The following is a 56,582-nucleotide window of genomic DNA, read 5'->3' as shown; positions in this document are numbered from 1 at the left end:
ACCAGTCGATCATCGGCCTGATGGTCGAAAGCCACCTGAACTGGGGCTGTCAGTCCATTCCGAAAAACCTGGACGATTTGCAGTATGGCGTGTCGATCACGGACGCCTGCATCGACTGGTCGGCTACCGAAAAAACCCTGCGCAGCATGCATGGCAAGCTCAAGGATGTGCTGCCACAGCGTAAGCGCGGCTGAACATTGCGGGAATGAAAAACGCCGGGCACTGCCCGGCGTTTTTTGTTGTGTCTGGTGCCTGTCGTCAGCTCAGGCCTTGCTCGAATGCCGCTGCTGGCGCTCCATGTAACGCTCCACGTACGAGCAAGACGGGATCACCGTGTAACCCATCTGCTCGGCGTACTCCAGAGCCCGCTCGGTCAGGGCGGCAGCGATCCCACGGCCGCGCAGGGCGTTGGGCACGAAGGTGCGATAGATGTCCAGCGTCTGCTTGCCCAGATCCATGTACGTCAAGTAGGCACGATGACCGTCCACGTTGGTCTCGAACTGATGACCGGCCTGGTCATGGTGGATGGTCAGCGCTTCGCTCATCACTACTCCTCGCAGGTCTTCTCGGCAGACCCTTACCTTAACCGATGGTGGTTTATCCGGCACAGAATCCTCTACGCCACCTGTTGCCGCTTCGACCATTGGACGATTGTAATCGTTCGGATCGCCTGGCACTCACAAGATAGTAGGCACCCCGAGCGGGAATGCTCAAGGTGGTGGCGGTTAAAAAAGGTCGAAACGCCGCCCGGGTGACTTTCCCAAGCCCGCCCCAACAGCCACCGGATGTTCTAGGGCTTAAGACGCTGATCGACAGTTAAAGTCACCCTTAGTTCAACAAAAAAGTTCCTGTACCACAACCGCTTGCGAACCCTGCAGATTTTTTTCACAGACACGTCGCAAATCTTGTCGGCGCGGAGTCAAGCAACATTTTTTTTGCAGTTCTTGCGCTCTGTCAGTTTACTTACTACAAGTAATGGGTACTATGTACGCCGGCCAGTTTCTCTTTCCTGAGAGATGGCTATTTAATAGAAAGTCCTTGAAGGGGAACACGATGAACAACGTTCTGAAATTCTCTGCTCTGGCTCTGGCCGCAGTTCTGGCTACCGGTTGCAGCAGCGTATCCAAAGAAACCGAAGCTCGTCTGACTGCGACTGAAGACGCAGCAGCTCGCGCTCAAGCTCGTGCTGACGAAGCCTACCGTAAGGCTGACGACGCAATGGCAGCCGCTCAGAAGGCTCAGCAGACCGCTGACGAAGCCAACGAGCGCGCCCTGCGTATGCTGGACAAAGCCAGCCGCAAGTAATAATCCTCACGGATTGTTAAGAAGCCGACCCACTTGTGGGTCGGCTTTTTTATTGCCCTTGAAACCGGTAAACGCGGTCATCAGGTACGAAAAGGCCTGCACTAAGGGCAGGCCTGGGTACGCCGAAATTACCTTACTGCAGTTCGGGCGGAATGCTCGACACCATCGGTGCGGCCCCTTGGTTTTCCACCGGCACGGCAATTTCTACCGGCATGCCATCTTCTGCAGCCACCACGTCACGCACCATGTCCCAGTTCATGCGTAGGTTATTGGCCAGGTCTTCACGCTTGAGCAAGGCATTGATAACTGCGGTGTGTTTGTCGACCACTGACGGGTTACCCTGGTCATCCAGCGGCGTGTGCGCCTCAAGATAGACCTTGCCGGCGCTGATACCGAACTTGTAAGGCTCGTTGATGATGCGCACTGGCGTGCCCACCGGCACCATTTTCGACAGTTCAAGCACGTTGTTGTTGAACATGCGGAAGCAACCGTGACTGGTGCGCATGCCAATACCGAACTTCTTGTTCGAACCATGGATCAGATAGCCCGGTACGCCCAAGGTGAACTTGAACGGCCCCAGCGGGTTGTCCGGGCCAGCCGGCACCACAGTTGGCAGGATATCACCGTCCTCGGCGTGCTCTTTGCGAATCGAAGCGGGCGGCGTCCAGGTCGGGTTGGGCGTCTTGGCGGTGATCCTGGTGTTGGCGATCGGCGACCCCCACCCCTCGCGACCAATGCCCAACGGGAAGGTGTACACCACGCTCTCCCCCTTGGGGAAGTAGTACATGCGGTACTCAGCCAGATTGATGACGATGCCTTCGCGCGGGCCCGGCGGCAGAACGAAACGGGTTGGCAGGATGATCTCGGTGCCGGCGCCCGGCAGCCAAGGGTCCACGCCGGGGTTGGCGGCAATCATTTCCAGGTAGCCGAGGTCATTCGCGGTGCCGATATCGGCGAACGTGTCCTCGTACTTTGCCTTGATCACATGCACTTGGCCGACGATGTCTTCACCGGGCGGTGGCAGTGGCAGCTCCAGCGCAGCAGCGGGGCCCGCTACCAACAGGGCGGCCAGGGACAGGCTACGGGTGACGGCAGGAAAGCGCGGCAACATCCGGTAAATCCTTCGAAAGGTGGGTCAAGAGGATCGATTGTACACCCGCGCCGATGCAAGCGGGAGGCATTGGCACGTTGCAAGCGTTTCAGATGATGAAAGGTGCTTTTCGTTCAGCTGCCGTGCAGCTCTGGCCACACCGGACGCATGCCACGTCGCTGGGCATCGAGGATGGCACGGCACAGCTCACACAGGCGACCATCGCGGTAGATCGATCGCGGCACCCCCGACCAACGCGGCTGGGCTGGCAGCAGGCCGCCACACAAAGTACGGTCGACCGGCACGCCCAGCTCGAGCTGGCGGGCCACGAGGTGGACGCGGCTTTCCTGGCAGGCGAACAGGTCGAGCTGCTCGTCGGGCTCGATCAGTTGATAGGCATACAGGGACCAGGCAGGGCGCGGCATTTGGAGCACTCGAAACGGGGGGCGCAACATTAGCCGAAAGGCGGCCCCGTTTAAAGCTTCACAGCAAGGGTTTTATCGCTGGCCAGGCATTTTCCAGCAGGCGCTGCTGAGCCCCCTGGGCCGGATGGATGCCATCAGCCTGCATCAGTTCAGGCACTCCCCCTACCCCTTCGAGGAAAAACGGCACCAAAGGAACCTGTTTGTCCGCTGCCAGCTGTTCATACACCTTGGCAAAGGCGGTGGTGTAACGCACACCATAATTGGGCGGCAGGCGCATGCCCAATAGCAGCACCTTGGCCCCTGCCTGACGCGAATGCTCGATCATCGAGGCAAGATTTTGTTGCAATTGTGCAGGCGACTGCCCGCGCAGGCCATCGTTGCCGCCCAGCTCCAGCACCACCAGGCTCGGTTTATGTGCTGCAAGCAGCGCCGGCAGCCGCGCCTGGCCACCTGCGCTGGTGTCACCACTGATCGAAGCATTGACCACTTTGTCGTCAAAACCTTCGTCCCTGAGGCGGGCCTGCAAGAGAGACACCCAGCCCTGACGGCTATCCAGGCCAAAACCGGCGCTGATACTATCGCCAACAACCAGCAGTGTTCCTGCCGCTGCGCTCTGGGCCAGGCAATACAGGGCCAGACCGGCACTCAACCACCACACTCGCATCGGATTCTCCATGAGCCCCAGCATTCTCGTTGCGCAGAACCTTAGCAAAGTGGTCCCCAGCGCGGAAGGTGACCTTACCATCCTCCACGCACTGTCTCTCGACCTGGCCCAAGGCGACAGCCTGGCCATCGTCGGCGCCTCGGGCTCTGGCAAGTCGACCCTGCTCGGTTTGCTCGCCGGCCTCGACCGGCCCAGCGCTGGCAGCGTCATGCTCGCCGGCCACGACCTGGGGCCACTGGATGAAGACCAGCGTGCCCGTGTGCGAGCCGAACATGTGGGTTTCGTGTTCCAGTCGTTCCAGTTGCTCGACAGCCTCAATGCACTGGAAAACGTCATGCTGCCACTGGAACTGGACGGCCGCCGCGATGCCCGCGAACAGGCTCGCACTTTGCTGGAGCGGGTCGGCCTGGGCAAGCGCCTGAGCCACACACCTCGGCAGCTCTCGGGCGGCGAGCAGCAGCGCGTGGCAATCGCCCGCGCCTTCGCCGCGCAGCCTGCGGTGCTGTTCGCCGATGAGCCCACCGGTAACCTCGACAGCCACACCGGCGAGCGCATCAGCGATCTGTTGTTCGAGCTGAACAAGGAGCGCGGCACTACCCTGGTGCTGGTCACCCATGACGAACGCCTGGCCCGCCGCTGCCGGCGCCAGATCCGCCTGGACGCGGGCCGCCTTGTGGCGCCGATGGAGGCCCGGTGAGCCGTATGCCGCTGTCCCGCTTGTGTGGCCTGGCACTGCGCCAGTTGCTGCGCGATGTTCGCGCCAGTGAAGTGCGCGTGCTGTTCTTTGCCCTGTTGGTGGCGGTAGCCGCCAGCACCGCCATCGGCTATTTCGGCGCCCGCCTCAACGGCGCCATGCAGCTGCGCGCCAGCGAGTTCCTGGGCGCCGATCTGGTACTGCAGGGCAGCGCCCCGGCCCGCGAGCAACAACTCGATGCCGGCAAGGCACTGGGCTTGCGCCACGCACACGTGGTCGAGTTCACCAGCGTGGTCGGCGGCGACAATGGCATCCAGCTGTCCAGCGTCAAGGCCGCCGACGGCGCCTATCCGTTGCGCGGGCAAGTACGCAGCGCTCCGGCACCCTATGCCGAAGAAACACCCGGCGGCGGCCCTGCCCCTGGCGAAGTGTGGGTCGAACCGCGCCTGTTGGCGGCACTGGGGCTGGCGATCGGCGACAGCATCGACGTGGGCATGAAAACCCTGCGCATGAGCCGCGTGCTTACCTACGAACCGGACCGCGCCAACAACTTCTACAGCCTTACCCCACGCGTGATGATGAACCTGGCCGACCTGGAAGCCACCGGCGTGATCCAGCCGGGCAGCCGGGTCACCTACCGTGACCTGTGGCGCGGCAATGCCGAGGCGCTGGCGCAGTACCGTCAGGCCGTGGAAAAAGACCTGGCCGCCAACCAGCGCCTGCGTGACACCCGCGATGGCAACCAACAGATCGGCGGCGCGCTGGGCAAAGCCGAACGCTACCTGAACATGGCCAGCCTGGTAGCTGTGCTGCTGGCAGGCGTGGCCGTGGCACTGTCGGCCAGTCGCTATGCCGCACGCCGACTGGACGCCAGCGCTCTGCTGCGCTGCCTGGGCCTGTCGCGCCACCAGGCATTGGGCTTGTATTGCTTGCAACTGGCCATGCTCGGCCTGGTCGCTGCCCTGGCCGGCGCCTTGCTCGGCTGGCTGGCTCAGCTGGGCCTGTTCCGCCTGCTGCACGGCTTGCTGCCGAGCGTGGTGCCCGCCGGCGGCATCGTTCCAGCGCTGGCAGGTATCGGTACCGGGTTGGTCGCACTGGCTGGGTTTGCCCTGCCGCCGATTGCAGCACTGGGCCAAGTACCGCCTCTGCGTGTGCTGCGCCGTGACCTGCTGCCGATACCTGCGAGCAGTTGGCTGGTGTACGGCGCCGCCCTGCTCGCCCTGGGCCTGATCATGTGGCGCCTGAGCCTCGATCTGCTGCTCACCTTCGCCCTGCTCGGTGGCGGCCTGGTCGCTGCACTTCTGCTCGGCGGCCTGCTGTTGCTCGGTTTACGCAGCCTGCGCCAGCTGCTGGCCGGTGCGCCACTCACCTGGCGTCTGGGGCTGGGCCAGCTATTGCGCCACCCCATGGCGGCAGCAGGCCAGGCCCTGGCATTCGGCCTGATACTGCTGGCCATGGCCTTGGTCGCCCTGCTGCGCGCAGAGCTGCTCGATACCTGGCAAGCACAGCTACCCAAGGATGCGCCTAACCACTTCGCCCTGAACATCCTGCCAGATGACCGTGAGCCGTTCATTCAACACCTGCACCAGGTCAATGCCGCTTCAGCACCGCTGTACCCGGTAACGCCCGGGCGCCTGGTGCAAATCAATGAAAAACCGGTACAGCAGGTGGTCAGCAAGGACTCGGCAGGCGAGCGCGCCGTGCAGCGCGACCTCAGCCTGACCTGGGCCGCCGCGTTGCCCGAAGGCAACGTGCTGACCGCCGGCAACTGGTGGCAAGCCTTGCCAGCCGACAACGACATCCCCGGGGTTTCAGTGGAGGCGGAGCTGGCCAGCAGCCTGAAACTGCAGATGGGCGACCTGCTGACGTTCGATATTGGCGGCCAGCAGCGCCAGGCCCGCGTGAGCAGCCTGCGCAACGTGCATTGGGACAGCTTCCAGCCGAACTTCTACATGATCTTCCAGCCTGGCACGCTGCAGGGGCTGCCGACCACTTACCTGACCAGCTTCTACCTGGCACCGGGGCATGACCTGGATGTCGTCGCGCTGTCACGGGCGTTTCCGGCGGTGACCATCCTGCAGGTGGATGCCTTGCTCGACCAGCTGCGCAGCATTCTCGCCCAGGTAACCCTGGCGGTAGAGTATGTGCTGCTGTTCGTGCTGGCCGCCGGGCTGGCAGTGCTGTTCGCTGGCTTGCAGGCCACGCTGGACGAGCGCATTCGCCAAGGCGCACTGTTGCGCGCACTGGGCGCGGCGCGGCCGTTGCTGGTCAAGGCCCGGCGTATCGAGTTCGGCCTGCTGGGTGCGGCCAGCGGGCTATTGGCGGCCGTGGGCTGCGAACTGATTACCTGGGTGCTGTACCGCTATGCCTTCGACTTGCAGTGGAGCCCGCACCCGTGGCTGCTGGTGTTGCCGCTGACGGGGGCGCTGCTGGTGGGTGGTGCTGGGGTGCTGGGAACGCGGCGGGCGTTGAATGCCAGCCCGCTGGCGGTGTTGCGCGAGGCTTGAGGCCTGGCTGTCAGAGCCTCTGCAGGGACAGCACATGCCTCAAGCTGACGCAAGGCGGGCCAGTCAGTTCGTCGATACGCCCTGGCCGTAACGGATGCTGCTCACATACCAGGTCGCTTCACCGGTAGGTGTATGCACCACCACCTCATCACCCTCCTCCTTCTTCAGCAAGGCACGGGCCATGGGCGAATCGATCGAGATGTAATCGTTGCGCCCGTAGATCTCGTCGTAGCCGACAATGCGAAACTTCATGGTCTCGCCCTCGTCGTTCTCGATCTCAACCCAGGCACCGAAAAACACTTTGCCTTCCTGCTCGGGCGAGTACGCCACCACTTTCACATCTTCAAGCCGCTTGCGCAGGTATCGCACCCTGCGGTCGATTTCGCGCAGCAGCTTCTTGTTGTACTGGTAGTCCGCGTTCTCGCTGCGGTCACCCAACGAAGCCGCCCAGGCAACCTTTTGGGTGATTTCCGGACGATACACCCGCCACAGGTGGTCCAGCTCTTTCTTCAGCGCCTCATGGCCTTCTGTGGTGATGATATTGGTGCTCAATAGCGCATTCCTCAGCGGCGGGTAATCAGGCCTTGACGCGCGATGCGGGTGAGATGGCCGATGACTTCGGCGGCTTCGTCCGGTGCCGGCGCCTGGATCACAGCCAGGTCGAAACGGTCATTGCCATACTGCGCGAGATGACAGCCGCTATCGGCGAACTGGATCAGAAAGGCACGCGCCTGTCCCTTGCGCCGTGACAGGCCTTCAAGATGACGCAAAAGGGTGGGCTGATGCCGGCCGCCGAGCAGGATGCGCGGTGTGCGGGACGCCTGGTTGGCAGGCAAAGGGCTCAAACAGACACTGGTACGTGGGCAACTCATGGAGCTTCTCTCCGCCTCGCGAATCCCGCTGGGCAGCGGTGGGAGGCGTCACCGAACCAGCGCTTTAGCGGTATTTCGGACGGCCCGGAGGTGGGGCTTTCCTGCGCCCCGCAAGTAGCTGTTTAAATCGGCGCAGGCGGTATGCTAGAGCGATGAGCCCCAAGTTGCAAGCGACAAGCCGCAAGCAAGAACAAGCCGAGTACTGGCCCGCGCTTGCCTGCGGCTCGTAGCTCACAGCGTGCAGCTGATTACCGGGCGATCAGGCGGTCGAGCGAGAAGCGGCCAGCGCCTTCGATCATGACTGCAACGGTGCCGGCCAACAGCGCCAGGGCGAACTCATAGCCGTTGTTGGACATGAACAGGCCGTTGCCGATGTGCACCGAAACGATCGCCACTATCAAGGTCACCGTCAGCGCCAGGGCCGCCGGGCGAGCCAGCAGGCCGACCACCAAGGCCAGGCCACCGAAGAATTCGGCACTACCGGACAATAGGGCCATCAGGTAACCCGGCGCCAGGCCGATGCTTTCCATCCATTGGCCGGTGCCTTCCAGGCCGTAGCCACCGAACAGGCCGAAGAGTTTTTGCGCACCATGAGCCATGAAGATGATGCCGACCAGGATGCGGATAACGCTCAAGCCAGCGCCAGCACGTGTAGAGAACAGAGCGTTGAGGGTAGTGTTGTTCATGTCGAAGCGTCCTTGAAGTGAAGCAGTTGTGTGGGTATGGGCGCCATCATAATCAATTCTATTGATATGAAAATCGCAAAAAACCCAACATAACAATCGATAAAATCGATGCTTAACGCTTCGCTACGCGCTCCAGCGCCGCGCGTTCGCGGTTGAACGCCAGGTAGTACTTGTTGATGCTGTTGACGAAATTGACCGGTCCCATCCCCACTTGCTCCATGGCGATGCGTTCGGTCTGGAAAAACCACTGGTTGCCGTTGAGCCCCCGCCGTCGAGCCTCTGCACGCATGGCCTGAACCCGCTCGGGGCCGAGGTTGTAGGCTGCCAGCACAAAGGCCATGCGCTCACGCTCGTTGATCTTGGTACTGGCAAAAAACTTGCGCCGGATAAGCGCCAGGTAACGGGCACTGGCCAGGACATTGCCATCTACCGTCGCAGTATTGCTCACCCCCACCCGCTGGGCCGCCGAAGGGGTAATCTGCATCAGACCATGGGCACCACCAGTACCGCGTGCAGCCGGGTTGAGCGTCGACTCCTTGAAGGCCAATGCAGCCAGGTTGAGCCAGTCGATCTGTTGCGCCTGGCCATGCTTCTGCAACACCGCCCGCACCGATGCCAGACGCTGGCGGTCCTTGCTGGCCAACGGATTGTGTACACGGTACTGGCGGCGGTAGATGCGCTCGAACGCCGCATCCTGGTTATCTGGCGCGCGGTAACCTTGCAGAAAGTGATCGACTGCGGCCAACAATTGCGGCGCTTCACGCCCTACATACCAGCGCATGGCTTGCGGCGCCCCCAGGCGCACCCGGCTGTCCAGGCGCAGGCGCGGCATAACCCGGGCCCAACGCCGGGCAATGGGCTGCTCGACCACGGTCAGGTGGTAGATGCCTGCCTGTACCATCTCCAGCACATCCTCCACCGCCAGCGTCGAATCGACCCACTCCACTTTGATCGGCGGCCGCTTGCGCAGTGCCAGTTGCTGGTTGACCTGCTGGATCAGCGGCCCGGCGGCACTGGCACTGGTCAAGGCCACGGTACGCCCTGACAGCTGTTCGACCTTGCTGAAACTTCGCTCGCCTTTGCGCCCGACCAGCATCAGCGGCACCTGGTCGAGTATCGGCGCACTGCCGCGGACACCGCTCACCGTAGTGGGGTCAAGCAGCTCGCCGGGCGCAGCCAGGTCACCCTCGCCGCGGGCCAGGGCGCCCAGCAACTGTTCCTTGGCCCGCGGGATGAGCTTTAGCTGGATCTGCTGGTCGTCAGCGGTGCGAGCATTTAGGAAATGCTCCAAGGCACGCAGGCGATAATACTCGATGCCGACTGGCTCGCCCTTGACCTCACCAGAGCTGTTGCGGCTCTGGTTGACCAGCACTCGCAGTACTTTGCTGGTGCGAATCTGCGGCAGGTCACGCACCTTGGCAGGCGGTATGTTTTGCTGCGGCCCCGGCGAGCGCGCCTGGGCGGGACCGGCAAAGGCCAACCCCAGCGTCAGCAGAAAAATGAGCCAGCATCGCTGCATGCGAAAACGTGTCCGTGGTCGGTGAGCGGCATCCATGGGTTGCACCGCCAAGTGATAAACGACGGTAAAAGACCACGGCAACAGCATGAAGTTCTTGGTTTTTTCAGAAAAACGCGGTTTTTGCTATGCTGGCCGCCCCGCGGCACGAGATAGCACCATGCAACTGATCGATATCGGCGTCAACCTGACCAACAGCAGTTTCCACGACCAACAGGCCGCAATCGTCGAGCGCGCACTGGAGGCCGGCGTTACGCAAATGCTGCTGACAGGCACCAGCCTGGCGGTCAGCGAACAAGCCCTGGCGCTGTGCCAACAACTGGATGCAAGCGGCGCGCACCTGTTCGCCACGGCCGGCGTGCACCCTCATGATGCCAAGGCCTGGGATGCCGACAGCGAGCGCCAGCTGCGACTGTTGCTGAGCGAACCGCGCGTACGCGCGGTAGGCGAATGCGGCCTGGATTTCAACCGCGACTTTTCCCCTCGCCCGCTGCAGGAAAAAGCCCTGGAAGCCCAACTGACACTGGCTGCGCAGCTGCGCCTGCCGGTGTTCCTGCACGAGCGCGATGCCAGCGAGCGCTTGCTGGCGATTCTCAAGGACTACCGCGACCACCTGACCGGCGCGGTGGTGCACTGCTTTACCGGTGAGCGCGAAGCGCTGTACGCCTATCTGGACCTGGACCTGCATATCGGCATCACTGGCTGGATCTGCGACGAACGCCGCGGTACGCACCTGCACCCGCTGGTGGGCAACATCCCTCAAGGCCGGTTGATGCTGGAAAGCGACGCGCCCTACCTGCTGCCACGCAGCTTGCGGCCCAAGCCGAAGAGTGGGCGCAACGAGCCGGCGTTCTTGCCGGAGGTACTGCGCGAAGTGGCCTCGCATCGCGGTGAGTCAGCCGAGCACACGGCAGCGCATACCACCGCAACGGCTCGAGATTTTTTCCAGCTTCCCTGAATCTCGCGGGTTTCTGCGGGCGGGTGAACGCTGTTGATATGCATCAACAAATCCCGTGGTGGATGTGGGCACAATGATGGCACCTTGCCAATATTGTTTCCGCTCAACTCAGAGAAGACCTGCCCATGGGTGCCTGGCTTAGCAATGTTTCCCTGAAGTACAAATTCTGGGCCGTCAATGCAGTGGCCTTTGTCACCACCTTGCTGCTGGTGCTGTACGCCGTGCACCTGGAGCAACGCGCACGTGCCGAGGCGGCTCAGGGCCAGGCGGTCGCACAAGCCCAGTTGCTGGCCGCCTGGCCAGCCGGGCAAGCACTGCCACGCCCGGCCAACGTCATCAGTTGGTCAACAGGGCAAACGCCAACCTACGCCGGGGAGGCGCTCGATGCCCTGCGCAACGCCCAAGGCTGGGTAGCATTGCCGAGCGCCTGGATCCTCGGTGAAAACCCACTGCGTGGCGCACAGGTGTTGCGCAATGGCGACCAGCAGTTGGCTGTGCTGGCCCAGTCACCCAGCCTGCGCCAGGTCTTCTTCGATCGCTTCAGCAATTACGCGGTGTGTGTGCTGATCCTGATGCTGGCCATGCTCGGCGCCTCGCAACTGCTGATCCGCTTCCTGCTCAGCCAACTCAACACCCTCAAGGACGTGATGCTGCACGTGGAAAAAACCGGCGACCTGTCGGCCCGCGTACCGCTAGCCAGTGGCGACGAGGTCGGCCAGATGGCCGGGGCCTTCAACGCCATGCAGTCCACCTATCACCGCATAGTCAGCACCGTCGCCCAAAGCGCAGCACAGCTGGACTCGGGCGCCGCACGCCTGGCCGCCAGCATGAGCGACGTACGCCATGGCATGCTCGGCCAGCAGAGTGAAACCGACCAGGCCGCCACTGCCATCAACGAAATGTCGGCGACCGTGCACCACATTGCCCAGCACGCCGGTGCCACCCGCGATTTGTCACAAACCGCCGACACCTTGGCCGGCAGCGGCCAAGCGGTGGTCAGCCGAGTGCAGGATTCGATTTCCGGGCTTTCCAGCGGCGTGCAGCAAACTGCCGAGATGATTCGACAGCTAGCCGAGGACAGCCAGAAGATCAACGGTGTAGTCAGTGTGATCCACAGTATTGCCGAGCAGACCAACTTGCTGGCGCTTAATGCTGCCATCGAAGCCGCGCGGGCCGGCGACCTGGGCCGCGGCTTTGCCGTGGTGGCCGATGAAGTGCGTAACCTGGCCAAACGCGTGCAAACCTCCACGGATGAAATCACCACCATGGTTTCGGCTCTGCAGTCTGGCACCCGCGATGCGGTGGAGTTCATGCAGGAAAGTTCGTACAAGGCCGACGACTGCGTACGTCAGGCACAGGAAGCCGGTGAGGCGCTGGCTGAAATTACCGGTGCCGTGGCGCAGATGCGCGAAAGCAATACCCAGATCGCTGTAGCGGCCGAGCAGCAAAGCCAGGTAGCCGAGGAAATGAACCGCGCGGTGGTCAGCATCCGCGATGTCACCGAGCGGACCGTGCAGCAGACGGTCGGTTCGGCGACCACCAGCAGCGAACTGGCGACCCTGGCCGGCGAACTGAACAAGGCCATTGGCCAGCTCAAACTATAGTCACCATAGCCAGGTTCGATTGGCCCCCGCTTGGGGGCCGCACTAAGCTTTGGGCATGACCGAGAGGAAATCCCCATGAGCAAACGCCTGCCCAATCTTCCCGCCTGGCAATGGCGCGGCTATCACCATAATCACCGCCACCCGGCCAACCTGGTGTTGCACCTGATCGCTGTGCCGTTGTTCATTCTAGGGGCACTGCTGGTGCTGTCCGGCCTGTTTGGTTTCGACCTCGGCCAGATCGCGGTGGGTGTGATTGCCCTGGTCGCCGCGCTGGGCCTGCAGCGCCAAGGCCACCGCCTTGAAGCCCAGCAGCCCGAGCCGTTCGCCAACCGCCAGGATGCCGTGCAGCGCTTACTGACCGAGCAGTTCATCACCTTTCCGCGCTTTGTGGTGAGCGGGGCCTGGTGGAGGGCCTGGCGCGAACGGCACAAGCACCGACACTGAGCCAGCTGCCGGAGCGCTCCTTGTGAGCAGCCTGGTAAGGATCAGGCGAAAACGGTGACGGTCTGCCGGCTCAAGGCCAACAACTCGCCCTGCGCCGTCCACAACGCCGCGGCAGCATGACCATAGCCATCCCGCGCATGCTCGGTTTCCACGCAGTACCGGCACCATTCCTGGGTCGAAAGCTTCGCCGTTGGCTGGATAAACTCGATGGTCCAAGTCAGCGTACTGCCCGCAGCGGGTTGCTTGAGAAACGGCATAAGGCTGGGCGGCCACGCATCCACCAACGCCAGCAAGTGCGCCTCGTTCACCGGCTCGTCAGCCACATCCCGCAAACGCACCCAGCCGCCCATCTTGCGCGACTGATTGCCACTGAACGGCAGCCCGCCTACTGCCCAGCGCAGGGCCACGTGGCGCATGAACTCCGGGGTAACGCCTTTGATATAGGGCAACTCCGGGGCCGCCTCTTCGAGCGCAGGCATTTCAATGGCCGGTAACGCCGGCACTTCGACCACCGAAGGGCGGCCCGCACCGAAATTGCCCTGCACCAAAGTCACCACCTGGCCATCCTGAACAGCGCGGCCCAGCAACGTGCTAACCGCCTTGCCTTCGCGCAAAACCTCCACCTCGAAGCGGATGGGCACATCCGCCGCCGCGGGTGCCACGAAGCTGATGGCCAATGAGCGTACCGGGCGGTTGTCGCAGATCTTGAGGCGCATGGTTTCATAGACCATGGCCGCCATCAGCCCGCCAAAGGCAGCGCGCCCCTGGGCCCAGCTGGGCGGAATGCTGACGGAATCCGGGTTGGCGCGCACGGCGTCGAGCAGTTGGTTGAAATTCATTGGCCGGCTCCTGCCTGCAAAGAAAAGGTCCGCTCATCCTAGCCAGCAAACGCTGGGCAATCAGCCCGCATATCGGTCATTTTCCGTGATAACGCCGCGCCAGCGCCTCTTGCAGGGCATCCAGCGTCACATCCGACTGGCGCTCCGCCTCATGCAGCTCCTGCTCCCAATCGGCCTTGCAGGGGAGCAAGTCGGCATGGTCGCGCGCTTGCAGCTGCCATTGCAGGCGGTCGTGCCAATCACCCAGGTTGCCCTGTGCCTTTTTCAACAGACGTTGCAGTCTCTTCCCAGCGTGATCGAGTTGCGGGTAGGCCTCGTCGCCATAGCGTGCACGCTTGATCAACAAACGCAGGCGGTGGCGATCGTGAGCAGGGTCCTGCAACGCTTTGTGCAACTTGCGCCACTGCTTGACCAAGCGCTTGTCGATACGTTTGCTTAGCGACTTGACCAGCCCCTCCCGGCCCGCCGCTCGCAGGAACAATGGAAATGCGTCGAGAATCGCCAATACCCTGGCCAGCTGTGGGCTGGCAGCGACACTGGCGAAAGTCCTGTCTCGCCCCTCCAGACGCCGCTGGCCGGCTGCCGCGTGACCGCGCCCGATCAGCTCGGCTGCCAGCACCTCGCGATCACGCAGCGGCGTGGTAAGGGTCCCCAGCGAACGTGCAGCATCCTCCAGCTGCTCCACACCAGGCAGCCCACGCAGCGGCCTCAGCAGACTGCGCAGGCGCCGCAAGGTGGTACGCAAGTCGTGCAAGGCCTCGCTGTCGGTATTGGCAGCCAGGCGTTCACGACAGGCCAGCAAGCGCACCTGCAAGGTCAGTATCTGGGCAACGACATGGTCGAGCATGGCAGACATACGATGCTCCCTGTTCAGCGCCCGGCGCGAGATTCACGAATGTAGAATCGCGCCTTTTCAGCTTTGCGGGTACAGCTTTCGTAGCCTTCGAACTGCTGCTGGGTCTTGGCCCCGGTCAGCAATGACAAGGCCTTGGAATAACTTACGGCCCCGGCGAAGCCTTCGGCCTTGGCCAGGTCCAGCTCCTTCCAGGCGGCATCCAGCTGGGTCGCGCAGCTGTCACGGTAGGCCGTCTTGCCCGCGCAGCCAGCAAGGGCCAAGGCAATCAGTGGAAGGCAAATCCAGGCTTTCATCAGTAATACCTCTATGGAAAAACGGTGGCTGTTCGACGCTCCGACAGCTGGAAAGTGCCATGCCCGGCCGGCTTTGCCCAGCCAGTTTTATTACAGTAGCTCAGCACGATCTACATTGAAGCACAGGTGGCGATGGGTGCATTGTAGGACCATGATGGCACTGGCCGGGGAATGTTCATGAGTAAACGTGTGGCACTGGTACTGGGATCGGGCGGCGCCCGCGGGTATGCACACATCGGCGTTATCGAGGAAATCGAGCGCCGCGGCTACGACATAGCCTGCGTCGCGGGGTGTTCCATGGGCGCGGTGATTGGCGGTATCTATGCCGCCGGCAAGCTGGACGACTATCGCAACTGGATCGAAAGCCTCGACTACCTCGATGTGCTGCGCCTGGTCGACGTCAGCTTTCGCCTCGGCGCGATTCGCGGCGACAAGGTGTTCGGGCAGATCCGCAAGATCGTCGGCGAGATCAACATCGAGCAACTGCGCATCCCCTACACCGCAGTTGCCACCGACCTTACCAACCAGCAGGAAATCTGGTTCCAGGAGGGTTGCCTGCATCAGGCCATGCGCGCCTCGGCGGCCATTCCCAGCCTGTTCACGCCGGTGATGCAAGGCAACCGCATGCTTGTCGACGGTGGCATCCTCAACCCGCTGCCAATCGTGCCGGTGGTGTCCAGCCATTGCGACCTGATCATCGCGGTCAACCTCAACGCCACCAACCAGAAGCAGTACCAGTTGCCGGTGATAGAGCGCCCGGCGGCGTTCAAGATGCGCTTTGACGCCTTGTTGAGCTCGCTGGGTTCACGCTTGCCATTCCGGCGCAAACCGGCGGAAGAGCTGATCCGCATCGAAAAGGAAATCGTCGCCGAGGGGTTGGCACCGCCAAGCCCGTGGCTTGACAGCGCCGACCCGGAAAGCCAGCAAGCGGCAGCGGCCCCGGAACGCGAGGGCGCGCCGAAGTCGGCCACCGGTTCTTTCATCATCGACAACGTGGGGCCAGCGTCGCTGTTGGACTTGATCAACCAGAGCTTCGAGGTCATGCAGACTTCGCTGGCACAGTACAAGATTGCCGGCTATCCACCGGATGTGCTGATCAACGTGCCCAAGCGGGTGTGCCGGTTTTTCGAGTTCTACAAGGCGCCGGAGCTCATCGCCCTGGGGCGAGAGATTGCGCGCGATACGCTGGACAGTTATGAAGGGGTGAAACGGTAGAGCCTGGTTGGCGCCGCCCCTGAAGGCGGTGCGGTCTTCGACGATGACCGTGCTCGCGGCTGGCGAAAACGAAACAGGCCGCACGAGGCGGCCTGTTTCTTCATGCAACGAACACCTTAGTAACGGGTGATGTCTGCATTGGCTTCCAGCTGCTTGCGGTAAGCCGCAAAGTCCTGCTGGCCAGCACGTGACGCGAGGTAGCGGCGAATTTGCTGCTTCTCTTCGTCGGTGGCGGCAGCGCCTTCGTTCACGCCCTTGAGCTGCAACACCACCAGGCTACCGTCACGCAGCACCACGCTGCCATACACAGGCTTGTCCTTGGCTTGCGGCTTGCCCAGACGGAACAGTGCCTGCAGTTCGGCCGGGTCAATACCGTCCTCACCACGGGTAACTGCTTCATAGGCTTTCCAGCCTTGGCCTTCGTGCACGCTGCCTGCTGCGATGGAACCGTCACGCAGGCCGGCAATCAGCTTGTCTGCCTTGGCCTTGAGTTCGGCAGTCGCTTTCTCTTTGGCCAGGTGCTCCCTGATGTTCTTGGCCACAGCGTCCAGCGGCAGTTGCTCTGGCTTGCGGTGTTCCTTGACGCGCAGCACCACCGTGGTCTCGGGGTCGAGCTCGATGGCGGTGCTATTGGCACCCTCATCCAGCACTTCTTCAGAGAACGCAGCCTGCACCACCGCACGGTTTGCGGTAATGCCTTCACCGCCCTCGCGGCCGAAGGCGGCGGAGGTGTGTACCTTGAGGTTCAGGTCCTGAGCCGGCTGGGCCAGGTCGGAAGCCTCGTAGGCAGCATCCTGCAGTTGCTTGCTGGCGTCGACATAGCGCTGCTCGACCAGCGGCATCTTCAGATCGCGGGTCAGTTTGTCCTTCAGGCTGGCGAAGCTCGGTACTTCTGGCGCCTGGACGCCCAGCAGCTTGATCAGATGGTAGCCAAATTCGGTGCGCACCGGAGCAGATACCTGGCCATTCTGCAGCTGGTACAGCGCCTCTTCGAAGGCCGGGTCGTATACGCCCGGGCCGGCAAAGCCGAGGTCACCACCGCTGTTGGCGGAGCCTGGGTCCTGAGAGAACTCCTTGGCCAAAGCGGCAAAGTCCTCACCCTTGGCCAGACGCTGCTCGATCTCTTCGGCGCGGGCCTTGGCCTGGGCGTCGGTGACCTTGTCGTTGACCTCGATGAGGATGTGCGCGGCATGGCGCTGCTCGGCCAGGTTGGCGATTTCCTTCTCGTACTGGGCCTTGAGCTCTTCGTCGGTCACTTTGACCTGATCGAAGAAAGCCGACTTCTTCAGCTCGATGTAGTCGATCACGACCTGGTCAGGCGACATGAACTCCTTGGCGTGCTGGTCGTAGTGCGCCTTGATCTCTTCGTCGCTGACCTTGACTGCGGCCGGGTCGGCCTTGAACGTCAGGGAGGCGAAGTCGCGGGTCTGCTTCTCCAGGCGAGCGAAGGCATCGACCTGTTGATCGGTGACGAAGCTGCTGCCGGCCAGGCCGGTGCGCAGTTGGCCGATGAGCATTTCCTCGCCGAGCATCTCGCGGAACTGCATGCGGCCGTAGCCCATCTGGCGGATAACCTGGTCGAAACGGTCAGCGCTGAACTTGCCGTCCACCTGGAACTCAGGGGTCTGCAAGATCACCTGATCCAGCGCGGCCTCGGAGAATGCGAACTTGGCATCCTCAGCACCTTGCAGCAGCAGCTTGCGGCTGATCAGCCCCTTGAGTGCCTCCTCACGCAGCAACTTGTCATCCAGCAGCGCCGGGTCGAAATCCTTGCCCAACTGTTGCATCAGTTGACGGCGCTGCATGTCGGCCGCCTGGCTCAGTTCGTTCTGGCTGATGGTCTGGCCGTTCACCTTGGCGGCGTCCTGGCTATGAGTGGCGGCCTGGAAAATGGCTTCGAAACCGGTCAATGCCATCAACACGACGATAAGGCCGATGATGGTCTTGGCAATCCAACCTTGTGAATTGTCCCTGATATTTTGCAGCATGCGTCCCCCAGAAACGGCTGTACCACTGCGTCGACAACCGCGGAGCGTGGGTAGAATCCTGATAAAAGAAAGGCGCATCCGAGGATGCGCCTTTTCTTAGCAAACGTGTCAGGCGGGAACGTTTGCGGCCCGCCATCACCGTGCTCGGACCAGGCCAGGCCGGGTCCGGCTGAAAGACGACTTAGTTGACGGCGTCTTTCAGGCCTTTGCCTGCCTTGAAACCTGGAACCTTGGCGGCTTCGATCTTGATTGCCTTGCCGGTTTGCGGGTTGCGGCCAGTACGCTCGGCGCGCTCCTTGACCGAGAAGGTACCAAAGCCAACCAGTACTACATCGTCACCTTGCTTCAGGGCGCCGGTGACGGATTCGATGACTGCGTCCAGCGCACGGCCGGCTACAGCTTTCGGGATGTCTGCAGATGCGGCGATAGCGTCAATCAGTTCCGACTTGTTCACTCTAAGTCCCCTTATTTCTCTATTGAGTTTGTTTCTAAGTATGTAATGAAAAGCTTATGAAACGTGTGCTGGGAGGCATGGCGACAATAACGTGCCGCTTTATAGCAAGGCGCCGAAAATACTGTCAAGGAAAGCCCCCCAGCCAAAAACTACTAATGCGTGCTGATTCTTTCCTTAGCATCGCCGTCGCGCTTCTCGTCTTTCGCGACAATCTCCGGAGCCACATCTGGCAAGGGCTCCGGGGCGTATTGCAGCGCAATTTGCAGGACTTCGTCAATCCATTTGACCGGTTTGATCTGAAGATCCTGTTTGATATTTTCAGGAATCTCCTTGAGATCGCGAACATTTTCCTCGGGAATGATCACCGTCTTGATCCCGCCACGGTGTGCCGCCAGCAGTTTTTCCTTCAGCCCGCCAATGGCCAATACCTGGCCACGCAAGGTGATTTCGCCGGTCATGGCCACGTCGGCACGTACCGGAATCTGCGTCAGCGCCGACACCAGTGCGGTGCACATTCCGATACCGGCACTTGGGCCGTCCTTCGGCGTGGCGCCCTCAGGCATGTGAATGTGCACGTCATGCTTCTCGTGGAAGTCGGCGGCAATCCCCAGGCTGCGGGCGCGGCTGCGCACCACGGTCTGCGCGGCGGTAATCGACTCGACCATGACATCGCCCAGCGAGCCTGTCTTGATCAACTGGCCCTTGCCGGGGATGACCACGGCCTCGATGGTCAGCAACTCGCCGCCCACCTGGGTCCAGGCCAGGCCGGTTACCTGGCCGATCTGGTCCTGCTGCTCGGCCAGGCCATAGCGGAACTTGCGCACGCCCAGCAGGTGCTCCAGCTGCTCGCTGGCCACCTTGACCTTGACCTGCTTCTGCCCGGTATGTTCCTTGACCACCTTGCGGCAGACCTTGGCAATTTGCCGTTCCAGACCCCGTACACCGGCTTCACGGGTGTAGTAGCGGATGATGTCGCGAATCGCCGAGACGTCGACTTCCAGCTCTTCTTTCTTCAAGCCGTTGGCCTTGACCTGCTTGGGCACCAGGTACTTGACCGCGATGTTGATCTTTTCATCCTCGGTGTAGCCAGGCAGACGGATGACTTCCATCCGGTCCAGCAGCGCCGGCGGGATGTTCATCGAGTTCGAGGTACACAGGAACATCACGTCCGAGAGGTCGTAGTCGACCTCCAGGTAGTGGTCGTTGAAGTTGTGGTTCTGCTCAGGGTCGAGCACTTCCAGCAGTGCCGAGGCTGGGTCACCGCGCATGTCGCTGCCCATCTTGTCGATCTCGTCGAGCAGGAACAGCGGGTTGCGCACACCCACCTTGGTCATCTTCTGGATCAGGCGACCCGGCATGGAGCCAATGTAGGTACGGCGGTGGCCACGGATCTCGGCCTCGTCACGCACGCCACCCAGGGCCATGCGCACGAACTTGCGGTTGGTGGCGGCAGCGATCGACTCGGCCAGCGAGGTCTTGCCGACGCCGGGTGGCCCGACCAGGCACAGTACCGGACCGCGGATCTTCTTGACGCGCTTCTGCACGGCAAGGTACTCGAGGATGCGTTCCTTGACCTCTTCCAGGCCATAGTGGTCGGCATCGAGGATTTCCTCGGCCTTGGCCAGGTCCAGACGCACCTTGCTCTGAGCCTTCCACGGCACCTGCACCAACCAGTCGAGGTACGAGCGCACCACGGTAGCTTCGGCCGACATCGGAGACATTTGCTTGAGCTTGTTCAGCTCCGCCTGAGCCTTGGCCAAGGCATCTTTAGGGAGACCTGCGGCTTCGATGCGCTTTTTCAGCTCTTCGACTTCATTGTGGCCTTCGTCACCATCGCCAAGTTCTTTCTGAATGGCCTTCATCTGCTCATTCAGGTAGTACTCGCGCTGGCTGCGCTCCATCTGCTTCTTGACCCGGCCGCGAATGCGCTTTTCGACCTGCAGGAGGTCGATTTCGGCATCCAGCAGTGCCAGCACGTGCTCGACACGGGTAGTCAAGTCGACGATTTCAAGAATTTCCTGCTTCTGCTCGATCTTCAGGGCCATGTGCGCGGCCATGGTGTCGACCAGGCGCCCTGGCTCGTCGATGCTGTTCAGCGAAGACAGCACTTCGGCAGGCACCTTCTTGCCCAGCTGAACGTATTGTTCGAACTGCGACAGCAGCGTGCGCACGAACACTTCCGACTCACGCTCGGCAGTGTCGGTTTCGTCGATCAGGGAGACTTCGGCACGGATGTGCCCATCAACTTCGGAGAAGCGCTCGACCGCACCACGCTGCTCGCCTTCGACCAGCACCTTGACGGTGCCATCAGGCAGCTTCAGCAGTTGCAGCACGGTGGCAACGGTACCGACGCGGTACAGGGCGTCCTCGCCCGGATCGTCGTCGGCTGGATTCTTCTGGGCCAGCAGAAGGATCTGCTTTTCGCCCGTCATCGCCGCCTCGAGGGCTTCGATGGACTTTTCGCGCCCCACGAACAGCGGGATAACCATGTGCGGGTAAACAACGACATCGCGCAATGGCAAAAGAGGCAAGTCGAGGGTGGTCTTCATGATTTCGCCTCTACAGCGGCCTTATGGCCGGAAACCGGTGGAAATGATGCTTGGACCTAATGTGGGGGTACGCTTGGGAAATTACAAGCGCTTGCACAGGAAAAGCAGAAAGGGGCCCGTAGGCCCCCTCTTGCTTGCAACCGAGAACCGGCCATTGCCTGAATCAGGCGTCTGGCGCGGCCTTGGCTTGCGGCTCGCTGTTTTCGTAGATCATCAGCGGCTGCGAGGTGCCCTCGATGACGCTCTCGTCGATAACCACCTTGCTGACATCCTTTTTCGAAGGGATCTCATACATGGTATCGAGCAACACGCCTTCGAGGATCGAACGCAGGCCACGAGCGCCAGTCTTGCGCTCCAGGGCCTTGCGTGCAACGGCCTTGAGCGCATCGCTGCGGAACTCGAGGTCGACGCTTTCCATCTCGAACAGCTTGGCATATTGCTTGGTCAGGGCATTCTTCGGCTCGGTGAGGATCTGCATCAACGCAGCCTCATCCAGTTCGTCAAGGGTAGCCAGTACCGGCAGACGGCCGACGAATTCCGGAATCAGGCCAAACTTGACCAGATCGTCCGGTTCGACCTCACGCAGGGACTCGCCAACCTTCTTGCCCTCTTCCTTGCTGCGCACTTCGGCACCAAAACCGATGCCACCTTTGGTGGAGCGGTTCTGGATGACCTTTTCCAGGCCCGAGAACGCACCACCGCAGATGAACAGGATGTTGCGGGTATCAACCTGCAGGAATTCCTGTTGCGGGTGCTTGCGGCCACCCTGCGGCGGAACCGAGGCCACGGTGCCCTCGATTAGTTTCAGCAGCGCCTGCTGCACGCCCTCACCGGACACATCGCGGGTAATGGACGGGTTGTCCGACTTGCGCGAGATCTTGTCGATTTCGTCGATGTAGACAATGCCCATCTGGGCCTTTTCCACGTCGTAGTCGCACTTCTGCAACAGCTTCTGGATGATGTTCTCAACGTCCTCACCCACATAACCGGCTTCGGTCAGGGTGGTGGCGTCAGCAATGGTGAACGGTACGTTCAACAGGCGTGCCAGGGTTTCGGCGAGCAGGGTCTTACCCGAGCCGGTCGGCCCGATGAGCAGGATGTTGCTCTTGCCCAGTTCGACTTCGTCACCCTTCTTGTCACGCTGGTTCAGGCGCTTGTAGTGGTTGTACACCGCTACGGCCAGCACCTTCTTTGCGCGCTCCTGACCAATGACATACTGGTCAAGGATGCCGCTGATTTCTTTCGGCGAAGGCAATTTGTGCGCGCTGCTCTCGGCCTGGGCTTCCTGCACCTCCTCTCGGATGATGTCGTTGCACAGGTCGACGCACTCGTCGCAGATAAATACCGAGGGCCCGGCAATCAGTTTGCGCACTTCGTGCTGGCTTTTGCCGCAGAAGGAGCAATAAAGCAATTTGCCGCTGTCCTCGCCGTTACGGGTGTCAGTCATTCGATCGATCCAATCCGGTAGGCTTGCAACACAAGATGAAGGCAATTGCGGGCTTTTTCAAGTCCGCAGGTAGGCGCTTTCGACGCCCACCTGCTCTGACCCCCCGGTTCAGGAGGCCAGTTGCCGCTTGTCGTAGACCGAGTCGATCAGGCCGTACTCGGCTGCGCGCGAGGCGCTCATGAAGTTGTCACGCTCGGTGTCACGCTTGATGGTTTCGAGGTCCTGGCCGGTGTGATAGGCCAGCAGCTCGTTCAGACGGGCCTTGATATTGAGAATTTCCTGGGCGTGGATCTCGATATCGGTGGCCTGCCCCTGGAAGCCGCCCAGCGGCTGGTGGATCATCACGCGCGAGTTAGGCAGGCAATGACGCTTGCCCTTGGCACCTGCCGCCAGCAGGAAGGCGCCCATGCTGCAGGCCTGGCCGATGCAGATGGTCGAAACGTCCGGCTTGATGAACTGCATGGTGTCGTAGATCGACATGCCGGCGGTGACGGAACCGCCCGGCGAGTTGATGTACAGATGGATATCCTTGTCCGGGTTTTCCGCCTCAAGGAACAGCAGTTGCGCAACGACGAGGTTGGCCATGTAGTCCTCTACCGGGCCAACCAGGAAGATCACACGCTCCTTCAACAGGCGCGAGTAGATGTCGTAAGCGCGTTCGCCACGGGCGGACTGCTCGATAACCATCGGGACCAGGCCGCCTGCGGCCTGGATGTCAGAGCTCTGCTGAATATAAGAATTGCGGGACATGTCCTGCGCTCACTCCCAAATAGTCATGGCTTGAATACGCACAAGCCAGCTCGAAGGCTGGCTTGTGGAGGTTTCCTACGAGAGAAGCCCGTTACTCAGCAGCGGCAGGAGCCTCGACTGGTTTAACGGCTTCTTCGTACGAGACCGACTTGTCGGTCACAGTCGCTTTCTGCAGAACAGTATCTACAACTTGTTCTTCCAGCACAACCGAACGCACTTCGTTCAGTTGCTGGTCGTTCTTGTAGTACCAGGCGATGACCTGCTCAGGCTCTTGGTAAGCCGAAGCCATTTCTTCGATCATCTCGCGAACCTTGGCGTCGTCCGGCTTCAGCTCGAACTGCTTGACCACTTCGGCCACGATCAGGCCCAGCACGACGCGGCGCTTGGCTTGCTCTTCGAACAGCTCGACTGGCAGCTGCTCAGGCTTGATGTTGCCACCAAACTGCTGAACAGCCTGCACGCGCAGACGGTTGACTTCGTTTTCCAGCAGGGCCTTTGGAACTTCGATCGGGTTGGCAGCCAGCAGACCGTCCATAACCTGGTTCTTGACCTTGGTCTTGATCGCCTGACGCAGCTCACGCTCCATGTTCTTGCGAACTTCGGCGCGGAAGCCTTCCAGCGTCGATTCCTTGATGCCGAACTGGGCGAAGAACTCTTCGTTCAGTTCTGGCAGTACAGGTGCCGAAACGCTGTTGACGGTGATGGTGAACTCGGCGGCTTTGCCAGCCAGATCCAGGTTCTGGTAGTCCTCTGGGAAGGTCACGTTGACAACGCGCTCTTCGCCAGCCTTGGCGCCTACCAGGCCCTCTTCGAAGCCTGGGATCATGCGGCCGGAACCCAGCACCAGCAGGGTGCCCTTGGCCGAACCACCGGCAAACGCTTCACCGTCGACCTTGCCGACGAAGTCGATGTTGACTTGGTCGTCATTCTGCGCAGCGCGCTCAACGGCCTCGAAGCGGGTGTTCTGCTTGCGCAGCACTTCCAGCATGTTGTCCAGGTCACTGTCAGCCACTTCGGCGCTCAGGCGCTCGACCTTGATCGACTCGAGGCCCGCAACAGTGAACTCAGGGAACACTTCGAAGATGGCAACGAACTCCAGATCCTTGCCCTTTTCGAAGGACTTGGGCTCTACAGCCGGGGCGCCAGCCGGGTTCAGCTTCTGCTCGACGATGGCTTCGTAGAAAGAGGCCTGGACCAGGTCACCGAAAGCCTCTTGACGGGCGTCCGCCTCGAAACGCTGGCGGATCACGGTCATCGGTACTTTACCAGGACGGAAGCCCGCAATCTTGGCGCGCTTGGCAGTCTGCTGCAGACGCTTGTTGACTTCGTTCTCGACGCGCTCGGCCGGAACGGCGATGGTCATGCGGCGCTCGAGAGCGGAAGTGTTTTCAACAGAAACTTGCATGGATATTCCTCGTTGCACAGACGTTAGCCGGCGTTAGCCCGACTCCAGAATCAAGGGCAAACATTCTAGTGAGTCACGCAGCAGAAGTCACCCCACACGGGACGACTGAAAACAACGCCGGTCGATTAACTTTCAAGGCCCGCACGGCACAGCGCCAGGCCTGCTTCCAACAGGGGCTGCGCGGCGCCGGGGGCGGCCTGCAGCCGAAATACTTTGTCAAACAACTACCCGCAACGCATTCGCTTCCTTTATTCAGGATCAATGTCGTTGAACTGGCAGTACTCCTCCCATTCCAGCCCCAGCGCCTCGGCCACTTCACGGTGCGTTTCCAGACGCATGGCCTGCAGCTGCTCCGGGGACTCGGCAATCAATTGCAGCGCCAGCTCCCAAGGCTCAATACCCTGCTCCTCGGCGGCATCCTCGAACGCCCACTCGATTTGCTGGGCCTGCTCACGCGCATCCAGCTCGCGGATCTCCTCGAGCAACTGCGGATTGGCGTCGGCAAAGCGCTGCAGCGCCAGGGCCTGACGGGCTTCTTTTGCAATCATCGTGATGTCCTTTGCCGGCCAAACAGGCCGGTGTTTCAACCGGCTGAAATCTAACAGCTTTTATTGGGGTGCCACCAGTGGATTACAAGGGGCAGGAGGTGTTTTGACTGGGGCGGGGCTCATCACCGCTACGCAGACCCAAAACAAAAAGGCGCCCGATCTCACGATCAAGGCGCCTTTCAGGAATATGGGGTGGACGATGGGAATCGAACCCACGACAACTGGAATCACAATCCAGCGCTCTACCAACTGAGCTACGCCCACCATATTGCGGTCTTGCAGTACTACCTTACAGAAGCATGGTGCGGACGAAGAGACTCGAACTCTTACAGCTTGCGCCGCTGGAACCTAAATCCAGTGTGTCTACCAATTTCACCACGTCCGCGTAACGCTTAAAACAAAGGCGCCAGATGCTATCGAGGCGCCCTTGAAAAATATGGGGTGGACGATGGGAATCGAACCCACGACAACTGGAATCACAATCCAGCGCTCTACCAACTGAGCTACGCCCACCATATTGCATTACAGCCTACTTGCTTGCCAAAGCTGCCTAATGGCGCACCCGGCAGGACTCGAACCTGCGACCATCCGCTTAGAAGGCGGATGCTCTATCCAGCTGAGCTACGGGCGCTTAAGCTTGAAGCCTAACCGAACGAGACGCTAACAAGGAACTGTTAAACCACTCATTCTGCCCGACTTAGCCAACCAGTGCTAGGCTGTGCCCGACAAGTGCGGCGAATCTTATAGTCGACCCCGAAAGTCGTCAACACCTTTTTCGAAAAAATTTAAATTATTTAAGGGGTTAGGGGATTTGCCCGACCACCCGCCTTTGCCCTTGGCCCATGTCGTGCGAGAATGCACGTTCTTTATTGTTCCTTCTCGATGGTTAATCACGCGTCTATGACTGCACACCTAATCGATGGCAAGGCTATCGCCGCCAGCCTGCGCCAGCAGATCGCTCAACGTGTCGTGGAGCGTCGCCAGCAAGGCCTGCGTACGCCGGGCCTGGCAGTGATCCTGGTCGGCACCGACCCCGCCTCCCAAGTCTATGTCTCGCACAAGCGCAAGGACTGCGAAGAGGTCGGCTTCATTTCGCAGGCTTTCGACCTGCCCAGCGAGACCACGCAACAAGCCCTGACCGAGCTGATCGACCGTCTCAATGACGACCCGGCCGTCGACGGCATCCTGCTGCAACTGCCGCTGCCGGCGCACCTGGACGCCTCGTTGCTGCTTGAGCGCATTCGCCCGGACAAGGATGTGGACGGCTTCCATCCGTACAACATCGGCCGCCTGGCCCAGCGTATTCCACTGCTGCGCCCGTGCACACCGAAAGGCATCATGACCCTGCTGGAAAGCACCGGCCAGGACCTGTACGGCATGAACGCGGTGATCGTCGGCGCGTCCAACATCGTTGGCCGCCCGATGGCCATGGAGCTGCTGCTGGCCGGCTGCACCGTGACGGTCTGCCACCGCTTCACCAAGGACCTGGCCGGCCATGTCGGGCGTGCCGACCTGGTGGTCGTGGCTGCCGGCAAGCCGGGCCTGGTCAAAGGTGAGTGGGTCAAGGAAGGCGCCATCGTCATCGACGTGGGCATCAACCGCCAGGAAGACGGCAAGCTGGTCGGCGACGTGGTCTACGAGACTGCCCTGCCACGCGCCGGCTGGATCACACCAGTGCCCGGCGGCGTCGGGCCGATGACCCGGGCGTGCCTGCTGGAGAACACGCTGTATGCGGCAGAAGAGCTGCACAAGTAATACCGCGTGATGCAAAAACGGCACCCTTACAGGTGCCGTTTTTTTTGCCCGTGACTAATGGCCTCTTCGCGAGCGAGCGGTTGCACGGCCCCCGCGGTCGGTGAAACCACCACGGTGTTCAGCCGATCACTTCCTGGCCGCCTCCCAGGACTTCAGCAGTTCGTTGTAGCTGACTGTCTCGCCCATGGGCTTTTCGTTGGCCAGCTTGGCTTTCGGCGCACCCGGCTGGTCGAACCAGTACTGGGCATCCTTCTCCGGATTCAGCTTGGGTGCACACGTCGCCTGGGCGTTGGAGCGTTGCAGGCGCTCCATCATGCGGTCCTGGTCGCGGGCCAGCCCATCCAGGGCTTCCTGCGGGGTCTTTTCGCCACTGGCGACTTCGGCGATATGGCTCCACCACAATTGCGCCAACCGCGGGTAGTCCGGCACGTTGGTGCCGGTCGGCGTCCACTGCACCCGCGCAGGGCTGCGATAGAACTCCACCAGCCCACCGAGCTTGGGCGCCAACTCGGTCATGGCCTGGGAGTTGATGTCCGACTCACGAATCGGCGTCAGGCCGACGATGGTCTTTTTCAGCGATACGGTCTTTGAGGTGACGAACTGGGCGTACAGCCACGCCGCCAAGCGTTGCTTCTCGGGGGTGGACTTGAAGAAGGTCCACGAGCCGGTGTCCTGGTAGCCGAGTTTCATACCCTCTTCCCAGTATGGCCCCTTCGGTGAAGGCGCCATGCGCCACTTCGGCGTGCCGTCGGCATTCACAACCGGCAAGCCGGGCTTCGTCATGTCGGCGGTGAATGCGGTGTACCAGAATATCTGCTGGGCAATGTTGCCTTGCGCCGGCACAGGGCCGGCTTCGGAGAATGTCATGCCCTGCGCTTCCTTGGGCGCGTAAGCACGCATCCAGTCCACGTACTTCTGCGTGGCATAGACGGCGGCCGGCCCATTGGTATCGCCGCCGCGGGTCACGCTGGAACCCACCGGATGGCAGTCCTCCACGCGAATGCCCCATTCATCGACCGGCAAACCATTGGGCAGGCCCTTGTCGCCGCCGCCGGCCATCGAGAACCAGGCATCGGTGAAGCGCCAGCCCAGGGACGGGTCTTTCTTTCCATAGTCCATGTGCCCGTAGACGCGCTTGCCGTCGATCTCCTTGACGTCTTCGGTGAAGAACTTGGCAATGTCCTCGTACGCCGACCAGTTCACTGGCACCCCCAGTTCATAGCCGTACTTCTCTTTGAACCTGGCCTTCAACTCAGGCCGTTCGAACCAGTCGGCGCGGAACCAGTACAGGTTGGCGAACTGCTGGTCGGGCAGTTGGTAGACCTTGCCGTCGGGCGCGGTGGTGAAGGAAATACCGATGAAGTCCTTCAGGTCGAGGGTCGGCGAGGTGTAGGCTTTGCCCTCGTTGGCCATCAGGTCGGTGATCGATTCCACTTTGCCGTAGCGAAAGTGCGTACCGATCAGGTCGGAGTCGTTGACCCAGCCGTCATAGATGTTCTTGTCCGACTGCATCTGCGTCTGCAGTTTTTCCACCACGTCGCCTTCCTGCAGCAGGTCGTGGGTCAGCTGGATGCCGGTGATCTCACTGAAAGCCTTGGCCAGCACCTTGGATTCGTATTCATGGGTGGTGATGGTTTCCGACACAACGTTGATCTTCATCCCGCGAAACGGCTCGGCTGCCTTGATGAACCACTGCAATTCGGCCAACTGCTGTTCGGGGGTAAGGGTCGAAGGCTTGAACTCGCTGCCGATCCATTTCTTTGCCGCCTCTTCGTACTGGTCGGCCCAGGCTGTGCCTTGCACGCTGGCCAGTACCAGCAACGCGGCCAGGGTCAAATGTCGCCTGTTGTGTTTGTTGTCGAACATTGTGATCTCCCGTTTCAGTTATCCCACAGGGCCGCTCGCTCAGCCCCAGCGCAACACCACCGCCAGCCACGCCAGCGACAGCAGCGAGGCCACCCACAATGGCCAGTCGCTGACACCGACCACCAGCAGGTGCAGGTAGGCGCTGGCCAGCAGGCCGATGAACAAACGGTCACCACGGCTGGTGACCAGCGGCAAAAAGCCCCGTCGCTCTACGCAGGGGCGACGCAGTTCAAGCAGGGTCATGCCCAGCAGCAAGAGGCCCACAGCGGCGAAGAACAGCGCTGTCGGCAGGGTCCAGGCCATCCAATCCATGCGTTGCCCTCCTCACACCCGGCCCAGGGCGAAGCCCTTGGCCACATGATTGCGCACGAACCAGATCACCAGCATGCCCGGCAAGATGGTCAGCACTCCCGCCGCCGCCAGCACACCCCAGTCGATGCCCGATGCCGACACTGTGCGGGTCATCACCGCGGCAATCGGCTTGGCATTCACCGAGGTCAGGGTGCGCGCCAGCAGCAGTTCGACCCAAGAGAACATGAAACAGAAAAACGCCGTGACGCCGATGCCAGAGCCAATCAGCGGTATGAAGATCTTCACGAAGAAGCGCGGAAAACTGTAACCGTCGATGTAGGCGGTTTCGTCGATTTCCCTTGGCACGCCCGACATGAAACCCTCCAGGATCCACACCGCCAGCGGTACGTTGAACAGGCAATGGGCCAGCGCCACGGCAATGTGGGTATCGAACAGCCCGATCGACGAGTACAACTGGAAGAACGGCAGCAGGAACACCGCCGGTGGCGCCATGCGGTTGGTCAGCAGCCAGAAGAACAGGTGGCGGTCGCCGAGAAAGCGGTAGCGCGAGAAAGCATAGGCCGCGGGCAACGCCACGAGCAGTGAAATCAGCGTGTTCAGGCACACGTAGTACAGCGAGTTGATGTAGCCGCTGTACCAGCTGGCGTCGGTGAAGATCACTCGGTAGTTGTCGAGCGTGAACGCCTGCGGCCACAGGGTCAGGCCGCCAAGGATCTCGGCGTTGCTCTTGAACGACATGTTCAGCAACCAGTAGATCGGCACCAGCAGGAAGAAGAAGTACAGCAGCAGGGCCATTGATTTGCGTGTGCTCATGGCCTAGTCCTTGTCGGCGTGGGTCATGGCTGTGTAGAACAGCCATGACACCAGCAGGATGATCAGGAAGTACACCAGTGAAAACGCTGCCGCCGGCCCCAGGTCGAACTGCCCGACAGCCATACGCGTGAGGGTCTGGCTGAGGAACGTGGTCGCGTTGCCTGGCCCGCCGCCGGTCAGCACGAACGGCTCGGTGTAGATCATGAAACTGTCCATGAAGCGCAGCATCAACGCGATCACCAGCACGTTCTTGAGCTTGGGCAACTGGATATGGCGAAACACCGCCCAGCCCGAGGCCCGATCGATGCGCGCGGCCTGGTAGTAAACGTCGGGGATCGCACGCAGCCCCGAATAGCACAGCAAAGCCACCAACGAAGTCCAGTGCCACACATCCATCACCAGCACGGTGAGCCAGGCATCGAACGGGTCACCGGCGTAGTTGTAGCTGACCCCGAGCTTGGCCATGGAAGCGCCGAGCAGGCCGATGTCGGCACGGCCAAAAATCTGCCAGATAGTGCCGACCACGTTCCACGGGATCAGCAACGGGATAGCCATTACGATCAGGCACACCGAGGCCATACGGCCTTTGGTTGGCATGGCCAGGGCGATGCCTATACCCAACGGAATTTCGATCAGCAGGACGCAGGCCGAGTAAATGAACTGGCGCAGCAATGCGTCGTGCAGCGCCGGGTCGCGCAGTACCTGGCGGTACCAGTCGGCACCGACGAAGTAGCGGCTGGACTGGTCGAAGATGTCCTGCACCGAGTAGTTGACCACCGTCATCATCGGCACCACCGCGCTGAACGCGACCAGCAGGAACACCGGCAGCACCAGCCACCAGGCCTTGTTGTTCGCCACCTTGTTGTTCATGGCCCGGTCTCCAGCAGCACATCGTCGACGTACAGCATCAGCCACTGCGCCGGCAGGCTGACCCAGGCCTGGTCCACAGGCAACGGGCGGTCCTCGCCCAGTCTCGCCTTGAGCGCGACACCGCCCAGCTCGAGGGTGACGATGCGATAGGTACCCAGGTCTTCGACGTCCAGCACCCGTGCCGGGTAGGCACCCTCGAACGGGCTGTCCCACAGCTGCACGAACTCCGGGCGAATGCCCAACTGCAGCCGCCCGCCCGCCAATGCAGCCAGGCGCTCGCACAGGCCATCGGGCAGTACCAGCTGGACATCGCCGAACACCACTGCGCCCGCCTCGGCACGCACGTCGATCAAGTTCATGCCCGGGCTACCGATGAAATAACCGACGAACGTATGCCGCGGTCGCTCGAACAGCTCGCGCGGCGTGCCGAACTGGACGATGCGTCCGCCGTGCATCACCGCGATCTTGTCGGCGAAGGTGGAGGCCTCCAACTGGTCGTGGGTGACGTAGATCATGGTGATATTGAACTGCTCATGAATCTGCTTCAGCTTGCGCCGCAGTTTCCACTTCAGATGCGGGTCGATCACCGTCAGCGGCTCGTCGAACAGGATCGCCGACACGTCATCGCGCACCAGGCCACGCCCCATGGAGACTTTCTGCTTTTCATCGGCGGTGAGGTTGCGTGCCTTCTTGCGCAACACGGCAGTCAGTTCGAGCACTTCGGCAATTTCTTCCACCCGGGCATGCACCCGGGCCTCATCGAGCCCCTGGTTGCGCAAGGGGAAGGCCAGGTTGTCGAACACCGTCATGGTGTCGTACACCACCGGGAACTGAAACACCTGGGCGATATTGCGCGCCTGCGGGGACAGCTGGTTGACCGGCTTGCCGTCGAACAGCACCTCGCCATGAGACGGCGTCAGCAGCCCGGAAATGATATTGAGCAAGGTCGACTTGCCGCAGCCTGACGGCCCGAGCAACGCATAGGCACCGCCCTGCTCCCACACATGCTCGAGTGCGTGCAGGGCATAGTCTGCCTCGCTGGCGGGCTGGCGGCTGTAACTGTGCGCCAGCTGGCGCAGGCGGATTTCGGCCATCACCCTCTCCTTGCCTGGCGCAGCCCCGGGGCCTGCACCAACACCCCGGCGCTGTCGAAAACGAACAGCTTGTGCGTGGGGATGAACACGCGTATCGGCGTGTCCACCTGGTATTCGTGCACCCCGGGAAGGTGCAGCACCATGCGCCAGTATTCGTTGCGCACATGCAGAAATGTTTCTGACCCACTGATCTCGGCCAACTCCACCAGCACCGCAAGCTCCAGGTCATCGTCGTGGGCCGGCACCAGCGCGATATGACTGGGGCGCACGCCGAAACGGTAGTCACCCTCGGCCAGCGGCTCCAGGTCGGCATTGCGGGCGAAGTGCACGGTCTGGGCCAGGCTCACCTCGTTACCCGTGATACGGCCAGACACCAGGTTGATCGGCGGCTCGGAAAACAGCTCGGCAGCCAGCACGCTGCTGGGGCGCTGATAGACCTCGGCGGTGGGCCCGCTCTGCACGATACGGCCCTCGTGCACAAGCGTGGTGGTGCCGCCCAGTGCCAGCGCCTCGTTGGGCTCGGTGGTGGCGTACACAGCAATGCAATGGCGCGCCGCGAACAGCTCGCGCAGCTCCTGGCGCAGGCCTTCGCGCAACTTGTAGTCGAGGTTGACCAATGGCTCGTCGAAGAGGATCAACGAGGCATCCTTGACCAGTGCCCTGGCCATCGCCGTGCGTTGCTGCTGGCCACCGGAGAGCTCCAGTGGCAGGCGTTGCAGGTAGGTTTCGATGCGTAGCATCTCGGCAGTTTCCTGCACCCGCCGTCGGATCTGGTCCTCGGCCATGCGCGCCTGGCGCAGCGGCGAGGCGATGTTTTCGTACACGCTCAAGGTCGGGTAATTGATGAATTGCTGATACACCATCGACACATTGCGCTGACGCACCGGCACACCGGTGACGTCCTGGCCATCCATCAGCACCCGCCCCCGGTCCGGACGGTCCAGCCCGGCCATCAGGCGCATCAGGCTGGTCTTGCCGGCCAGGGTGCGACCCAGCAGCACATTGAACGAACCGGGCTCGAAACGCAGTGATGCATCGACGATCCACGGCTGGTTGTCGACGCTACGGCTGACCTGCTCCAGCACCAGGGACATGGCGTGGCCTTTTTGTGATTGTTGTCTGCCGGGTACAGCCAGTTCCGTGCCAGTCCTTGCCCGATGCTCTGGCCCGGGGCCCGGGTGGCAGCGCTGGCAAATCGCGGGCTCGCACGTGAACACAATCACTGCACAACTGGACACTGGCCAGTTTGACAATGAACAGCCGTGAACAACACTGAACGGCGGTCGACCCATGACAACAATCACACAGGACAGGCCCATGGCCGCATCCACTTCGACCCACACCCAACTGATCCAGGCGTCCTGGGACCGCTGCCGCGCCCACGGCCTGCAGCCGCAGCATGCGCCAGACTTTGACTGCCTGTCCCGCGCCGAGCTCAGTGCCCTGCTGGAGCGGCGCCAAAACCTGCTGCGCCTGACCCGCGAGGAAGTGCTACCGCACTATGCGCACCTCTTGGGTAACGCCAGCTACCTGGTGATGCTGGCCGATGTCAGTGGCTGCCTGCTCGACAGCTGGGGCTCGCGGCGTTTCATCGAACCGCGCCAGCACCATGGTTTCAGCGCCGGCGCCCATTGGCACGAACGTGGCGTCGGCACCAACGCCCTGGGCACCACACTGATTTGCGCCGAAGCGGTTCACGTCGGCCAGGACGAACACTTCCTGCGCCAGAACCGCTACATGTCCAGCGCCGCCGCCCCCCTGTTCGACGCCGCACGGCAGCTGGTCGGGGTGCTCGACGTAGCCAGCGACGGCTACCTGCCGGCCAGCCAGACGCTTGGGCTGGTGCGCATGATGGGCCAGAGCCTGGAGAACCGCCTGATCCTCGCCGAACATGCTGACCAGCATGCACAACTGATCTTCAACAGCGCCTCCGACAACCTCGACAGCCCTTGGGCCGGCTTGCTGGTGTTCGATGAACGCGGACAGGTGTTGGCCGCCAATCACCGGGCCGATAGCCTGCTTGGCGTAAACCCGCTGCAGCAAAACATCGAGCAACTGTTCCAGTTACCCCTGCAACAGCTGCTCAGCCATCCCCGACAACAGCCCTTCGCCCTGCAGGCCACCGGGCGCAACCGCTTTCACTGCCAGTGGCACCCCCCACGCGAAACCACTCGCCGCCCCGAAGCCGGCAGTGCCGAGCCGCGCCTGGAAAAAGCCTTGATACAAGCCGGCCTGCTATTGGAAAAGGACATCCCGGTGTTGGTGGAGGGCGAAACAGGCGTAGGCAAAGAAGTGTTCGTCGACACCCTGCACCGGGCCAGCAGCCGCGCCAGGCAGCCGCTGGTCGCCGTAAACTGTGCGGCGATCCCGGCCGAACTGGTGGAGTCGGAACTGTTCGGATATGACAAAGGCGCGTTCACCGGCGCCCACCACAAGGGCAACCCGGGGCTGATCCGCAAGGCCGACCACGGCATCCTGTTTCTGGATGAAATTGGCGACATGCCACTGCCCACCCAGGCCCGCCTGCTGCGCGTACTGCAGTCGCGCAGCATCCAGCCGCTGGGCAGTGGCGAACCGGTGCCGGTGGATATCCGCGTGGTGTCGGCGAGCAATCGCAACCTGGCCGAAGAAGTGCGCGCCGGGCGCTTTCGCCAGGACCTGTACTACCGCATCGCCGGCCTGACGTTGGTGCTGCCTCCCCTGCGCGAACGCGGTGACCGGCGCCAGCTGATTGAGCAGGTGCATGCCCGCTACCGCGAGCCCGGGCAACCTGCGCGGCTGCCCCCGGCCATTATCGACCTGTTCGATCAACACCCCTGGCCGGGCAACCTGCGCGAACTGGTGAGTGTGCTACAGGTCGCGCTGGCCCTGGCGGCCAACGGGCCGGTCGGCGTCGAGCACCTTCCTGCGGGTTTTCTGGCCGAGTCGAAAATACCGGTGCCGATAGCGGCTGAAGAGACGGACCTGCAGAGCCTGGTCGAGCAAGCCAATGGCAACCTGTCGGCGGTGGCCCGCCGACTGGGAATCAGCCGCACCACACTGTACAAGCGGTTGCGTGAGCGATGACTCGATCGGCCCTGAAGCGCGCCGCACAGCAGCTCTTCGAAGCCACCCCTGATCGACAAGCAGGTGGCGCCCCCCGTGCAGGTCAAGACCACGGCCCGCTGATGGCCTTCAAGGGTCACGCCACTGCACTGGCTGCCGGTAGGCCTGTGCCCAGGCTTGCACGTCACTGGCGGGCATCGGCCGGGCGATGCAGTAACCCTGCGCCAGCTCGCAGCCCAGGCCCATCAGCACCCGGCCGTGCTCGACACTCTCCAGCCCCTCGGCAATCACCTCGCGGCCAAACGCCCGCGCCAGCCCGATCACCGCCTCGGTCAGCGCCAGATCGTCCTGGTCATGAAGGATGTCACGCACGAACGACTGGTCGATCTTGATCGTCTGGGTCGGCAAGCGTTTCAGGTAACTCAAGGACGAATAACCGGTGCCGAAATCGTCCAGCGAGAAACGCACACCCAGCGCACGGCAAGCATCCAGGCAACGGCTGACATGCTGCAGGTTGTCGATGGCAACCGACTCGACGATTTCCAGATCCAGCAGCGCCGGGTCCACCGCCGGGTACGCTGCCAGCAGCTGCTGCAGGCGCTCGGCAAAGTCACTGCGCTGCAAATGCCGCGCGGCGATATTCACGCTCAGCGACCAGGGCTGCCCTTGGCGCTGCCAGGCCTGCAACTGGCTCAACGCCTGCCCGATCACCCACTCGCCAATTTCGACGATCAGGTCGGTCTGCTCTACCCAGGGCAGGAAATCACCAGGCGGCACCACGCCACGGCCTGGCCGCTGCCAGCGCAATAAACCCTCGAAGCCCAGCACCTTGCCACTGCGCAGGTTGACCTTGGGCTGGTAGTAAAGACACAGCTCACCGTTGCGCAGCGCCCGGCGCACGCGCGCCACGGTCTGGTGGGTGGCCTTGAGTTCCTGTTCCTGCGACACGTCGAACAGGTGGTAACGGTTGCGCCCGCGCTGCTTGGCCACATACATGGCCTGGTCGGCGTGGCGCACCAGGGTGTCGGCATCTTCGTCATCCTGCGGGTACAGGGTCACGCCGATACTGGCGCTGAGCGACAGCGTATGCTCACGCACCACACAAGGCGCCGCCAATGCACGCAATACCCGCTGCAGGGCTGCATGCAGCTGGTGCTCATCGTCGACGTCGCGCAGGGTCAGCACGAATTCGTCGCCCGACAGCCGGGCCACGGCATCCCCACCACGCAGGATACTCTTCAAGCGCTGCGCCACTTCCACCAGCAGCAGGTCACCTACGGCATGCCCGTAGCCGTCGTTGACCGCCTTGAAACCATCCAGGTCGAGCATGCACACCGCCAGCGAGATGCCTTCGCGGCGCGAGTAGGCCAGGGCCTGGTTCAGAAGGTCGGACAGGTAGGCGCGGTTGGGCAGGCCGGTGAGCACATCGTGGCCCACCCGCCACTGCAAGGTATGCAGCAGCTGGCGCTTCTCCGTGACGTCAAAGCGGATCGACACATACTTGCGCACCTGGCCTGTCAGCGGATCGACCAGTGGCACCATGGTGCTGTCGACCCAGTACAACGAACCGTCCTTGGACCGGTTGCAGATTTCGCCCTTCCACACCCGCCCGGCGACCAAAGCCCGCCACATGCCGACAAAGAACGTCGGTTCATGCAGCCCGGAATTGAGTATGCGGTGGTTGGCCCCCAGCAGTTCCTCACGGCTGTAGCCCGAGATGCTGCAGAACTGCTGATTGACGTAGGTGATGTTCCCACGCAGGTCGGTTTCCGAGAAAATTGCGGCCGCGTCCACGGCCGCGCGATAGTTATCATCCATAAAGCATCCTGCCTTAGCGGTTGAAGCGCTCCACCAGGGCGCGCAATCCGGCGCACACGTGTTCCAGTTCGGTGCCGCGCGAGGCGGCAGCGTTGGCGCTATTGGCGCTGTGCTGGGCAATACCGGCTACGCCGTTGATCTGCCGCGAAACATCTTCTGCCACCGCCGACTGCTGCTGCGAGGCGGTGGCCATCTGCTGGCTCATGTCGCTGATGCGCTGTACCGCGTCACGAATGCCATGCAGCGCCTGCCGGGCTTCCTGCACCTGGGCAACGCCTTGCTCGGCACCGTCGATGCCTCGGCTGGCGATCGCTACGGCTTCCTCGGCGCCACTGCGCAGGGCATCGATGATGGCCTGGATGTGCAGGGTGGACTGGCGGGTCTTGTCGGCCAGTGCCCGCACCTCGTCGGCGACCACGGCAAAGCCCCGGCCCTGCTCGCCCGCACGGGCAGCCTCGATGGCGGCGTTGAGGGCCAGCAGATTGGTTTGCTCGGCAATGCCGCGGATCATCCCGGCTGCCTCGGCGATGGCGCCGGTCTGACCCGCCAGGTGGCTGACCGCCTGGTTGATCTGCGTCACAGTGCTGGCCAAGTTACGAATGGCCGTGCCGCTGGCATCGGCCACCTGGCTACCTTGCTCGGCCAGCAGGTGCGCCGTGTGTGCCTCGGCGGCGGTCAACTGCACGTGGTTGGCGACTTCGCCAATGGAGGCGGCCATCTGGTTCATTGCAGTGGCGCTCAGGTCGGTTTCGGCACGCTGCTCCAGCAATGCCGCCTCGGTGCTGCGCGACAACTGCCCGGCATCGCGAGCGGCCACGGCCATTTGCCCGGCCAGATCGCTTAGCCGCGTCAATGCGGTTTTCAGACGTGCCTCTTCGCTGATCAGCATCAGTTGCAACTGCCCGGCAGCACCCGACAGGTCGCTGTAGGTCAAGGCTGCAACCGGGTCGGCGAAGGCACCTTCGGCACCCTGCACAATCTGCTGCAGCTGCCGCCCGAGGGCATTGCGCGCCCACAGGCCGCAGGCCACGAACAGCCCCAGGGTCAGCCCCTGCCCCACCAGGCCAGGCCACAGCTGGTTGACCCCCACCGCCAGCAGCCCACCGGCCAGTGGCAAGGCCAAGGCCTGCGTCAGCAAGCTCAGCCGGCGCGGCGCCGACAATGCCGCCTGGCCGTTGCGCAGCCGCGCATACAAGGCTTCGGCACGGGCTACTTGCTCGCGCGTAGGGCATACGCGCACCGACTCGTAACCCACGACCCGCCCACCTTCGAGGATGGGCGTGACGTAGGCATTGACCCAGTAGTAGTCGCCGTTACGGCAGCGGTTCTTGACGATACCCATCCAGCTCTTGCCGGCCTTCAGGTAGCGCCACATCAACTCGTACACCGCCGGCGGCATGTCCGGATGGCGCACGAGGTTGTGCGGGCTGCCGACCAGTTCGGCCTCGCTGTAGCCACTGATGGCGGCAAACTCTGGGTTGCAGTAGGTGATCAGGCTGGCGGTATCGGTAGCAGAAATCAGCCGCTGATCGGGGGGGAAACGTTGCTCGACCGGGGTTACCGGCAAGTTGAGGCGCACGATGAGACTCCATTCGATGACAAGCCGGTACCCAGTTCATCGACGGCCATCGGAACCGATTCATGAGGATCCGTTCCAATGGGCAAAAGCGCTTCCTGCCGTTGCGGCACGGGGCCGAACGGTACAAGGAAGGTGACGATGACTGACCGGTCAAGCCATGAATTCTACGAAATTCATCACATAAATAAAACAAAGGTGATCGATCATGGCGTTGCGCCACATTGATAGATATCGTTAAGTTCTTGATTCTAAATGGGAATTAAGCGATGACGAGATCAGCTTTGGGTATCGCCCTGCGCCGCTACCGTAAGCTGGCGGGCCTGACCCAGGCACAACTGGCCGAACGAACCGGCTTCGACCCCAAGACCATCAGCCGTTTCGAAACCAGCACCTACACCCCCAGCATTGATGCAATCATGGCTTTTGCCCAGGTGCTGGGCGTCAAGCCCAAGGACTTCTTCGCTGAACCGGACGACGAAGAGGAGCAGCGCGCCTACTTGTTCGGTGTCATCCACAACGCCCCGCCCAAAGATCTTGGCAAGCTGATTGCAGCGGTGGACCAGGCACTGGCCAAGCCCTGAGCTATTTCACGCGCCCCCTTTCACGGCACGCACCGAACTAGAGCATGGCAGGCCGGATTGCCCCACAACTGGTCAGACCGGTAAGGCCAAAAAACCTTGCAATCAGGTATTTTTCGCGCTTTTATGGCCTCGCGCTGAACAAACCGGTAAGACCACAATAATTAAGTCCTGCGCTCTTTCGCCCCGTGCGGCTACCGAAGCAAGGACACCGATCAGAGACTCCTCCCATGCTCAAATGGTGCTCGCGTTCGATTTTCCTGCAAGTCGTACTCGGCCTTGCCCTCGGCATCGCCTGCGGTCTGAGCTTCCCCGACCTCTCCCTGCAACTCAAACCCCTTGGCGACGGCTTCATCAAGCTGATCAAGATGCTCATCGGCCTGATCGTGTTCTGCGTGGTGGTCAGCGGCATTTCGGGTGCGGGTGACCTGAAAAAGGTCGGGCGCATCGGCCTGAAGTCAGTGATCTACTTCGAAGTGCTGACTACCCTGGCGCTGGTGATCGGCCTGGTGTTCGCCTTCACCAGTGGCATTGGCAGCGGTGCCAATATTCACCTGGATCAACTGTCCGCCGCCGATGCCAACGGCTTGGCCGAGCGCGGCCAGCACATCCATGGCGCCACGGCGTTCTTCATGGACCTGATCCCCACCTCGGTGATCGGTGCCTTCGCCGACAACAACATTCTTCAGGTGCTGCTGTTCTCGGTGCTGTTCGGCAGCGCGCTGAACCTGGTAGGTGACTCGGCCGCCGGCATTTCGCGACTGATCAACGAACTGAGCCATGTGATCTTCCGCATCATGGGCATGATCGTGCGCCTGGCGCCGATCGGCGTGTTCGGTGCCATCGCCTTCACCACCAGCAAGTACGGCCTGGCGTCGCTGCAGCACCTGGGCGGGCTGGTGGCGCTGTTCTACCTGACCTGTGCCGGCTTCGTGCTGATCGTGCTGGGCACCGTCATGCGCCTGTCGGGCCTGAAACTGCTGCCGTTGATCAAGTACCTGCGTGAAGAGCTGACCATCGTCCTGGGCACCGCCTCTTCCGACGCCGTGCTGCCACAGATCATGCGCAAGCTTGAGCACCTGGGCATCGGCAGTTCCACGGTTGGTCTGGTGATCCCTACCGGCTACTCGTTCAACCTCGATGGTTTTTCCATCTACCTCACCCTGGCGATCGTGTTCATCGCCAACGCCACCGGCACGCCACTGGAAATGACCGACCTGCTGACCATCCTGCTGGTGTCGTTGGTGACTTCCAAGGGGGCTCACGGCATCCCAGGCTCGGCACTGGTGATTCTTGCCGCCACCCTGACTGCGGTACCGGCGATCCCTGTGGTTGGCCTGGTACTGGTGCTGGCGGTGGACTGGTTCATGGGTATCGGCCGGGCGTTGACCAACCTGATCGGCAACTGCGTGGCCACCGTGGCCATTGCCCGTTGGGAGAAGGACATTGACCTGGAGCGTGCGCAGAACGTACTCGACGGCAAGCCTGGCTTTGCCCCCACGCCACGCAAGCAACCCAACGCCCATCAACAGGAATTCTGAGCGAACGTGGCCGGCATGACGCCGGCCCTTCCAGGAGCGAACCGTGATCAGCTCATCAACCGTCGTCAACTCAGTGGTGGAAAAACTCCGCCAGGCCCTGGCCCGCGGCCAATGGCGCACCGGCGACATGTTGCCAGGCCAGCGCGAACTGGCCGAACAACTGGGCATCAGCCGCCCCAGCCTGCGCGAAGCGGTAACCGTGCTGGAAACACTGGGCCTGGTGCGCTCGTTACCCGGCAAGGGCGTATTGGTGCTGGATGCCGATGCCCAGGCTTCGGGCATGGAAACCAGCACTGCGGCCAGCTTGGCCGACGTGCTGGAACTGCGCTACACACTGGAACCGTTCATCGTCGGCCTGGTGGCGCAGTCGGCCAACAGCCAGGACATCGGCCAGTTGCGCCTGACCCTGATGGACATGCGCGAAGCGCTGGAGGCCAATGACAGCGAGGCCGGGGTCAAAGCCTACATCGCCTTCCATGAGGCGCTGTTCGCCCTGACCACCAACCCGATTTTCCAGAGCGTGGTGCAGCAGACCGGCAATGCCCTGAAGCAAAGCGCCGACATGCTGCGCAACTCGCCAGAGCACCTGGCCGCGCGGCTGAAGGAGAACGAAGCGGTGGTGCGCGCCATTCGCGAACGCAGCAGCGCCCAGGCCAGTGCCCAGATGCGTCAGCACATCGTGGCCGAAGGGCTGCGCATGGGCATCGCGCTGAATATCCCGGACGAACATCCGCATCCATGACCTCAGGAGAGTGCCCATGAACGCCGCCCCCCACTTGCCTGCCCTGCTCGCGGCTGGCGAAACCCGCCTGTCGGCCGAGCAGATTTATCCGCGGCTGTTCGACGCCATTCTCGAACAGCGCCTGCCGCCGGGCAGTCTGTTGCCCGAACAGGCGCTGGGCCATGCCTTTGGTGTCAGCCGCACGGTGATCCGCCGCGTGCTGGGGCGCCTGTCCGACCAGCAGGTAGTGGTACAGCGCCCCAGCCACACCGCACATCTGGCTGCACCCGACCCAGACCAGGCACGTCAGGTGCTCAGTGCCCGGCGTCTGGCCGAAACCACGCTGATCACTCTGGCCGCGCAACGCGCCCGGCCGGCGCAGGTACGCCAGCTACGGCAACTGGTGGAGCGCGAGCGCCAGCACCATGAGAGTGGCGAACGCTGCGCAGCGATCCGCCTGGGCGGCGAGTTCCACCTGAAACTGGCCCAGGTGGCGGCCAATGCACCACTGGCGCGATTTCTCAATGGGCTGGTGCCGATGACCTCGCTGATCATCGCACGCTACGAATCGCCGTGCTGCGATCACTGTGCGTGGGAAGAGCATGCGGCAATCATCGATGCCGTGGAGCAAGGTGATGCCGAAGCGGCGCTGGGGTTGATGCACAGGCACCTTGACCGTCTGGAAGAAAAGCTGGACCTGGAATAACCCGTCCAGACTGACGCGATCGCTCCCCCGTAGCACGCGCTCAAGCAACCATTTGCATCTGTGCTGACGCGGGCGATGGGCTGCACAGCAGCCCCAATAACCCCACCCTATACTTCGAGAACCACCCCAGCCTCTACCAGGGAGGCGGTCGCGTGAGTTCTCGAGCCCTCCTGTTGCTCTGCCTTCTGCTGGCCCTCGGCGGTTGTGCCAGCAAGCGCCCCCCTGCCCCGCCGCCGCCCACAATACTCACTCCCGCGGCCTGGCAACGCATCGACCAGGAACTGATAGAAGCTTCGACCGGTGCCGCCGGCTCAGCCAACGACTATGCCCGGCGCTCCATGCGGGTGTGGAAGGAGCAGGTGCAGCAACGCACCGAAAGCGACTTCATCCCCTGGTTCACGGGTTACTGGACCCAGCAGTGGCTGACCCTCAAGGTGGCCTGGTACAAGCTCGACAGTGGCGAGGGTCGGGAACCGGCAGAAAAACGCCTGGCCCTGTACCTGCAGGAGCAGTATCACGCGCGGGTGATCGAGCCGGTAGCCGAGCAGATCAACCCCGAAGGCATCCGCGACCGCGCCTGCGAACTGTACCTGCAACTGCTCGGCCAGCAACTGCCGGCCATCATCAGCCGTTACAACGCGCCGCCCGAGCAGTTCAGCCAGCGTCTCAACCGTATCCCCGCCATCGCCCTGGGGCCACCGGATGCGCGCAATGCCAGCCTGTATCAGCTGCTGCGGGCCAAGTCACTGGACCAGCAGCCGGCCTGGCAAGCCATGCGCCAGCACTTGCATCAACAGGCCAGCAAAGGCCCTGGCAGGACCGATGTCGGGCTCAACTCGGTGGCCACCCAGGCCAGCGAAAAGCTTGGCGCCACCCTGGCCCCACGCGGTATCGCCAGTGCCGTGGCATCGGCAGTGGGCAAGGTGGCAGGGGCGATGATTTCGATTGCTGCAGCCGGTTACGGGATGATGACCCATGACCGTGACCACCCGCAGATGGTCGAACAACTGCGGGTGATCCTGAACGTGGCGTTGAACCAGGAGTGGCAGGAGTTGATGGAGAACCGCCAGAGCGGGGCCATGGCGGGGGTCTATTACCTGTCGGGGCAGGTTGAGGACAGCTTGCTGGCCAGTGTGCCGCGGCCGGTGGAGCAGCAGGTCGAGCAGCAGCAGGCGCCTTTGATCATTCGCCTACCACCTTAATGGCGGCCTGTGCCGGCTCCTTCGCTGCGCCAGGCTGTATCAAGCGGTGGCCAAGGCAGAACGTGGCAGGCCAAACACGCGATCAAACGCCCAGTTGTAGGCAAAGGTGTAGCACGGCACCAGGATAATGAATGCCATATCCACCAGCAGCGCCTCCAGCAATGTCATGTCCAGCCACCAGGCAATCAGCGGAATCAAGTAAACCACCAAGGTCAACTGGAAGCCGATGGCATGCACCACCCGCCGCGCCACGCTGCGTCCCCGCTTGGCCTGGCGGCTCTCCCAGTACTCGAACAGGGTGTTGTAGATCAGGTTCCAGAGCATGGCGATGGTGGTGATCATCACCGCCAGCGGCCCGGTATGCGACGCCTGCGTATCTGACAGGTAGGCCAGCCCGAGGGTCGACATGCACAGCCCGATCAGTTCATAGAAAGTCACGTAGACCAGCTTGCGTTTCAATCCCTGCACCCAGGTTTCCTCCAAAGACAAAAAGCGACGGGGGCGATCATGCTTCAACGCACTTGACAGCAAAAGTCAGCAGCTGTCAGATCAACTGACAGGAGGCTGCCATGAATTTTTCCAGCGACAACATCCAGCTGTTTCTGGCCGTGCTCGACCACGGTTCGTTTTCTTCCGCAGCGCGCGCCCTCAAGCGGGTGCCTTCAGCCGTGAGCATGGCCATTGGCAACCTTGAAGCAGAACTTGGCTACAGCCTGTTCGAACGCGGCCCGCGTGAAGTTCGCCCAACCGCACAGGCCTTGGCCCTGAAGCCACACGCCAGGCTGATTGCCGAACAACTGGGGCTGCTGCAGGTTCATGCCCTGGAGTTGTCCCAAGGGCTGGAGAGCAGCCTGACCCTGGCCGTGGTACCCGACATCGATCACCGCCCGCTGCTGGCGGCCATCGCCAACCTAGGTAAGCGCCACCCCTTGCTGGACATTGCCCTGCTCAGCGCCCCGCAGGAAGAAGCCCTGCACTTGCTGGACAGTGGCCGTGCCGACCTCTGCGTAGCCTTTGCCGGCCTGCAGGTCGATGCCCGCCGCGGCTTCCAGCACATTGGCATGGAGTCGCTGGTGGCCACCCTGTCGCCGGCCCACCCGGCCTTGCGTGAGGGGCGTATCCACGACCTCGAGGACCTGACCCGGGTGCGTCAGATTCTGGTGCGCAGCCGCGACCTGCCACTGGCTGACCCTCGCCCGCTGATCGGCGCCACACACTGGTCCACCGACAGCTTCGATCTGGCTTTGCAAATGGTGGAAGCTGGCTTGGGCTGGGGCGATCTGCCGTTGACGCGGGTCGCGCCGCTGCTGGCCAGCGGGCGTCTGGTGCGCCTGGAATTCCGCAATACACGCAACGAATTGCAACTGCCCGTGCATATCCTGTGGCGCAAACAACAGCCGCTGCAGCAGGCCGCACGCCTGCTGATCGAGCAGCTGGCTGACCCGTGACTGCCGTCCGTCGAAACGCCTGTAAGAATTTTCTCTAAGCACTTCAATCTTTTACCCCTCAAGCCGATATCTCGGTCGATAGGCCCCGCATCGCGTCATGAGCGCGCTGCGCCCTCCCCTCATTGGCTCAAGGTCTCGAAACATGAACCTGAAATTTCGCCACAAGATCCTGCTCAGCGCCTGCGGCGTCGTGGTCCTGGCATTTGCCCTGTTCACGCTCTACAACGACTACCTGCAACGCAATACCATCCGCCAGAATATCGAAGCCTCGGTGCAGCAGTCCGGTGCACTGACCGCCAGCAGTGTGCAGAACTGGATGAGCGGGCGCATTCTGGTGCTGGAGAACCTGGCCCAGGACATCGGCCAGCAAGGCGCCGGCGACACCTTGGCAGGGCTGATCGAGCAGCCGTCCTACACGCGTAATTTCCTGTTCACCTACCTGGGCCAGGCCAACGGCGAATTCACCCAGCGCCCGGATGCCCAGATGCCCGCCGGTTACGACCCGCGCCAGCGCCCTTGGTATGGCGCCGCCGCCAGCGCCGGGCAGACCGTGCTGACCGCCCCGTACCAAGGGGCAGTCGGTGGACTGATGGTGACCATCGCCACGCCGGTGAAGAGCAAGCGCAATGGCGAACTGATCGGTGTGGTCGGCGGTGACGTGACCCTCGACACCCTCGTCGAGATCATCAACTCGGTCGACTTCGGCGGCATCGGTCACGCCTTCCTGGCCGACGCCAATGGCCAGGTGATCGTCAGCCCGAACAAAGACCAGGTGATGAAGAACCTCAAGGACATCTACCCAGGCAGCAACCTGCGGGTTGCCGCCGGCATGCAGGATGTCACCCTCGACGGCCAGGATCGCATCATCTCGTTCGCCCCGGTGGCCGGCCTGCCTTCGGCACAGTGGTACATCGGGCTGTCGATCGACAGGGACAAGGCCTATGCCGCGCTCAGCCAGTTCCGCACCTCGGCGATCATTGCCATGCTGATTGCCGTGGCCGCCATCGCCGGCCTGCTCGGCCTGCTGATTCCGGTGCTGATGAGCCCGCTGACCACCATGGGCCGCGCCATGCGCGACATTGCCGAGGGTGAAGGTGACCTTACCCGCCGCCTGGCCGTGCAGAACAAGGACGAGTTCGGCGAACTGGCTACCTCGTTCAACCGCTTTGTCGAACGTATCCATGCCTCGATCAGCGAAGTGTCCTCGGCCACCCGCCTGGTGCATGACCTTTCGGAAAAAGTGGTCAGCGCGTCCAATGCGTCGATCATCGGGTCTGAAGAACAGAGCATGCGCACCAACAGCGTCGCTGCGGCCATCAACGAACTGGGCGCCGCCACCCAGGAAATCGCCCGCAACGCCGCAGATGCTTCGCAACATGCCAGCGGTGCCAGTGAACAGGCGCACGGTGGCCGTGAAGTGGTTGAAGAAGCCATCAACGCCATGACTGCCCTGTCGCAACGGATCAGCGAGTCGTGCGCGCAGATCGAAACGCTCAACGCCAGCACCGACGAAATCGGCAAGATCCTCGACGTGATCAAGGGCATTTCCCAGCAGACCAACCTGCTGGCACTGAACGCCGCCATCGAAGCGGCCCGTGCCGGTGAAGCTGGCCGTGGCTTTGCCGTGGTGGCCGACGAGGTGCGCAACCTGGCGCACCGTACCCAGGAGTCGGCGGAAGAAATCCACCGCATGATCACCAGCCTGCAGGTGGGCTCGCGCGAAGCGGTGCACACCATGAACACCAGCCAGGTTTCCAGCGAACAGACCGTGCAGGTGGCCAACCAGGCCGGCGAACGCCTGGCCAGCGTGACCCAGCGCATTGGCGAAATCGATGGCATGAACCAGTCGGTGGCGACAGCGACCGAAGAACAGACTGCCGTGGTCGAGAGCCTCAACCTGGACATCACCCAGATCAACGCCCTGAACCAGCAAGGGGTGGAGAACCTCAACGAGACCCTGCGCCATTGCGACCAGCTGGCCCAGCAGGCTGGACGTTTGAAGCAGTTGGTGGGCAGCTTCAGGATTTAAACGCCGGGTTCAGGCGGCGACGGCCTATGCCTGTTGTCGCCTGTACCAGTCCCTTATGCAGCCACCGCCTTCGCAGCCCTGCCCCGCCGTACCCAGGCCAGCAATACCGCCGTCATCAGCACAAAGCCCAGGTAACCGAAGAACGGGTACACCTCACCCACCAGGCTGATGAACCCCACCAGGCTACAGCCGAACGCCACCACCCCGGTCACCACCGAGCCCCAGCGAAACTTCGTCGTGCCCGCCGGCAACAGCCGCGAGAGGAAGGAAAACAGCGTGCCCACCGCGGTGTTGACGATCATGCCGAAGATGATCAGGCACATCACCAGCCCCAGCAGTGGTGACACTTCGTTGGCAATCGACAGCATCGGCATCGGCTGGTCGGCCACACTGTCCAGGCGCGACAGCAGCCCGGTACTCATCACCAGCATCAGGCCGCCTAGCGCTGCACCACCGAGCAGGCCTCCCCACACCGCGGTTTTCTCGCCCTTGGCCGAACCGCCCAGAATAGCCAGGATCGGCGCACCCGCGACGATGTTATACGACACATACAAGAACGCCCCCAGCAGCCAATGGCGGGTGCCGGCCTGTTGCTGGCTGGCCACCTGATCGAGCGCAGCAAAGCTCTGCTCGCGGGTGATCACGGCATACAGCGCTATCGCCGAAGCCACCAGGATCAGCAAGGGGGTGATGGCGCCAATTGCAAGAATCATCTTGCGCACGTCCAGGCACACGATACCGACCACCACCAGCGTCACCAGCACGCTGCCGGTCAGGGCCGGGATGCCAAACTGCTGCTCCAGCAATGCACCACCACCGGCCAGCATGACCACGGTGACGGCGAACATGAAAAAGGTGATCAACCAGTCGACGAACATGCCCAGGTGACGGCCGCAGATGGCCAGGATCACATCCTTGTGCGAGGTGGCCTGCTGGCGATTGCCCAGCCCCGCCAACGCCATGCCGAGGAAGGTGAACAGGGCGGCGCTGACCAACGCGCCAGCCAAGCCCCACACGCCGAAATCGACAAAGAACAACAACAGTTCCCGCCCTGAAGCGAACCCCGCCCCCACGATCACGCCGACAAATGCGCCGGCAATCTTCAGCTGCTCTTGCATGTGAACCTCTGGATTTATTGTTGTTTTGTCATCGCCGTCGCATACATGTCGTAGGGGCGGCCTTGCAGCCCATCGCGACACAAGGTCGCCTCTACACGGGCTCTTTGCCCTGTCAGGCGTCGCCGACGAACGCCTGCACTTCGATCTCCACATCCACGCCCAGGGCCAACGCCGAGGCCACGGTGGAACGCACCGGTAGCGCCGCGCCGAAGAACGCCTTGTACACCTCGTTGAAGCCGGCGAAATGGCGCATGTCCGACAGCCAGACCGTGACCTTCACCACCTGATCGAAGCGCGCGCCACAGGCCGCCAGGCTTTCGGCGATACGCTCGCAGGCAGCACGGGTCTGGGCCTGGATATCACCGCGCACCACTTCGCCACCGGCGCTCATCGGCACCTGCCCGGAGAGGAACAGAAAGCCACCGGCCTTCACCGCGCGGGAAAACGGGAACGGCAAGCTGCTGGGGAAACGCTCAATGTCATTGCTCATGGGATGCTCCTTTCAGGGTTGCTGGAAACGGGCCGGGGACAGGCGCTCGGGCGCCACGCCCTGGCTGACAAGGCTGGCACACAACGGCTGGCCCAGTAACACGTCGGCGGCCAGGCGCGAGGCGCCCGCTGCCGACTGGATGCCATAGCCACCCTGGGCCGCCAGCCAGAAAAACGCGGGTGCATGCGCATCGAAGCCGATCACCAGGTCGCCGTCGGCAACGAACGAACGCAGCCCGGCCCAGGTGTGGCTAGGGCGGCGGATCGCCAAGGTGGTCATGGCTTCAATGTTGTAAATACCCAAGGCCACGTCGAACTCCTCGGGCGCGGCATCCTGTGGCTCAACCGGGTCGGCATTGGCTGGCGACCCCAACAGTTGGCCGGCATCAGGCTTGAAGTAGAAGCTTTCATCGACGCCAATCACCGCAGGCCAACGAGTAAAGTCCTGCTCTGCCGGACCAGGGAAGGTGAAGGCGCTACGACGGCACGGTTGCAAACCGATGCGCGCCACCCCGCACTGCTCGGCCACACGGTCCGCCCAGGCACCTGCAGCATTGACCAGACATCGGGCCTGCAGGCGGCTGCCATCAGCCAACTCCACCTGCCATACGTCGTCCAGGTACCAGGCCTGGATCAGCTCGGCGTTGCAGCGCAGTTCACCGCCGGCGGTGCGATAACCACGCAAGAAGCCTTGGTGCAAGGCATGTACGTCAAGGTCCATTGCACCTGGCTCAAGCACGGCGCCGGCCAGGGTTTCGCCACGCAGGCTGGGTATCAGTGCCAAGGCTGCATCCCGGTCAAGCAGGCTGACTTCTGTGCCATTGGCCAGGTTCTGCGCGTAAGTTTGCTCAAGCAGTTCCCGCTGCTCCAGGCTGGCCACATACAGACAGCCTCGCGGCTCCAGCAGCGGGTGCTCGCAGAAGCCCTGCGGTGGCGATTCGTAGAAGGCCCGGCTGGCGCGGGTCAGTGCCTGGATCTGTGGGGTGCCGTAAGCCTCCATGAACATGGCCGCCGAACGCCCGGTGGAATGGTAGCCAGGCTGCGATTCACGCTCGACCAGCAGCACACGCTGCTGGCCGGCCAGGCGGTAGCCCAGCGAGGCGCCGGCGATGCCAGCACCGATGATCAGGGTGTCGTAGGTCGGGGTCATGCACGCTCCTGCCAGGCTAATTATCATTTATGAGAATTCTAATATATGAGAATTTAGAAATACGCAAGGGTCCAAGGTAAGATGCCCGACCAACGCCGCATGCCGAGATCCCTGAATGCCTTCAGCTCTACCCCAGCTTGACCGTGCAGTAGTGGGCCAGCGCCTGCGCCAGGTGCGCAAGGCGCGCCAGATGACCCTCAAGCAATTGTCCGAAGCCAGTGGCGTGCCGCTGTCCACGTTGTCGAAGATGGAACTGGCGCAGGTGTCGGTCAGCTATGAAAAACTGGCCGCTGCTGCGCGGGCGCTGAATGTCGATATTGCCCAGCTGTTCCGCGCCAGCGGCACGGTCAGCGCCCCGGTGCCGGTGACCGTGGTGGTCGACTCACTGCCCGCAGCGGCGGGTTATTCGACCGGCACCTACGACTATTATCCGATTGCCGGGGATTTCCCCGCACGACGCATGACACCGGCCTATGCCCGCATCATTGCCCGGGAACGCGGCCAGTTCGACGATTTTATCCGCCACCCCGGGCAAGAGTTCGCGCTGGTGCTGAGCGGGCGCGTGCGCATCGAGTTCGAGACCGGCGAAGCGGTCAGCATCGGGCCGCAGGAGACTGCGTATTTCGACAGCCAGGTGGGGCACATCTACCTGTCGGAAAGTGATGACGGTGGTGATGCCCATGTCATGGTGGTGATGACTGATCGTTGATCGGTCGCCCCCGCCAAGGCAAGCCTGGTTATAACCTAATAACGAACAAGTCTATTTGGCTATAAAAAAATCTATATGCTGACTGGCATCCGATAACGGGCAAAGTTGGGCAGTCGAGTAGCGTATGGATGTAGGTTCTTTCGGTTTCACCATTGCTGGCCTGGTCGTGGGCTTCATCGTCGGTATGACCGGCGTCGGTGGCGGCTCGCTGATGACCCCGATCCTTTTGTGGTTTGGCATCCACCCGGCGACCGCTGTCGGCACCGACCTGCTGTATGCAGCGATCACCAAGGCCAGTGGCGTGTGGGTGCATGCGCGCAACAAGAACATCGACTGGAAAATCACCGGCCTGCTCAGCCTGGGCAGCGTGCCCGCAGCGGCGCTGACCCTGTGGTTCCTCAGCACCCTGCACGCCGATACCTCGGCGCTCAACGCCATCATCAAGCAAGGCCTGGCGGTGGTGCTGATCCTGACCGCCCTGGCCATCCTGTTCAAATCGCGCCTGCAGGCCTTCGCCAGCCGCCATGCCGGTGATCACTACCACCTCAGCGACCGCAGCCTGAACATCCTCACAGTGCTGACCGGCGTTGTGCTTGGAATAATGGTCACCCTCACCTCCATCGGTGCTGGCGCCCTGGGTACGGTAGCGCTGTTCCTGCTGTACCCGTTCCTGGTCACCCGTCGCCTGGTCGGTACCGAAATTGCCCACGCCGTGCCACTGACCTTGGTAGCGGGCCTGGGCCACGCGGGCATGGGCAACATGGATTGGTCGCTGCTGGGCTACCTGCTGCTGGGCTCGCTGCCAGGCATCTACCTGGGTAGCCACCTCACCGGGCGGATCTCCGACCGCGTGCTGCGCCCTTGCCTGGCAGCCATGCTGCTGATGATCGGTTACAAGCTGGCGTTCTGAGCCTTAGCCCAGGCGCAACCGCCACTGCCCGGTAAAGCTCAGTTGCAGACGTGACAGCGGCAGCACGTCGATTCGCTGCCCGGCACTCATCGGACACCCAAGTACCTGTACCAGCATGGCGCGCATGACCATCGGGTGGGTCACTGCCAGCCAGTCACCCGGCCTGTCGAAGGCCGCCAGCCAGGCGGCCAGGCGCTGGCATAACGCAGCGAACGACTCGCCACCATGCACGGCACTGGCCGGATCCTGCAGCCATTCGGCCAGCGCCTGCGGTTGCTCGGCTTGTAGCTGCTTCAACGACACACCCTGCCAACGCCCAAGGTCGCAATCGGCCAATCCCGGATCGACCTGTACAGCCCCCGTTAACCACGCCGCCGTCTCACAGGCCCGCCGCTCTGGCGCACTCAGCAGTTGCACGCCTGAACGGTCGCCGTCTGACTGTCGGGCTAGCGGCAGGATGCCATCATCCGTATTGTGCAGGCGCCCGTTCTTCTGGGCCTGGGTCAAGGCATGGCAGATCAGGGTCAGGCGGATGGCTTTCACCAGGCATTTCTCGCAGCGGGCTGGGGTGCATGGTTTAGCATGCTGCGAGACGTTTGGCTGCAACAATGTCGTCGGCCATGCGCGACCCGATTGACCCGCGATTGGGCCGCATCGCGGCACTTTGGATCAGAAGTTGATATTCAGCGCAGCAAACACAGCCCTGCCCGGCTGGTTATACGTGTTTGCCCCCGAGCTGCTGGCGTTGCCGCCGCGCAGGATCTGCTTGTCGAAGACGTTGTTCACGCCTACCCGCACGTCGTAGTTGGCATTGAAACTGTACCCGGCGCTCACGTCCACCAGGCCATAGGCCTCGACGTCCTGCTGGGCGATCTTGTCGTAGTCCTGCTGGGTGCGGTAGTTGTAGGTCGGCGATTTTTGCTTGCCGAAGTAAGTACCCGCTACCTGGAATGACAGCTGCTCGGTGGCGCGCCAGTCGAGGCTGGTGTTGACGGTGTATTCCGGGATCACCGACAGCGGCTCGCCCGTTTCGCGATCATCGTTGTCGAGCATCCAGGTCAGGTTGGTGTTCCAGTCCAGGGTCGGGGCCAACTCGATGAAGAAGTTGCCTTCGACACCTTCCACCCGCGCCTTTCCGGCGTTGTCCCACTGAGTCACGCGGCTGCCGGTACCAATGGTGTAAAGCACATCGGTATCACCGATGATCTTGTTCTTGTAGTCGTTGCGGAAGTAGGTGGCACTGGTGCGCCAGGTACCCCGGTCGTACAGCAGGCCGATTTCCTTGTTGACGCTGATCTCGGGCTTGAGGTCGGCGTTGCCCTGCAGGTAGCAGCCGCCATTGTTGGTCTGTTGCACGCTGCAGCCATTACCGCGGCTGTACAGCAGGTAGTTGGGGTTGGACTGGTACAGGTTCGGAACCTTGTAGGCACGGGCGATACCACCTTTTACCGACAGCACTTCGGTGAGCTTGTGCGACAGGTTCAGGCTGGGGCTGAAGTTGTCACCGAAGGTTTCGTGGTGGTCGAAACGCAGGCCCGGCGTAATGGTGGTGTCGCCAGCGATGATGTTGTCTTCTACAAACAGCGCATAACTGCGTGCGGTCACCTTCGAGCTGCTGCGATCGAAGCCGACAAGGCTGTCATTGTTGGTGGGGTCGGAGCTTTGCGGGCGCAACGAACCTTGGTCGTTGAGGGTTTCGTACAGGTACTCGCCGCCCAAGGTAAGCACATGTTCTGTGCTGCCCATGGCGAACGGCAGGTTCACCTCACTGCTCAGGCGTGTGTTGCGCAAACGTGACATGGCTCCACCTTCGTTGCTTGGGGCACCTTCGGTGCGGCCAGCCAAGCCCTCGTTAAGCCGCCAATTGCGTACGTATTCGTAGGCCAGCGTGGTCTTGCTGGTACCCCAGGTGAAATCACCGAGGTGGGTCAGGTCATAAGTACTGCGCTGCATCACGTTGGTTTCGTGGCCGTAGAGGCTGGAGACGAAGTCGACGTCTCCGCCGCCATTGCTGTTCATGGTGTCGCCAGCAAAAATGTTGCCCTGACGGCTGTAGCCGGCACTGGCTTCCAAGCGGTGCTCGTCGTTCAGTTTCCAGCTCAGCAGGCCGTTGACGTCCTTGTTGCGAACGCCTTCCCGCCCGGCTACCAGGGCGCTGGTGGCATGCCCGGCGTTGATGTCCAGATCGTCGGCGTCAGTCTTTGCCAGGCCACCGTACAGGCGGAAACCCAGGTTATCGGTCAGGCCGCCACCGAGGTTGAAGTTGGCTCGGCGGCTGGCGCCCTCTGCGCTGTCTTCAGGCAGCTGCGTGTACAGGCTGACGCTGCCTTTCAGCTCGTCGGAAGGGCGCTTGGTGATGATGTTGACCACCCCGCCCATGGCGCCGGAGCCATAGCGTGCGGCGGCAGGGCCACGCAAGATCTCGATGCGCTCGACGGCTTCGGCCGGCACCCAGTTGGTTTCACCCCGAGTATCACGGTCACCGTTCCAGCCATAGCGCACGGCGTTGCGCGCGCTGGATGGCTTGCCGTCGATGAGGATCAAGGTGTTTTCAGGGCCCATGCCGCGCAGGTCGATCTGCCGGTTGTTTCCGCGTGCCCCACTGGCACTGTTGCCGGTCAGGTTAACCCCGGGCTCGCGGCGGATGATGTCGGACAGGTCATTGGCCGGCGGGTGGCGCTTGATGTCCTCGGCCGTGATGATCGACGTGCCCAGGGCCTGTCGCGCCTCGCGCTCGGCAGTGATCAGGGTGTCCTGGATCACCAGAGCGTTGTCGGCGACGGGCACTTCCAGGACCTCACCCGCACGCCGCTCCTCGGACTCTGCCGCTGTCGCCAGCATGGACGGCGACGCCAGCGCAACGAACGCCAGGGCCAGGCTGTTGGGTGAAGTTCTGCACTGCATGGGTACATCTCCTGCGATTCATGAGCGAAAAGGCACATCCCTGTAGGAAACCGGGAGCCCTCGCCCACCGGCCCCGCACTCAGTTTGGCGGCCAACAGGGTTGGTAAATATAGAGAGTCGCAAATGCGAGTAAATCTTATTTACGAAGTTTACATGTTTGTAACTGAACTTTGCTGAACCTGCTGACCGGTGCGGGGCTTGCCGGCCCTCCCTTGCAGGACTGATGCTGCTGCGCTGAACCTGGCTAGCCCTGCGATTGAGGCGTTAGAGGGGTTCGGGGCGCCAAGGATGCCGGCAATACACGGAGGAAAGGGGCCGAGATGATCGCGATGCTCGCTGTGGCGATCTCACCCCCAAGCCGAACTAGGCCAGCGCAGCCTCCTGCTCCAGCAACGACCAACCGCCATGCCCATCCACCTCAAGCCGGTGGGTATGAAACGCCGCCAGCGTGCTGCGGTGGCCGACACTGACCAGCAATGCACTCGGCATTTCTGAACGCAGCAACGCATACAGGGCATGTTCGAGCCCTTCATCCATCGCCGAGGTGGACTCATCGAGAAACACCACCTGAGGCCGGTTGTACAGCACCCGGGCGAAAGCCAGGCGTTGCTGCTCGCCCACCGAGAGGATGTGTGACCAGTCGCAGCTGACGTCCAGACGCTCGGCCAGGTGGGCCAAGTTGACCTGGCGCAATGCCTGCTGCATGAGCAGTTCATCCTTGGGGTTGCTGGCTGCCGGGTAGGCAATTACGGTACGCAAGTCACCTAGCGGCAGGTAAGGGCGTTGCGACAGGAACAGTGCCTGATGGCCCGTTGGCCGCCTGACCTTGCCTTCGGCATACGGCCAAAGGCCCGCCAGGGCACGCAGTAGCGTGGTTTTACCACTGCCTGACGGCCCTTTGATCAACAACGCCTGACCGGCGTGCAAGCTCAGGTCCAGGTCGGCGATAAGGGCATGTCCGTCCGGGCGCAGCACCTGCAGGCCCGCGATCTGCAGCGCATGCGCCTGGTCTTCGGTCGTGACGCGCGGCAACGCACTTGCCTGCTGGTTGGCATCGAGAAAGCCGGTGAGACGGTCAAGGGTCGCGCGGTACTGCGCGAACGCATCGTACGACTCACGGAAGAACGACAGAGAATCCTGCACCTGCCCAAAGGCCTGGGAAGTTTGCATGACGTCGCCCAGCTTGATTGCCCCACTGAAGAAGCGCGGAGCCTGAAGAATGAACGGAAACACAACAGCAACCTGACTGACACCCAAGTTGAAGCCACTGAACTTCAGGTTCCGGTACACCAATGCCCAGGCATTCACGATCAAGGCAGCAAAACGGCCGAGCAACGTGCCCCGCTCGACTTGCGCACCTTGGTAGAAGGCAATGTTCTCGGCGTTCTCACGCAGGCGCATCAACGCGTAACGGAAGTTGGCGGTGAGTTTCTCGTTGAGGAAGTTAAGCCGGATCAGTGGGCGCCCGAGGCGGAAGGCGACCCAGGTGGCGATGATGACATACAGGTAAACGGCAAATACCATCGCCCGGGGGATCTCCACGCCGGCCACCGTCAATGGTGCTGACAGCCCCCAGAGGATGCCGGTGAACGCCACCAGTGAAACCAGCGCACTGACTGCACCCAAGGCAAGGCTGACTGAGTTGGTGACGAAAGCGTTAACGTCCAGTTCGATACGCTGGTCAGGGTTGTCCACTGGCTCGGCAAGGAACTGGCCACGGTAATAGGCATCGCCCTGCATCCAGTCGTGGGTCAGGCGCTCGGTCAGCCAGACCCGCCACTTGATACTGAATGCCTGGCTGACATAGAAGGTGAACAGCGAGCGCAGCACATGGATGGTGGCCAGCACCGCGAAGACCCCGAGCAGGTACCAGAACGCCGCCTGGTCAAGGCCCTGCAAGGCGCTGTAGAAGCCGTTGTACCAAAACGAAAACAGCACGTTCAGGCGAACCGAAAACAGCGTCAGGACCAGCAGCAGGGCAAACACCAGCAACGGCCGCCAACTGCGCCTGAAACTGAAATAGGGCCCGGCAAGCTGCCAGAACTGGCTGCCCCAGCGTGTAAAACGCACGGCCAGAGTTGCGGCTGCAGTGAAGCTGACAAGGGTGATGAACGAGGCGACTGCCAGCCAGCTTAGGCTCTCTTGCAAGGCCTGATGCCAGTTCATTTCCATGGTAAGTATCCGTGCTGAGTATTTCCGCGAGCGTAGCATTACGCTGTCATTCGTCAGGTATAAATGACGCACATTTCATGATTTGTAAGAGCGGGTTTACCTGCGAATGGGCCGGGCCTGCTGGCCAATTTCCACCGCCGTTCACCGTTGCCGCCGCCACCGTATTCGCGGGTAAACCCGCTCCTACACAGATCGGTGGTAAACACACATCGATGGTTGGACACAGCCCGTCGTAGGAGCGGGTTTACCCGCGAACACCGGCAACGCCGGTGCCATCTCCGCTCCCACAGGGATTCAAGCAAGCCCAGGCTTTTTTGCCCACAAAGACAAAACCCCTACCTGCATACGCAGATAGGGGTTTTGCGAAATGAATCTTGACGATGACCTACTCTCACATGGGGAAACCCCACACTACCATCGGCGATGCATCGTTTCACTACTGAGTTCGGGATGGGATCAGGTGGTTCCAATGCTCTATGGTCGTCAAGAAATTCTGTTGCCAGAATGTCCAGATGGACAGCCCAGCGAATCCGGATATGTGATATTTGCGAAGCTCTTGTGTAAAGCACGAATTTTCGGGTCTTTCGTCTTCACCACCGCAATCTGCGTCAGCAAATTGCTTGGGTGTTATATGGTCAAGCCTC

General features: G+C 62.0%; 52 protein-coding genes, 4 tRNA genes and 1 rRNA gene (1 of these 57 running past the window's edge). 19 read left to right on the top strand and 38 right to left on the bottom strand.

The genetic code is table 11. The features are described from left to right. Positions 1–194 carry the final stretch of a 3-deoxy-7-phosphoheptulonate synthase gene (locus QYE47_RS02425; protein WP_070384133.1) on the top strand. It extends 883 nt beyond the left edge of the window, so the window shows 194 of its 1,077 coding nt (coding positions 884–1,077); its start codon lies beyond the left edge, outside the window; the stop codon is at positions 192–194. A gap of 69 nt (positions 195–263) precedes the next feature. Here the strand turns inward: QYE47_RS02425 and QYE47_RS02420 are convergent, their stop codons facing one another. After that, entirely contained in the window at positions 264–545 is a 282-nt protein-coding gene (locus QYE47_RS02420; protein ID WP_003250290.1) for a GNAT family N-acetyltransferase, read from the bottom strand. Between the two features lie 508 nt (positions 546–1,053). Between QYE47_RS02420 and QYE47_RS02415 the strand changes: the two genes are divergently transcribed. Continuing rightward, positions 1,054–1,305: an Lpp/OprI family alanine-zipper lipoprotein gene (locus tag QYE47_RS02415; protein ID WP_003250288.1), complete on the top strand. Its 252-nt coding sequence runs from the start codon at positions 1,054–1,056 to the stop codon at positions 1,303–1,305. A gap of 133 nt (positions 1,306–1,438) precedes the next feature. Here QYE47_RS02415 and QYE47_RS02410 read toward each other — a convergent pair whose 3' ends face one another. The 3 genes from QYE47_RS02410 to QYE47_RS02400 all read right to left on the bottom strand — a co-directional run bounded on the left by QYE47_RS02410 (position 1,439) and on the right by QYE47_RS02400 (position 3,484). Next, on the bottom strand, positions 1,439–2,416 hold the full coding sequence (locus QYE47_RS02410) for a L,D-transpeptidase family protein (RefSeq protein ID WP_019438671.1): 978 nt from the start codon (positions 2,414–2,416) through the stop codon (positions 1,439–1,441). A 113-nt stretch (positions 2,417–2,529) separates the two neighbouring features. Further along, positions 2,530–2,820: a hypothetical protein gene (locus QYE47_RS02405; protein WP_014591666.1), complete on the bottom strand. Its 291-nt coding sequence runs from the start codon at positions 2,818–2,820 to the stop codon at positions 2,530–2,532. A 58-nt stretch (positions 2,821–2,878) separates the two neighbouring features. Then, the gene (locus QYE47_RS02400) at positions 2,879–3,484 is read right to left on the bottom strand and encodes an arylesterase (RefSeq protein WP_020192893.1); all 606 of its coding nucleotides are present in this window, start codon (positions 3,482–3,484) and stop codon (positions 2,879–2,881) included. A gap of 10 nt (positions 3,485–3,494) precedes the next feature. Here QYE47_RS02400 and QYE47_RS02395 point away from each other — a divergent pair, with 10 nt between their 5' ends. Beyond that, positions 3,495–4,181: an ABC transporter ATP-binding protein gene (locus QYE47_RS02395; RefSeq protein WP_010953285.1), complete on the top strand. Its 687-nt coding sequence runs from the start codon at positions 3,495–3,497 to the stop codon at positions 4,179–4,181. Then, a complete protein-coding gene (locus QYE47_RS02390; protein WP_070384134.1) occupies positions 4,178–6,685 on the top strand; it encodes an ABC transporter permease in 2,508 nt (835 codons plus the stop codon). Before QYE47_RS02395 ends, QYE47_RS02390 begins: the two co-directional genes overlap by 4 nt. A 63-nt stretch (positions 6,686–6,748) precedes the next feature. On the opposite strand, the gene greB is transcribed toward QYE47_RS02390, so the two are convergent. The 4 genes from greB to QYE47_RS02370 form a co-directional block, all read right to left on the bottom strand. Beyond that, positions 6,749–7,237 carry a transcription elongation factor GreB gene (greB, locus tag QYE47_RS02385; protein ID WP_014591669.1) on the bottom strand — a complete coding sequence of 163 codons (489 nt, stop codon included), beginning with the start codon at positions 7,235–7,237 and terminating at the stop codon, positions 6,749–6,751. Positions 7,238–7,248: 11 nt separating this feature from the next. After that, the gene (locus QYE47_RS02380; RefSeq protein WP_014591670.1) at positions 7,249–7,557 is read right to left on the bottom strand and encodes a hypothetical protein; all 309 of its coding nucleotides are present in this window, start codon (positions 7,555–7,557) and stop codon (positions 7,249–7,251) included. 248 nt (positions 7,558–7,805) lie between these two features. Beyond that, the gene (locus QYE47_RS02375; protein ID WP_010953281.1) at positions 7,806–8,243 is read right to left on the bottom strand and encodes a DoxX family protein; all 438 of its coding nucleotides are present in this window, start codon (positions 8,241–8,243) and stop codon (positions 7,806–7,808) included. 112 nt (positions 8,244–8,355) lie between these two features. Next, positions 8,356–9,762 carry a transglycosylase SLT domain-containing protein gene (locus QYE47_RS02370; protein ID WP_041167035.1) on the bottom strand — a complete coding sequence of 469 codons (1,407 nt, stop codon included), beginning with the start codon at positions 9,760–9,762 and terminating at the stop codon, positions 8,356–8,358. 157 nt (positions 9,763–9,919) lie between these two features. Between QYE47_RS02370 and QYE47_RS02365 the strand changes: the two genes are divergently transcribed. The 3 genes from QYE47_RS02365 to QYE47_RS02355 all read left to right on the top strand — a co-directional run bounded on the left by QYE47_RS02365 (position 9,920) and on the right by QYE47_RS02355 (position 12,765). Further along, positions 9,920–10,717, top strand: coding sequence for a TatD family hydrolase (locus QYE47_RS02365; protein ID WP_014591672.1), 798 nt, complete (start codon positions 9,920–9,922; stop codon positions 10,715–10,717). A gap of 125 nt (positions 10,718–10,842) precedes the next feature. Further along, positions 10,843–12,321, top strand: a complete 1,479-nt coding sequence (locus tag QYE47_RS02360) for a methyl-accepting chemotaxis protein (protein ID WP_019438675.1) — start codon at positions 10,843–10,845, stop codon at positions 12,319–12,321. A 75-nt stretch (positions 12,322–12,396) separates the two neighbouring features. After that, positions 12,397–12,765 carry an Mpo1-like protein gene (locus tag QYE47_RS02355; protein WP_014591674.1) on the top strand — a complete coding sequence of 123 codons (369 nt, stop codon included), beginning with the start codon at positions 12,397–12,399 and terminating at the stop codon, positions 12,763–12,765. A 41-nt stretch (positions 12,766–12,806) separates the two neighbouring features. Here QYE47_RS02355 and QYE47_RS02350 read toward each other — a convergent pair whose 3' ends face one another. The 3 genes from QYE47_RS02350 to QYE47_RS02340 form a co-directional block, all read right to left on the bottom strand. Beyond that, positions 12,807–13,604: an acyl-CoA thioesterase II gene (locus QYE47_RS02350; RefSeq protein ID WP_014591675.1), complete on the bottom strand. Its 798-nt coding sequence runs from the start codon at positions 13,602–13,604 to the stop codon at positions 12,807–12,809. 76 nt (positions 13,605–13,680) lie between these two features. Next, positions 13,681–14,460: a CHAD domain-containing protein gene (locus tag QYE47_RS02345; RefSeq protein WP_014591676.1), complete on the bottom strand. Its 780-nt coding sequence runs from the start codon at positions 14,458–14,460 to the stop codon at positions 13,681–13,683. A 14-nt stretch (positions 14,461–14,474) separates the two neighbouring features. Next, positions 14,475–14,753, bottom strand: a complete 279-nt coding sequence (locus QYE47_RS02340) for a lipoprotein (RefSeq protein WP_003250254.1) — start codon at positions 14,751–14,753, stop codon at positions 14,475–14,477. Positions 14,754–14,930: 177 nt separating this feature from the next. Between QYE47_RS02340 and QYE47_RS02335 the strand changes: the two genes are divergently transcribed. Continuing rightward, a complete protein-coding gene (locus QYE47_RS02335; RefSeq protein ID WP_041167184.1) occupies positions 14,931–15,968 on the top strand; it encodes a patatin-like phospholipase family protein in 1,038 nt (345 codons plus the stop codon). Between the two features lie 116 nt (positions 15,969–16,084). Here QYE47_RS02335 and QYE47_RS02330 read toward each other — a convergent pair whose 3' ends face one another. The 11 genes from QYE47_RS02330 to QYE47_RS02280 form a co-directional block, all read right to left on the bottom strand. After that, positions 16,085–17,956, bottom strand: a complete 1,872-nt coding sequence (locus tag QYE47_RS02330; RefSeq protein WP_014591678.1) for a SurA N-terminal domain-containing protein — start codon at positions 17,954–17,956, stop codon at positions 16,085–16,087. Between the two features lie 181 nt (positions 17,957–18,137). After that, positions 18,138–18,410 carry a nucleoid-associated protein HU-beta gene (gene hupB, locus QYE47_RS02325; RefSeq protein ID WP_003250246.1) on the bottom strand — a complete coding sequence of 91 codons (273 nt, stop codon included), beginning with the start codon at positions 18,408–18,410 and terminating at the stop codon, positions 18,138–18,140. 152 nt (positions 18,411–18,562) lie between these two features. After that, entirely contained in the window at positions 18,563–20,959 is a 2,397-nt protein-coding gene (lon, locus tag QYE47_RS02320) for an endopeptidase La (RefSeq protein ID WP_014591679.1), read from the bottom strand. 163 nt (positions 20,960–21,122) lie between these two features. After that, positions 21,123–22,406 (bottom strand): ATP-dependent Clp protease ATP-binding subunit ClpX, encoded by a 1,284-nt coding sequence (clpX, locus tag QYE47_RS02315; protein ID WP_003250242.1) that lies wholly within the window; start codon positions 22,404–22,406, stop codon positions 21,123–21,125. 108 nt (positions 22,407–22,514) lie between these two features. After that, positions 22,515–23,156, bottom strand: coding sequence for an ATP-dependent Clp endopeptidase proteolytic subunit ClpP (gene clpP / locus QYE47_RS02310; RefSeq protein ID WP_003259400.1), 642 nt, complete (start codon positions 23,154–23,156; stop codon positions 22,515–22,517). A gap of 91 nt (positions 23,157–23,247) precedes the next feature. Next, the gene (gene tig / locus QYE47_RS02305; protein ID WP_014591681.1) at positions 23,248–24,561 is read right to left on the bottom strand and encodes a trigger factor; all 1,314 of its coding nucleotides are present in this window, start codon (positions 24,559–24,561) and stop codon (positions 23,248–23,250) included. Between the two features lie 248 nt (positions 24,562–24,809). Next, a complete protein-coding gene (locus QYE47_RS02300) occupies positions 24,810–25,109 on the bottom strand; it encodes a DUF6388 family protein (protein ID WP_014591682.1) in 300 nt (99 codons plus the stop codon). A gap of 188 nt (positions 25,110–25,297) precedes the next feature. Further along, positions 25,298–25,373: transfer RNA gene (locus tag QYE47_RS02295), tRNA-His, on the bottom strand. A 36-nt stretch (positions 25,374–25,409) separates the two neighbouring features. Then, positions 25,410–25,494 (bottom strand) — tRNA-Leu (locus QYE47_RS02290). 52 nt (positions 25,495–25,546) lie between these two features. Then, positions 25,547–25,622: transfer RNA gene (locus QYE47_RS02285), tRNA-His, on the bottom strand. Positions 25,623–25,663: 41 nt separating this feature from the next. Beyond that, positions 25,664–25,740 (bottom strand) — tRNA-Arg (locus QYE47_RS02280). Positions 25,741–26,009: 269 nt separating this feature from the next. Between QYE47_RS02280 and folD the strand changes: the two genes are divergently transcribed. Then, entirely contained in the window at positions 26,010–26,864 is an 855-nt protein-coding gene (folD, locus tag QYE47_RS02275) for a bifunctional methylenetetrahydrofolate dehydrogenase/methenyltetrahydrofolate cyclohydrolase FolD (RefSeq protein WP_003250234.1), read from the top strand. A 126-nt stretch (positions 26,865–26,990) separates the two neighbouring features. On the opposite strand, the gene QYE47_RS02270 is transcribed toward folD, so the two are convergent. From QYE47_RS02270 to QYE47_RS02245, 6 genes are read right to left on the bottom strand one after another with little or no spacing between them, the layout of a single operon-like run. After that, positions 26,991–28,730, bottom strand: a complete 1,740-nt coding sequence (locus QYE47_RS02270) for an ABC transporter substrate-binding protein (RefSeq protein ID WP_003250232.1) — start codon at positions 28,728–28,730, stop codon at positions 26,991–26,993. 39 nt (positions 28,731–28,769) lie between these two features. Continuing rightward, positions 28,770–29,042 (bottom strand): DUF2160 domain-containing protein, encoded by a 273-nt coding sequence (locus QYE47_RS02265; RefSeq protein WP_014591683.1) that lies wholly within the window; start codon positions 29,040–29,042, stop codon positions 28,770–28,772. Positions 29,043–29,054: 12 nt separating this feature from the next. Beyond that, entirely contained in the window at positions 29,055–29,855 is an 801-nt protein-coding gene (locus QYE47_RS02260) for a carbohydrate ABC transporter permease (protein ID WP_003250228.1), read from the bottom strand. Between the two features lie 3 nt (positions 29,856–29,858). Then, positions 29,859–30,725: a carbohydrate ABC transporter permease gene (locus QYE47_RS02255; RefSeq protein ID WP_019438681.1), complete on the bottom strand. Its 867-nt coding sequence runs from the start codon at positions 30,723–30,725 to the stop codon at positions 29,859–29,861. Then, entirely contained in the window at positions 30,722–31,819 is a 1,098-nt protein-coding gene (locus QYE47_RS02250; protein WP_070384135.1) for an ABC transporter ATP-binding protein, read from the bottom strand. Before QYE47_RS02250 ends, QYE47_RS02255 begins: the two co-directional genes overlap by 4 nt. Further along, positions 31,819–32,913 carry an ABC transporter ATP-binding protein gene (locus QYE47_RS02245; protein WP_014591686.1) on the bottom strand — a complete coding sequence of 365 codons (1,095 nt, stop codon included), beginning with the start codon at positions 32,911–32,913 and terminating at the stop codon, positions 31,819–31,821. The genes QYE47_RS02250 and QYE47_RS02245 overlap by 1 nt, the downstream gene beginning before the upstream one ends. A 223-nt stretch (positions 32,914–33,136) precedes the next feature. Here QYE47_RS02245 and QYE47_RS02240 point away from each other — a divergent pair, with 223 nt between their 5' ends. Further along, entirely contained in the window at positions 33,137–34,885 is a 1,749-nt protein-coding gene (locus tag QYE47_RS02240) for a sigma-54-dependent Fis family transcriptional regulator (RefSeq protein ID WP_014591687.1), read from the top strand. 108 nt (positions 34,886–34,993) lie between these two features. Here the strand turns inward: QYE47_RS02240 and QYE47_RS02235 are convergent, their stop codons facing one another. After that, positions 34,994–36,682: a bifunctional diguanylate cyclase/phosphodiesterase gene (locus QYE47_RS02235; protein WP_019438684.1), complete on the bottom strand. Its 1,689-nt coding sequence runs from the start codon at positions 36,680–36,682 to the stop codon at positions 34,994–34,996. A 13-nt stretch (positions 36,683–36,695) separates the two neighbouring features. After that, positions 36,696–38,261, bottom strand: coding sequence for a PAS domain-containing methyl-accepting chemotaxis protein (locus QYE47_RS02230; protein WP_070384136.1), 1,566 nt, complete (start codon positions 38,259–38,261; stop codon positions 36,696–36,698). Between the two features lie 266 nt (positions 38,262–38,527). Between QYE47_RS02230 and QYE47_RS02225 the strand changes: the two genes are divergently transcribed. The 5 genes from QYE47_RS02225 (at position 38,528) to QYE47_RS02205 (ending at position 43,009) form a co-directional block, all read left to right on the top strand. Beyond that, the gene (locus QYE47_RS02225; protein ID WP_003250216.1) at positions 38,528–38,842 is read left to right on the top strand and encodes a helix-turn-helix domain-containing protein; all 315 of its coding nucleotides are present in this window, start codon (positions 38,528–38,530) and stop codon (positions 38,840–38,842) included. A gap of 227 nt (positions 38,843–39,069) precedes the next feature. After that, positions 39,070–40,380 carry a C4-dicarboxylate transporter DctA gene (locus QYE47_RS02220; RefSeq protein WP_012053078.1) on the top strand — a complete coding sequence of 437 codons (1,311 nt, stop codon included), beginning with the start codon at positions 39,070–39,072 and terminating at the stop codon, positions 40,378–40,380. 43 nt (positions 40,381–40,423) lie between these two features. After that, on the top strand, positions 40,424–41,122 hold the full coding sequence (locus tag QYE47_RS02215) for a FadR/GntR family transcriptional regulator (protein ID WP_019438686.1): 699 nt from the start codon (positions 40,424–40,426) through the stop codon (positions 41,120–41,122). Between the two features lie 16 nt (positions 41,123–41,138). Next, the gene (locus tag QYE47_RS02210; RefSeq protein ID WP_014591693.1) at positions 41,139–41,807 is read left to right on the top strand and encodes a GntR family transcriptional regulator; all 669 of its coding nucleotides are present in this window, start codon (positions 41,139–41,141) and stop codon (positions 41,805–41,807) included. 152 nt (positions 41,808–41,959) lie between these two features. Beyond that, positions 41,960–43,009: a hypothetical protein gene (locus tag QYE47_RS02205; RefSeq protein WP_019438687.1), complete on the top strand. Its 1,050-nt coding sequence runs from the start codon at positions 41,960–41,962 to the stop codon at positions 43,007–43,009. A gap of 39 nt (positions 43,010–43,048) precedes the next feature. On the opposite strand, the gene QYE47_RS02200 is transcribed toward QYE47_RS02205, so the two are convergent. Beyond that, positions 43,049–43,477, bottom strand: a complete 429-nt coding sequence (locus QYE47_RS02200; RefSeq protein ID WP_014591695.1) for a PACE efflux transporter — start codon at positions 43,475–43,477, stop codon at positions 43,049–43,051. A gap of 101 nt (positions 43,478–43,578) precedes the next feature. On the opposite strand from QYE47_RS02200, the gene QYE47_RS02195 reads away from it, so the two are divergent. Together QYE47_RS02195 and mcpA are read left to right on the top strand one after the other, a co-directional pair. After that, positions 43,579–44,457, top strand: a complete 879-nt coding sequence (locus tag QYE47_RS02195) for a LysR family transcriptional regulator (RefSeq protein ID WP_014591696.1) — start codon at positions 43,579–43,581, stop codon at positions 44,455–44,457. 142 nt (positions 44,458–44,599) lie between these two features. After that, complete coding sequence (gene mcpA, locus QYE47_RS02190) at positions 44,600–46,486, top strand: methyl-accepting chemotaxis protein McpA (RefSeq protein WP_019438688.1); 1,887 nt, start codon at positions 44,600–44,602, stop codon at positions 46,484–46,486. Positions 46,487–46,539: 53 nt separating this feature from the next. Here mcpA and QYE47_RS02185 read toward each other — a convergent pair whose 3' ends face one another. From QYE47_RS02185 to QYE47_RS02175, 3 genes are all read right to left on the bottom strand, one after another. Then, complete coding sequence (locus tag QYE47_RS02185; protein ID WP_019438689.1) at positions 46,540–47,604, bottom strand: membrane protein; 1,065 nt, start codon at positions 47,602–47,604, stop codon at positions 46,540–46,542. Between the two features lie 112 nt (positions 47,605–47,716). Then, entirely contained in the window at positions 47,717–48,094 is a 378-nt protein-coding gene (locus QYE47_RS02180; RefSeq protein WP_014591699.1) for a RidA family protein, read from the bottom strand. A 12-nt stretch (positions 48,095–48,106) separates the two neighbouring features. Further along, a complete protein-coding gene (locus QYE47_RS02175; protein WP_014591700.1) occupies positions 48,107–49,243 on the bottom strand; it encodes an FAD-binding oxidoreductase in 1,137 nt (378 codons plus the stop codon). A 115-nt stretch (positions 49,244–49,358) separates the two neighbouring features. Between QYE47_RS02175 and QYE47_RS02170 the strand changes: the two genes are divergently transcribed. Together QYE47_RS02170 and QYE47_RS02165 are read left to right on the top strand one after the other, a co-directional pair. Next, entirely contained in the window at positions 49,359–49,952 is a 594-nt protein-coding gene (locus QYE47_RS02170) for a helix-turn-helix domain-containing protein (protein ID WP_012053085.1), read from the top strand. 124 nt (positions 49,953–50,076) lie between these two features. Continuing rightward, complete coding sequence (locus QYE47_RS02165) at positions 50,077–50,862, top strand: sulfite exporter TauE/SafE family protein (protein WP_014591701.1); 786 nt, start codon at positions 50,077–50,079, stop codon at positions 50,860–50,862. 3 nt (positions 50,863–50,865) lie between these two features. On the opposite strand, the gene QYE47_RS02160 is transcribed toward QYE47_RS02165, so the two are convergent. From QYE47_RS02160 to rrf, 4 genes are all read right to left on the bottom strand, one after another. Continuing rightward, positions 50,866–51,405, bottom strand: coding sequence for a histidine phosphatase family protein (locus QYE47_RS02160; RefSeq protein WP_070384137.1), 540 nt, complete (start codon positions 51,403–51,405; stop codon positions 50,866–50,868). A 126-nt stretch (positions 51,406–51,531) separates the two neighbouring features. Further along, positions 51,532–53,766: a TonB-dependent siderophore receptor gene (locus tag QYE47_RS02155; RefSeq protein ID WP_070384138.1), complete on the bottom strand. Its 2,235-nt coding sequence runs from the start codon at positions 53,764–53,766 to the stop codon at positions 51,532–51,534. Between the two features lie 363 nt (positions 53,767–54,129). After that, positions 54,130–55,938: an ABC transporter ATP-binding protein/permease gene (locus QYE47_RS02150; protein ID WP_070384139.1), complete on the bottom strand. Its 1,809-nt coding sequence runs from the start codon at positions 55,936–55,938 to the stop codon at positions 54,130–54,132. Positions 55,939–56,310: 372 nt separating this feature from the next. Further along, a 5S ribosomal RNA gene (gene rrf / locus QYE47_RS02145) occupies positions 56,311–56,426 on the bottom strand. Positions 56,427–56,582 lie beyond the last annotated feature (156 nt).

The sequence above is a fragment of the Pseudomonas sp. 2,4-D genome (assembly GCF_030418155.1).
Taxonomy (GTDB): Bacteria; Pseudomonadota; Gammaproteobacteria; order Pseudomonadales; family Pseudomonadaceae; genus Aquipseudomonas; species Aquipseudomonas alloputida.
Note: the sequence above shows the minus strand (reverse complement) of the source record. Positions and strands in the feature narration are given on the sequence as shown.

What these genes read in the sequence shown, in the direction of transcription:
- QYE47_RS02420 (WP_003250290.1), bottom strand. Translation starts at nt 545, where the DNA reads ATGAGCGAAGCGCTGACCATCCACCATGACCAGGCCGGTCATCAGTTC.
- QYE47_RS02415 (WP_003250288.1), top strand. Translation starts at nt 1,054, where the DNA reads ATGAACAACGTTCTGAAATTCTCTGCTCTGGCTCTGGCCGCAGTTCTG.
- QYE47_RS02410 (WP_019438671.1), bottom strand. Translation starts at nt 2,416, where the DNA reads ATGTTGCCGCGCTTTCCTGCCGTCACCCGTAGCCTGTCCCTGGCCGCC.
- QYE47_RS02405 (WP_014591666.1), bottom strand. Translation starts at nt 2,820, where the DNA reads ATGCCGCGCCCTGCCTGGTCCCTGTATGCCTATCAACTGATCGAGCCC.
- QYE47_RS02400 (WP_020192893.1), bottom strand. Translation starts at nt 3,484, where the DNA reads ATGCGAGTGTGGTGGTTGAGTGCCGGTCTGGCCCTGTATTGCCTGGCC.
- QYE47_RS02395 (WP_010953285.1), top strand. Translation starts at nt 3,495, where the DNA reads ATGAGCCCCAGCATTCTCGTTGCGCAGAACCTTAGCAAAGTGGTCCCC.
- QYE47_RS02380 (WP_014591670.1), bottom strand. Translation starts at nt 7,557, where the DNA reads ATGAGTTGCCCACGTACCAGTGTCTGTTTGAGCCCTTTGCCTGCCAAC.
- QYE47_RS02375 (WP_010953281.1), bottom strand. Translation starts at nt 8,243, where the DNA reads ATGAACAACACTACCCTCAACGCTCTGTTCTCTACACGTGCTGGCGCT.
- QYE47_RS02370 (WP_041167035.1), bottom strand. Translation starts at nt 9,762, where the DNA reads ATGCAGCGATGCTGGCTCATTTTTCTGCTGACGCTGGGGTTGGCCTTT.
- QYE47_RS02365 (WP_014591672.1), top strand. Translation starts at nt 9,920, where the DNA reads ATGCAACTGATCGATATCGGCGTCAACCTGACCAACAGCAGTTTCCAC.
- QYE47_RS02360 (WP_019438675.1), top strand. Translation starts at nt 10,843, where the DNA reads ATGGGTGCCTGGCTTAGCAATGTTTCCCTGAAGTACAAATTCTGGGCC.
- QYE47_RS02355 (WP_014591674.1), top strand. Translation starts at nt 12,397, where the DNA reads ATGAGCAAACGCCTGCCCAATCTTCCCGCCTGGCAATGGCGCGGCTAT.
- QYE47_RS02350 (WP_014591675.1), bottom strand. Translation starts at nt 13,604, where the DNA reads ATGAATTTCAACCAACTGCTCGACGCCGTGCGCGCCAACCCGGATTCC.
- QYE47_RS02345 (WP_014591676.1), bottom strand. Translation starts at nt 14,460, where the DNA reads ATGTCTGCCATGCTCGACCATGTCGTTGCCCAGATACTGACCTTGCAG.
- QYE47_RS02340 (WP_003250254.1), bottom strand. Translation starts at nt 14,753, where the DNA reads ATGAAAGCCTGGATTTGCCTTCCACTGATTGCCTTGGCCCTTGCTGGC.
- QYE47_RS02335 (WP_041167184.1), top strand. Translation starts at nt 14,931, where the DNA reads ATGAGTAAACGTGTGGCACTGGTACTGGGATCGGGCGGCGCCCGCGGG.
- QYE47_RS02330 (WP_014591678.1), bottom strand. Translation starts at nt 17,956, where the DNA reads ATGCTGCAAAATATCAGGGACAATTCACAAGGTTGGATTGCCAAGACC.
- lon (WP_014591679.1), bottom strand. Translation starts at nt 20,959, where the DNA reads ATGAAGACCACCCTCGACTTGCCTCTTTTGCCATTGCGCGATGTCGTT.
- clpX (WP_003250242.1), bottom strand. Translation starts at nt 22,406, where the DNA reads ATGACTGACACCCGTAACGGCGAGGACAGCGGCAAATTGCTTTATTGC.
- clpP (WP_003259400.1), bottom strand. Translation starts at nt 23,156, where the DNA reads ATGTCCCGCAATTCTTATATTCAGCAGAGCTCTGACATCCAGGCCGCA.
- tig (WP_014591681.1), bottom strand. Translation starts at nt 24,561, where the DNA reads ATGCAAGTTTCTGTTGAAAACACTTCCGCTCTCGAGCGCCGCATGACC.
- QYE47_RS02300 (WP_014591682.1), bottom strand. Translation starts at nt 25,109, where the DNA reads ATGATTGCAAAAGAAGCCCGTCAGGCCCTGGCGCTGCAGCGCTTTGCC.
- folD (WP_003250234.1), top strand. Translation starts at nt 26,010, where the DNA reads ATGACTGCACACCTAATCGATGGCAAGGCTATCGCCGCCAGCCTGCGC.
- QYE47_RS02270 (WP_003250232.1), bottom strand. Translation starts at nt 28,730, where the DNA reads ATGTTCGACAACAAACACAACAGGCGACATTTGACCCTGGCCGCGTTG.
- QYE47_RS02265 (WP_014591683.1), bottom strand. Translation starts at nt 29,042, where the DNA reads ATGGATTGGATGGCCTGGACCCTGCCGACAGCGCTGTTCTTCGCCGCT.
- QYE47_RS02260 (WP_003250228.1), bottom strand. Translation starts at nt 29,855, where the DNA reads ATGAGCACACGCAAATCAATGGCCCTGCTGCTGTACTTCTTCTTCCTG.
- QYE47_RS02255 (WP_019438681.1), bottom strand. Translation starts at nt 30,725, where the DNA reads ATGAACAACAAGGTGGCGAACAACAAGGCCTGGTGGCTGGTGCTGCCG.
- QYE47_RS02250 (WP_070384135.1), bottom strand. Translation starts at nt 31,819, where the DNA reads ATGGCCGAAATCCGCCTGCGCCAGCTGGCGCACAGTTACAGCCGCCAG.
- QYE47_RS02245 (WP_014591686.1), bottom strand. Translation starts at nt 32,913, where the DNA reads ATGTCCCTGGTGCTGGAGCAGGTCAGCCGTAGCGTCGACAACCAGCCG.
- QYE47_RS02240 (WP_014591687.1), top strand. Translation starts at nt 33,137, where the DNA reads ATGGCCGCATCCACTTCGACCCACACCCAACTGATCCAGGCGTCCTGG.
- QYE47_RS02235 (WP_019438684.1), bottom strand. Translation starts at nt 36,682, where the DNA reads ATGGATGATAACTATCGCGCGGCCGTGGACGCGGCCGCAATTTTCTCG.
- QYE47_RS02225 (WP_003250216.1), top strand. Translation starts at nt 38,528, where the DNA reads ATGACGAGATCAGCTTTGGGTATCGCCCTGCGCCGCTACCGTAAGCTG.
- QYE47_RS02220 (WP_012053078.1), top strand. Translation starts at nt 39,070, where the DNA reads ATGCTCAAATGGTGCTCGCGTTCGATTTTCCTGCAAGTCGTACTCGGC.
- QYE47_RS02210 (WP_014591693.1), top strand. Translation starts at nt 41,139, where the DNA reads ATGAACGCCGCCCCCCACTTGCCTGCCCTGCTCGCGGCTGGCGAAACC.
- QYE47_RS02195 (WP_014591696.1), top strand. Translation starts at nt 43,579, where the DNA reads ATGAATTTTTCCAGCGACAACATCCAGCTGTTTCTGGCCGTGCTCGAC.
- mcpA (WP_019438688.1), top strand. Translation starts at nt 44,600, where the DNA reads ATGAACCTGAAATTTCGCCACAAGATCCTGCTCAGCGCCTGCGGCGTC.
- QYE47_RS02185 (WP_019438689.1), bottom strand. Translation starts at nt 47,604, where the DNA reads ATGCAAGAGCAGCTGAAGATTGCCGGCGCATTTGTCGGCGTGATCGTG.
- QYE47_RS02180 (WP_014591699.1), bottom strand. Translation starts at nt 48,094, where the DNA reads ATGAGCAATGACATTGAGCGTTTCCCCAGCAGCTTGCCGTTCCCGTTT.
- QYE47_RS02175 (WP_014591700.1), bottom strand. Translation starts at nt 49,243, where the DNA reads ATGACCCCGACCTACGACACCCTGATCATCGGTGCTGGCATCGCCGGC.
- QYE47_RS02170 (WP_012053085.1), top strand. Translation starts at nt 49,359, where the DNA reads ATGCCTTCAGCTCTACCCCAGCTTGACCGTGCAGTAGTGGGCCAGCGC.
- QYE47_RS02165 (WP_014591701.1), top strand. Translation starts at nt 50,077, where the DNA reads ATGGATGTAGGTTCTTTCGGTTTCACCATTGCTGGCCTGGTCGTGGGC.
- QYE47_RS02155 (WP_070384138.1), bottom strand. Translation starts at nt 53,766, where the DNA reads ATGCAGTGCAGAACTTCACCCAACAGCCTGGCCCTGGCGTTCGTTGCG.
- QYE47_RS02150 (WP_070384139.1), bottom strand. Translation starts at nt 55,938, where the DNA reads ATGGAAATGAACTGGCATCAGGCCTTGCAAGAGAGCCTAAGCTGGCTG.